Here is a 57,671-nt window from a genome sequence, read left to right on the forward strand (position 1 = left end):
GGATCGCGGGCGTCGAACCGGAAGACGACGAAACCCCACAAGCCGACGCGGACTAGGATTTCACGCTCACCACAGGTGAGGCACCACTCCGGATTACGCGCTCATTTTCAAATGAGGCACCTCGCTGTACTGCGCAATGGTCACGCGAATCCGTCAGATGCGGGCGAGGATGTCCTCGCCGACCTGATCGGTGGTGCGCTGGGTGGAGCCGAGTTCCTCGATGTCAGCTTCCACGGCGGCGTGGATCTTCTTGGCCGCAGCGTCGAAGCCGAGGTGCTCAAGCAGCATCGCGGCGGACAGGATCGCGGCGGTCGGGTTCGCGATGCCCTTGCCGGCGATGTCCGGGGCGGAACCGTGGATCGGCTCGAACATGGACGGGTATTCGTTGGACGCGTTGATGCAGCCGGACGCCGAGTAGCCGACGCCGCCGACAACCGCGCCGGCCTCGTCGGTGAGGATGTCGCCGAAGAGGTTGTCGGTGAGGATCACGTCGAAGCGGGACGGGTCGGAGACAAGGTAGATGGTGGCCGCGTCGATGTGGGAGTAGTCGTGCGTGACCTCCGGGTACTCCTCGCCGACCTTGTCGATGATGCGCTGCCACATGTCGCCCGCGTTGACGAGCACGTTCTTCTTGTGCACGAGCGTGATGTGCTTGCGGCGCTTCATGGCCAGCTCGAAGGCGTAGCGCACGACGCGTTCGACGCCATACGCCGTGTTGATGGACACCTCGGTGGCGACCTCCTGCGGGGTGCCGCGACGGACCGCGCCGCCCGCGCCGCAGTACAGGCCCTCGGTGCCTTCGCGCACGACGACGAAGTCGATGTCGCCCGGGTTGGCGAGCGGCGAGGTGACGCCCTTGTACAGCTTGGACGGACGCAGGTTCACGTACTGGTCGAGCGCGAAACGCAGCTTCAGGAGCAGACCGCGTTCGAGGATGCCGGCCTTGATGCGCGGGTCGCCGACCGCGCCCAAGAGGATCGCGTCGGTCTTCTTGATGCGTTCCAGCTCGTCGTCGGGCAGGATCGCGCCGTCACGCAGGTAGCGTTCCGCGCCGAGGTCGAAGGGTTCGTAGGTGAAGTCGGCCACGCCTTCGGCGGCCTTTTCGAGGGCCTTCTGCGCCCACGGAGTGACTTCCTTGCCGATGCCGTCGCCGGCGATCACGGCGATTGTGTATGTCTTGCTCATAGCACGCGAGACTACACGCGCGACCACAGGCCGGCCGCGAACCGCTCAGCCTGTGGACACGGGCTCAGTGCAGGATGCTCATCACGCTCAGGCACCACGCGTTCTCGTAGGAGACCTCCTCCCACTGCTTGTAGCGCCCGGTGGTGCCGCCATGCCCGGCCTCGACCTCGATCTTGACGATCGCGTCCACGCCGGCCGCCTGCAATCGCGCCACCCATTTGAGCGGCTCGACAACCAGCACGCGCGTATCGTTCATCGACGTGGTCACGAACAGCTTCGGAAACACCGGCTTCCCGTTCTCGTCGCGCCGCCACGGCACCTCGCCGTCCGCGTCCGGCGCGTTCTCGTACGGCGTATACGACTTCATGTACCGGTACACGTCCGCATCGTGCAGCGGATCGCCCCACTCGTCCCATTCGGTCACGGTCAGCGGCAGCGACGGGTCGAGAATCGACGTCAACGCGTCCACGAACGGCACGTCCGCCTCGATGCCCGCATACCGGTCCGGAGCAAGGTTCGCCACCGCGCCCATCAGCAGGCCGCCGGCCGAGCCGCCGTTCGCCACGGTGCGCCGTCGGTCGGCCAGTCCGGCCTCCTGCAGCGCGACGGTCGCGTCCACGAAATCCTCAAACGAATGCCGTTTGTTGAGCCGCCGCCCCTGCTCGTACCATGCTCGGCCCATCTCGCCGCCGCCGCGGATGTGCGGCACCGCGTACAGCACGCCGCGGTCGAGCAGACTCAGCCTGGACACCGAGAATCCCGGATCGGAGCTGATCTCGTACGCGCCGTAGCCGATGATGAACATCGCCGAGCCGGAGACCGGAATGTCGCGCCGCCACGCGAGCGACACCGGGATCTGTTCGCCGTCGCGCGCGGTGATCCACACGCGACGCTCCATATAGTCGCGCGGATCGAAGTCGCCGAGCACGGTGGCGCGCTTGAGCAGCCGGTCCTCGCCGCTCGCCGGGTCGATGTCGTGCAGTTCGCCCGGCCGCGTGTAGCTCGAGAACGAGTAACGCATGCGCGGCGCGTCATACGAGGGGTTGCCGGCCGAGCCGATCGAATACAGCCTCCGCGTCTCGCCGGGCAGCAGATCGTCGGCCGCGCCGTCCCACGTGTCGACCATCCGCGGCTCGCGCGAGTCGGTCAGATCGGCCGCGCCGTCACCGGACGCGTCGCCTGTCCCAGCCGACGCATCGCGATGCGGATGCGGACCGGCCGCATCGTCGCCGCTTATCGACGCCGCCGTCTCCAGGTCGTCGGCGTCCAGATCGGCGTCCCAGTCGCCGTCCAACGCGGGCGGCGTCAGTTCGCGAAACGCCCATGGACGACCGGCGAGAAAATCGGCCGCCGCCCGTTCCTTCGTCATGATCGCCACGCGCGGCAGACCGTCCGTGCGGTAGGCCAGCGACACGAAATGCCGGTACATCGCGATGCCTTCGATCGCCAGACCGTGCGCGCCCTGCAGCACGGCCGGATTGACCGGGTTGAAATACGCCTCGCCGATGCGACGCATGCTCGCGCCCGGCTCGAATTCGTCGCCGCGCTCGCAGCCGTACGGCGAGCCGACCGCCACGCGCACGCCTTCGCCGAGCCGGTACGGCGGCTTGTGCGATCGCATGTCGATCACGTCGATCTCGAAGTTCGGATTGGACGCGTTGTGGTAGACGATCGCCAGCGGAATGTCCTCGCCACGCTCCCCCGCTCCCTCGAAACAGGCGAAGCTGACATCGTATTCGATGTCGGCCTGCCGCGGAATGAACACCGAGAACTCGCCTTCTGGCGTCTCCATCGGCAGCATCCACACTTCGGTCGAGGTTTTGGAACCGGTGCCGATCACGATGTTGCGTTCGTCGAAGCTCATGCCCACGCCGACCCAGAACCGCTCGTCGTCCTCGCGGTAGACCTCCACATCCTGTTCGACCGGCGTGCCGACCTGATGACGACGCACCGCGTACGGCCGCCACGCATCGTCCACCAGCACGTAGAACACCCACTTGCCGTCCGGCGTCAGGCTCGCGCCGCCGATGCCCTCCAGCAGGTCGGGCAGCTCCTCGCCGGTGTCGAGGTCGCGGATGCGGAAATCGTAGCGCTCGTCGCCGCTCGTGTCCACGCCGTACAGCATCCACCGCCCGTCGCGGCTCAGCTCAAGGCCGCCGAGCCGGAAGAAGTCATGGCTTTGCGATTCGCGGTTCGCGTCGAAGATGATCTGTTCGCCGGGCAGCGAGCCGGGCTCGCTCGCCGCGTCGACCTGCGGCGGCTCCCAGTCGTCCTCGCCGCGCACCGGCATGCGGCATTGCAGGCCGTACTGCTGTCCTTCGACAGTGCGAGCGAAGTACCAGTAGCCGTTCATGCGCGTCGGCACGGACATGTCGGTCTGCTGGATGCGCGACTTGAGCTCGCCGAACAGCGTCGACCGCAGTCCCGCAAGCCCTGCCATGCGCGCGTCGCAGTACTTGTTCTGCGCGGCGACGTACTCGCGCACGTCGGGCGAGTCCTTGTCGCGCATCCATTCGTACGGGTCGGTGAATGTGTCGCCGTGGAACGTGCGCTCGTGCGGGATTCGTTTGGCTGCCGGGGGCTGCGGCATTGCGGCGGCTTCGGCAAACTGCTCTTCGTCGGTCATGATCGCCCATTGTAGTGACCGGCTGGAACCTGACGTGTCGGACCGGCCGCCCGCATCAGATCACATGTTGCTTGAGATATGGCAGCATGGTCTTCATGAGGTTCGCGCCGGTCGTGCCGGTGAACACGGGCACGTCGGTCACGGGCATCGGCTGGGTGGACGTGGTGCCCACCACCGACGACAGCGGCGAGTATTCGCGCGGGGACAGCTGGCGGATGCCGATCGCGATCACGCGCCCCGGATAGCGTCGCGTGATCGTTGCATACGTTGTCGGGTCCTTCTGCCCGTCGTCGCCGATCAGGATGAACTTCATGTCCGGGAAGTCGGCCATGAGCTGTTCGGCGAACTCGAGCTTGTGCTGCGGACCGGTCGGAATGAATGTCTTGGGCCGCGGATCAAGGTCGCGCAGCAGTAGCGGACCCTCCGGGAACCCATGATCGATGATGAAGTTGCGGATCGAGCTTTCCACGTTCCACGGCGAGGTGGACAGGTAGAAGAACGGCGCATCCGGGTACAGGTCGGCGAGTTTGGTGAACAGCACGCTCATGCCCGGCACGGAGGCCTTCTTCTTCGGGTTGAGGAACAGCAGGTTGTACAGGGCCTTCCACAATGTGGGCGCCTGCGTGATCATGATGGTGTCGTCCACGTCGGAGATGATGCCGATTTTGGCGCTCGCCGGGATCGTGAACAGGTTCGCGGAGACGGGCCGACGGCGTTCGACCTGATAGGTGACGCGGTGCACGCCCGGTTCGAGACGGTGCTCGGCCACGAGGTCGAGGTAGCCGCTCGTGTCGGAGATCGCGTATTCACTGTTCGTGCCGCGCGTGCGGTCGAATCGGTCGTAGGTTTCGGATTGGCCGACCTGCACGGTTTCCAACGGCATGTCGTCGATGGCGATGCGCACCTGACGATGCGGCGCGGGGATGGCGAGCATGCCGCGGATGCCGCGCGTCAGTTCGCCGCTGCGGGCGTTGGCCGGCGCGTAGACCGTGCGGCAGATCAGTCGCGAGTAGTTTTCGGTGCCGTATCCGACGTACGGTTCGATGTTCGGATACCATCCCCAGCCGGTGACGATCGGCGTGGAGAAACGCAGCCACGCGCCGAACGCGCGCGTGATGGCGCGGCGGGCGACGCGCACGAGGATCGGCTTGTTTTCGATGCGCTCGTGTTTCGACGCGGCGTCGAACGTCGTGACGACCTTGCGCGCGGGGATCGGCACGGTCGCCATGTCGTCGGCGTCCGCGCCGGCGTCCGCGCGGCCGCGCGGGTCGTCGTTCGGGGCAAGCCCCGTCGCATGCTGCTGTATCCTGCTCATGCCTCCACTATACGCCGGCCGATATCCGAGTTTTCTTTACAGAACCGTCACACAAGCTGAATATGCATGTTGTCACGAACCGTGTCATGTCGACCGAGCGAAGCGAGTGGAGACATCTTTCATGCAGACGGGCATCACAGGATGTCTCCACTCGCTTCGCTCGGTCGACATGACATAGTCGGCTCGGCGAACAATGCGGCGGCACAGAGAGGTCAGGAACGGACGATCTTGGCGTACTCCTCGGCGGTGAGCAGATCCGGCTCGTCGTCGTCCAGTTCGATCTTGAGCAGCCATCCCTCGCCGTACGGGTCGCCGGTGATGATGCTCGGATCGTCGGACGCCTCGCGGTTCACGTACCTGACGGTGCCGGAGACGGGGCTGACCAGTGGCTGGACGGCCTTGGACGACTCGAGTTCGACGATCTCGTCGCCGGATTCCACGCGGTCGCCCGGCTCGGGCAGGTCGACGAACACGAGTTCGCCCATCTGCTCGGCCGCGTATTCGGTGATGCCGATGATCGCCGGCGAGGCGGATTCGTCGACCCACGCGTGTTCTTCGGAATACGACAGGTGGTCGGGAATATCGAGGTTCTCGGGGGTGTCGGTGTCGTTGACGTCGCTCATGGGCGTCTCCTTTCGTGCGATGGTTGCGATGTGGATGGGATTGCGAACGGTCGCGGCGCTTCGTCGTTCGTTGCATCGCGCCACGACCGTATAACCGTTCTGCGACTACTCTTCGGTGATCTCGTCGCCGAACAGCAGGCCGAGCATCTCCTGGCAGGAGATGCCGTCCGCGAGCACGCGGCTCATCGCGTAGGCCAGCGGCGTGGCCACGCCGAACTCCTTGCCGAGCGCGACGACCGCGTCGGTGGTGGGCACGCCTTCGGCCACGCCGTTGCTGGCCTTGGTGGCCTCCTCGACGCTCAGGCCCTTGCCGAGGTTCGCGCCGAACGTGTAGTTGCGGCTCAGCGGGGAGCCGCAGGTGGCGGTCATGTCGCCCACGCCGGCGAGGCCGGAGAAGGTCTTGACGTCGGCGCCGGCGGCCTTGCCGAGGGCGGTCAGTTCCGCAAGTCCGCGGGTTTCGATCATAGCGGCGGTGTTCTCGCCGTAGCCGGCGCCGCGAGCCATGCCGACGGCGAGCGCGGTCACGTTCTTGAGCGAGCCGCACATCTCGAGGCCGATGACGTCGCGGGTGACGAACGCCTTGAAATAGCTGTTGGTGCAGGCCTTGGCGACCTTGCGCGCGTTGTCGAGGTCGACGCAGCCGACGACGGTGGCGGCCGGCTGGCGGTCGGCGACCTCCTTGCTCAGGTTCGGGCCGGAGACGGCGGCGAAGCGTTCGACCGGCAGGTCGAGGGCCTCGCGCACGACCTCGTCCATACGCTTGGAGGTGGTGCGTTCGATGCCCTTCATGAGGCTGACGACGATCGCGTCGGACGGGATGAGGTCCTTGAACTCGGCGAGCGCGACGCGGGCGAACTGCGCGGCGATGGCGACGACGACGATCTCGGCGTCCTTGACGGCTTCGGCGCGGTCGCCGGTGGCGGTCATGTTGTCGGGCAGTTTCTCGACGGACGGCAGACGCACGCCGTTGTGATGGTGGTCGCGGATGCCTTCGACGATCTCCGGCTCGATGGCCCACATGGTCACGTCGTTACCCGCATCAGCCAGCACCTGCCCGAAGGCGGTGCCCCAAGCTCCCGCACCCAATACCGTAATCTTCATACCGTTTCTCCTTATATCTCATTCCTATAGATTCTTGGCCCCTCAGTTGAGGGGGCTGTCAGCGCAGCTGACTGGGGGCGTGTCAACGCTTCGGAACGCCAAACTACCGACTGCCCTTCAGCCGGCCCACGGCCGACAGCTCCCCTGACAAGGGGAGCCGAGAAAGCGGTTTCACCCCTTCACCCGGCTCATCGTCCGGTAGTCCCAGTACCCGTCGGGCGCGTCCTCGCCGCGGATCTCTGCCATGATCTCGGTCATGCGCACGCGAATCCGCCGGGTCAGCTCGTCGGCGGCCGCCTGAGGCACACCGTCGATCCCCTCGGCCCACGCATCGCTGCCTTCCAGCAGATCGGCATAATCAAGCCGCGTGTCGTAGCACATGACCACGTTCTTGCGCGGCCACGGCCACCAGTGATTGATGCTGGCCGCGCCCCACGTCACCGCGCAGAACAGCGGAATCTGAGTCCCGAGACGGCGCGAGGCCTCGAGCGCGATCACGCCGACGCCGTTCTTCATGCTCATCGGCCATTTCTTCGGGTCGCGCGTCACCGTGCCCTCCGGCCATACGGTGAGCGGCCGACCGGAGGTGAGGATCTCGATCGACGTTTCCTCGATTGCCTTGGCCTTGCCGGAGCGGCGCTGGACGGGTTGCATGCCGACGATCTGGAACCATTTGCCGATCAACGGCCAGTGCGCCATCTCGGCCTTGGCCATGTACCGCGGGCGACGACCCATGTGAAACAGGCTCGCCATCGGCACGAACACGTCGAACATCGTCACGTGCGTGGCCGCGGTGATGAACGGCCCGGTTTCCGGAATGTTGTCGAGTCCCCACGCGAGCGTCTTGCAGCTGGCGTTGAAGACGACGTCGACGCCCTTGAGCAGGCGTTTCGTTCCCTTGGGATGCTGCGCGTCGATTTCCGGCTGGTTGATGCGCCGGTTCGGACCGGTCGGCAGGTCGCGCATCGGGTCGACCAGATGATGCCGCTTGGCGAGCCGGGCCACCTGCTCGTTGGAGAGCGGCTTGACCGCGGATCGCGGCGACGGTTTTCCTTTGGATGCCATGTGCCCTATTGTGCCGCAACCCACGAACGACGGCGATATAGCATCGCCGGCCGTGTTCGCCATCACACCGGCGACATCAAACAGAGCGCGTCGAATTATACATACCGACCGACGGTATGTATAATGATGGCGGCACGGCAACTGATCAAACCATTCAGCAGGTCAGGTCGCCGGCAGAAATGAGGCAACGATGGCACGCAACGCACACCCCGAGGTGACCGAACGGCGCATCCTCGACGCCGCCCGCGAGCTGTTCATGGAACAAGGGTACGAGAAGACCTCCGTCCAAGACATCGTCGACCGGCTCGGCGATCTGTCGAAGGGCGCGATCTACCACCATTTCAAGTCGAAACAGGCGATTCTCGACCGGCTCGGCGACGATGACGCGCGCCGCATCGGCGACCAGAGCAAGGCCGTCTTCGAACGCGAGGATCTCGACGGGTTGCACAAGATCCGCGAACTGTTCAAACTGTCCGCATCCGACGAAAGCCATCGCGACATCAACCGCGTGGCGATGCCGCTGCTGGATGATCCGACGTACTTCACCGACAACATGCGGTTCTGGTCGACCGAGCTGCCCAAGCATTTCCGACCGCTCATCGACGAAGGTGTGCACGATGAGTCGATTCCGACCGAATACCCGCAGGAGGCCGCGGAGATGCTCGCGCTACTCACCAACTACTGGCTGCTGCCGCACTTCTACCCCGCCACCGCCGCCCAGCTCGAGCACCGCATCCGCTGCCTCGCCACGATGCTCGACGCGATCCATGTGCCGGTCTTCGACGACGAGCTCATCCGCCTTACCACGCGACTCTACGCCGCCTTTGACTCCCCGCACCCCGATCGACATCCCAGTTAATCGCTCTCAACCACTTGCCGGCGCAGCCATCCCGGGGCGCAACCCCATCCCTCCGGGAACAACCGCACTGAACCCATCCCAACGCAACTATTTCCGGAAATCTTCCCTTTCATCCGGAAATAGTTGCGTTGGGACGATCTCAGCACGACTATTCTCGGGAACAACCCTTGTTTTCTGGAAATAGTTGCGGTGGCAACCGCCCAGCGCAACTGTTCTCGGACGACGCGGCTGCTATCCGGAAATAATCGCGACCGATATCGAGGCCTTGACGATTCCTTAATGCGCACCGGAATCCGGAATCGCCCGGCAGCCCGCCCAATCCGTTTCACACCAATCTCAGCAATATCAACCTCCTGCGGTCGCATATCAACGATCTTTTTCATACCGTCGGTCGGTATGAAAACCGACTCACCCAAGGAATTCATCATGACCATCAACAACGATTCAGACCGCACCCGGCCGAACCCATCCCATTTCCCGCTCCTTTCGCGCGACTTCATTCTGCTCGTCGCCGGGCAGGGTATCTCGCTGTTCGGCAACATGATGCTGCGCTTCGCGATGTCGATGTGGGTGCTTGACGAAACCGGTTCGGCCACCACATTCGCCACGATTCTCGCCGTATCGATCATCCCGACGATCATCCTCTCCCCGTTCGGTGGCGTGCTGGCCGACCGGATGAACCGCCGCACGATCATGGTCGCGCTCGACGCCGCATCCGCCGCGCTCGTGCTCGCCAGCGCGCTCGTCTTCGCCGTCATCGGGTTCGACATCGCCGCGATCGCCGTCATGCAGGTGCTGCTCGCCGTGCTCGGCGCATTCGAGACGCCGACCGTTCAGGCCGCGCTCCCCCAGATGTTCCGCGCGCATGGCCCGGCGACCATGCGACGCGCGATGGCCGTCATCAATCAGGTGCAGCAGCTAAGTTCCCTGCTGCCAAGCTTCCTCGGCGGCGTGTTGTATGCGATGGTCGGCATCCGCGTGATGATGGCGGTCACGATCGCGAGTTTCGCCGCGGCAGCCGCGCTCGAATGCTTCATCCGTCTCGCCGCGCCCAACCGTACGGTCGACGGCGACCGGCTGCCCACGCCGGTCGAGGATCTCAAGGCCGGACTGCGGTTCCTGACCCATGACCGGCCGGCCGTGTTCCATCTGGCGCTGTATGCGGCGGCGATCAACTTCGTCACGATCGGCTATTCCGCGGTCGGGTTCCCGTACACGATCCGCACCGTGCTTGGATTCGACGCGACCGTCTACGGCATCGCCGACGGATTGGTCGGCGTGGCGGGCGTGGCCGGCGCGTTTCTCGCAGGCCTGTTCGCCGCACGTCTCGCCGTGCGCCATCTGCCGGCCGCGACCGCCATGTTCGCACTGACCACACTGCCGCAAGGCCTCGTATTCCTGCTGCCGCTCGGCCCGGAAACGCGGCTCGCGGTGCTGGTGGCCGGCATGTGCGCGGCGGTGATCGCGGCCTGTTTCACGAACCTGATCGCCATACCGGCGATCCAACTGAGCACGCCGGAGGCGATGACCGGCAAGGTGATGGCGATGTTCTCCGCGCTGTGCATGTGCGCCCAGCCGCTTGGCCAAATGCTGTACGGCTGGGCTTATGACCGCTTCCCGGTCGCGGCGGTGCTGCTCGCCTCGGCCGCCGCGCTGGCGATAGGCGCGCTGGCCGTCATCCCCATCGCCAAGCGGCTCGATTCCTGAGCCGACAACACTTCCTGCGGGGCAGTTCCGGGAAGTCACCGGCGTTCGGCCCCGGGTACGGCCCGCCCCGCGGTGCATATCACGGAACTCGTCCGGGAGTTGCCCCGGAAAGCATGCGTTTTGCGGGGCAACTCCCAGATGACGTAACGAATCGACCCCGCACAGACCCGCACCAGCGGGGCAGCTTCCGGATATCATGAACGAACCACCCCGCTACACACCCATTCCGCGGGGCAGCTTCCGGATATCCTCACCGAATCGCCCCGCCCCAGTACGGTCAGCAATAAAAAATGGCCGGCACCCGGAACAACAATCCGGATGCCGGCCATCATGAGCTCAGAAGCGATCAGTCGAAGTCCGCGCCGAGCGCCTCGAGCTTGCCGCGGAAGTCCGCATAGCCGCGGTCGATGAGCGAGATGCCCTGCACGTTCGACGGGCCGGAGGCCGCGAGCGCCGCGATCAGGTGCGAGAAGCCGCCGCGCAGATCCGGCACGTCGATGTCGCGGCCGGTCAGCGGGGTCGGTCCGAAGATGACCGCGGAATGCTTGTAGTTGCGCTGCTGGAAGCGGCACGGCAGCGATCCGAGGCATTCGCGGTACAGCTGGATCGTCGCGCCCATCTGCACGAGCGGCTTGGTGAAGCCGAAGCGGTTCTCGTACACGGTTTCGTGCACGATCGACAGGCCGTTCGCCTGCGTCAGGGCCACGACGAGCGGCTGCTGCCAGTCGGTCATGAAGCCAGGGTGCACGTCGGTTTCGATGGCGACCGGCTTCAAGTCCCCGCCCGGATGCCAGAAGCGGATGCCCTTGTCGGTCACGTCGAATTCGCCGCCGACCTTGCGGAACACGTTAAGGAAGGTCATCATCTCCGGCTGGGTGGCGCCCTTGACGAAGATGTCGCCGCGCGTGGCGAGCGCCGCCGCGGCCCACGAGGCGGCCTCGATGCGGTCGGTCAGGGCCGTGTGCGTGAAGCCCTTGAGCTGCCTGACGCCTTCGATGCGGAACGTGCGGTCCACATCGACGGAGATGATCGCGCCCATCTTCTGCAAGACGGCGACCAGATCCATGATCTCCGGTTCGATGGCCGCGCCGGACAGTTCGGTCTTGCCTTCGGCGAGCACGGCCGCGAGCAGCGTCTGCTCGGTCGCGCCGACGGACGGGTACGGCAGGTGGATCTTCGCGCCGTGCAGTCCGTCGGGCGCGGAGATGTGGATGCCGTCCTTGTGTTCCTTGTCGACGGTCGCGCCGAGCTTGCGCAACGTCTCCAGATGGAAGTCAATCGGGCGACCGCCGATCGCGCAGCCGCCGAGCGCCGGGATGAACGCCTCGCCGAGACGATGCACCAAAGGCCCGGAGAACAGAATCGGGATGCGCGACGAGCCGGACAGCGTGTCCACGTCGGCCACGTCCGCAAGCTGCACATGGGTCGCGTCGATCGTCACGATGCCGTTCTTGCCGTCCACGTCCACGTCCACGCCGTGCAGGCGCAGCAGATCGGACACGACATGCACGTCGCGGATCTCGGGCACGTTCTTCAAGACCGACTTGCCGGGCGCAAGCAGGGCCGCGACCATCGCCTTGCTGACGAAGTTCTTCGCGCCGCGCACCTTGATGGTGCCGTTGAGGGGCTTGCCGCCCTCGACATGCAGGATATCGTCCTTCGGATCCTTGACCACGCTGACCTCTTTCAATCTCGCGCCACTAACGGCGGGCGTGCGCCCGCCTGACTATCCAACAGTTTGCCACAAGGTATGTGCGCACCCCGTGAAAGACGCTGCTAGCCGAAAAACGGTGTATAGTGATCTCTCGTAATTGACGACATGCGAACAGCATTCGCTTCGGATTCAAAGCCCGGCTGGCTGCCCGGCAGTTCTCAGTGTCGGTACCCCTAGGCGTAGGCGGATACACGTATCCCGTCGAGGCCCATCCCATGGGGAGACCGGCGGGATGAACCTTGTATGAACCAGCTATGTTGCAGACATTTCTTATCGCCCTGTCCGTATCCATGGATGCATTCGCCGTGTCCATCGGCAAAGGTTTGACCGTACGCAAGCTGCGCGGCGTCGACGCGTTCAAGACCGCATTGTGGTTCGGCGGCTTCCAGGCCCTGTTCCCGCTGCTCGGCTTCTTCTTCGCCAAGACGTTCGCGCACTACGTGACCGCGGTCGATCACTGGATCATCTTCGCGCTGCTCGCGTTCATCGGCGGCAACATGATCCACGAGGCGTTCGAGGAGGACGAGGAGAACGCGAAGGAGACCGCGGAGTTCGATTGGAAGCACATGCTGCCGCTGGCCGTGGCGTGCAGCATCGACGCGTTCGCGGTGGGCGTGAGCTTCGCGTTCATGAAGGTGGATGTGTGGTCGTCGGTGATCACGATCGGCATCACGACCGGCGCGTTCTCGGCCGCGGGATTGTATATCGGCCGCATGTTCGGCTCGCGTTGGCAGAAGCCGGCGCAGATCGCCGGCGGCGTGGTGCTGATCCTGATCGGACTGAAGGTGCTGCTCGAGCACCTCGGCGTGCTCTAGTCGTTTCGCCTTTTCCAATCAAAAAACGCTCCCGTTGGGGAGCGTTTTTTCTATGCGATCGAGGCCAGGATCGTGGCGGCGGGAATCAGCGCGCCGGTCAGCAACGCCGGCAGCACGACGATGCCGAGCCACGGCGCACGCGCATGCTCGTCCGGATCGGCTTCGGCCATCCACCAGTTCGCGGCGACGGCCAATCCGATGAACAGCAGGATCACGACGGCCGTCAGCACGATCATCGCCGTATTGCCGGCACCCATATCGGGCGCCGCCATGAAGTCGGGCAGAAACAGCCATCCCGGCGCTGCGATGAGCGCGACGCCTTCGATCACGGTATGCGACAGTCCGCGGATCAGATGCGAACGTTCGGCGCGGGCCATCTGACGGGCGAACGAGACGACGATCAACGCGACCAAGAGACCCCCGACGCCGACGAACCACGTCATCTCGTTGCCCACCGACGTCGGCGCATCATCGGCAAGCTCGTCGACCCAGCCGAACGTCAGCCAGCCCGTGAACACCGCCACGAACGACAGCACGCCGGCCACCACCGCGATCACATGCCCGGCCACGCCGTCACGCAACGGCGAACACACGACGAACGCGATCATCAGCACGGCCGTCCACACCGCTAGGCCGACCGCACCGGCACCGCCCGCGGCCAGCACCAGCAATGGCATCGCGGCCAGCACCGCGAAACCGGCCGTATACGCACTCGGGAACGGGGCACCCGCGCCAACCGCCACATTCGCCCCAGCGCCACGCTGCTCACTCATAGACACGCTCCTCCGCCCGCGCACCATCGCCCAAGCCCAGCAAAGTAGGCCAGCCGCTGCCGCCGCAAGCTGATCTCACAAAAACAACTCCTGCACCATATCCTACGTCCCGGTCCGCCAAACCGTCCCATCCCGGCAACCCACGCAAAGTCTCGCGGCCGTGTCCACATCGTGCGCATACAATATGTGGAAATCGTGAAACCCATTACGATACGGGGTAACGTCATGTGAACGTTATCTCTGTCGTATCTATATAAAAGGGGGCGAACAGTGACGGATCTTACGCTGATGACGTTCGCGGCCGATCCCGCGACCGTACTGCCGTCGCTCGCCCTGCTGTCGCACCGTGTCCGCGTACTGCCGATGGATGCCGCAAGTCTCGTGAAAATGCCGGAGAACACGATCCTGTTCCTCGACGCGCGCGACGATCTGGCCACGGCGAAGACCCTGTGCCGGCTCATCCACGCGTCCGGCCTGTCCACGCCGATCGTGCTGGTGCTCACCGAAGGCGGCTTCACGGTGGTCAACTCCACGTGGGGCATCGCCGACGTGGTGGTCTCCTCCGCGTCCCCCGCCGAGGTGGAGGGCCGCTTGCGGCTCGTGTCCGAACGCGGCAACTCCCCGCTCGGCGCCAGCGCGAACGGAACCGCCGGCGCCAGCGAGCCGGGCACCGTAAACGCGGACGGCCAGATCCGTTCCGGCGATCTCGTGGTCGACACGAACGGCTACACCGCATCCCTGCACGGCCATCCGATCGATCTTGCATACAAGGAATTCGAGCTGCTCAAGTACCTCGTGCAGCATCCGGGCCGCGTGTTCACCCGCGCCCAGCTGCTGCAGGAAGTGTGGGGCTACGACTATTACGGCGGCACCCGCACGGTCGACGTGCACATCCGTCGTCTGCGCGCCAAGCTCGGCGGCGAATACGAGCATCTCATCGGCACCGTGCGCAACGTCGGCTACCGTTTCGACCCGCCCGAAGACGAGGCGGAAGCCGGTGCCGGCCCCGCTCCGGCCGCATCAGCCGACAAGAACTGATCGGAGCGGATCGCACGATGCGCGAATCGAAACAGGCGCGTCTGGATCGCATGCACGCCGAATACGCCATATTGTGCGAGGAGATTCCCGCACCCAAATGCGCCCTGAATTTCACTAATCCCTTCGAACTGCTCGTCGCCACGGTCCTGAGCGCCCAGACCACCGACAAGCGCGTCAATTCGGTCACGCCGACCCTGTTCTCCACATATCCGGACGCGCACACGCTGGCCGCGGCCAATCCCGAACAGGTCGAGGACATCATTCGCCCGCTCGGCTTCTTCCGTTCGAAGACGCAGCATCTGCTGGGGCTGGCCACCGCGCTCGACCGTGATTTCGCCGGCGTGGTGCCGCGCACGATGGACGAGTTGACCACCTTGCCGGGAGTGGGCCGCAAAACCGCGAACGTGGTGCTCGGCAATGCGTTTGGTATTCCCGGATTCCCGGTGGACACGCATGTGATGCGCGTGACCGGGCGGTTGCGCTGGCGCAGCGACTGGCGGATCGCGAAATCCGATCCGGTCAAGGTCGAGAAGGAGATCTGCGCCTGTTTTCCGCCCGCGGAGTGGACCGATCTGTCCCACCGACTGATCCTGCACGGCCGCGCGGTCTGCCATGCCCGCAAGCCGGACTGCGGCAACTGCCCGCTCAACACCACATGCCCGTCCGCGGCATAGCGCGCCGCTCCCGGTCACGATCCGCGTCGCAAAAGTACGTTCCCGGACTACGTTCCCGAGCCGCACACCCCCGTAAGGGAGCGCCCTTCGCTAGACTGGGCCGCATGCATCATAAGAAGGTCGGCAACGCCAATGCGTTGCGTTCGTGGTTGGTGTTCGTGGCAACGGCCGTCGTGCTGTCGCTGATCGCATGGCTGGTCTGGTCTCTCGCCTCGCACCGCGTCACGCTGCCCAATATCGGCGCGGACAGTCCGCAGACTTCGATCTCCGTGGGACTGACGCACGCCCCCGACTCGCTCGACATCCGCACCGACGCGAGCACCGCCGTCGAACGCGCGCTGATCGGCAACGTCTACGAAACGCTGGTCTCGCGCGACGACAACAACGCGCTCAAGCCGGGCATCGCGAAAAGCTGGACCGTATCAGGCGACGGCCTGACGTACACGTTCAAGTTGAACTCCGGCATGCGTTTCTCCAACGGCCACGCGCTCGACTCGTCCGACGTGGTGTGGTCGATGCAGCAGATCGTGCAGAACAAATATCAGGGATACGACGATCTGTCCGGCCTCAAGTCGGTCAACAATCCGGACTCGACCACCCTCGAGATCACGCTGAACAAGCCCGATCCGCGACTGCTGCGCGCGCTGTCCGGCCGCGCCGGCATCGTCTACGACCAGCAGGCGAACCCCGACTACGCGACGGACGCGCTCGGCTCCGGACCGTTCACGGTGGACTCGTTCAGCAAAGGCAAGTCGATCACGCTCAAGCACAACGCCAACTACTGGGGCACGAAGGCGGCCGCCGGCACCATCGAACTCAAGTACTACACCGACGAGAACGCGATGCTCGCCGATCTCAAGGACGGCAAGCTGACCATGGCGCTGCCGACCAGCACCAACGGCACGAACGTGTTCACCAACGACCAGAAGTTCACCGTGACGACCGGCACGTCGACCGCGAAAGTGATGCTCGCGTTCAACAACGACAACGAATCGATCTTCTCCGACCAGCAGGCGCGACAGACGATCCGGTATGCGGTGGACGCCGCGTCGATCGCGCGCTCGCAGCCCGATTCGGCCGGTGCGCTGGGCGGCCCGATCAGCCAGCTGGAACCCGGATACGAGGATCTGACGAACCTGTTCCCGTACGATCAGGCCAAGGCGATCGGCATGATCGCGTACTTCGCGACCGGCGCCGCGTATTTCGGTACGGTCGACTTCGTCGTGCCGCAATCGTATGCGGATCTCGGCAAGACGATCGCGGATCAGCTGACGGCGGTCGGCCTGGACATCAAGGTCGATACCGTGGACGATGCGACGGCCGTTCAGCGCATCAAGGACGGCCAGTACGAGTTCGCGCTCACCGTGGCGGACAGCGAGGACGACGCGGCCTCCTACGGCACCGCGAACAACGTCTACCGGTATACGAACGGTTCGGCGCAGGACGCGTATACCAACGCGATGGCCGCGACGAACGACAAGGACTATCAGGATCGGCTGCGCACGTTCGCGAAGACCGTGAGCGAGGATGCGGCCGGCGACTGGCTGTACACGAAGAAAACCGTGGTCGCGGCCTCCTCGTCGGTCAGCGGGTATCCGAAGAACCTGACCGACCGGTATCTGCCGCTCGCCAAGCTCGCGACGAAGTGACGCGGGCGGTCGGTCTGAGCTGCCGGCGACGATGACTGCGCCGGCAGCTTCGCCAACGGCTCAGGCCGTATCGGCTCCCGCCCGCACCCCTTGTCACCTAAGCCGCATAAAATCGCGCGTATGAGCGAAAGCACCATCATCAACGCAAACCTGACCCCGCTGCCCGACAAGGTCGGCGTCGACGGTCTGGAAGACAAGTGGCGTGCCGTCTGGGACGAGCAGGGCACGTACAAGTTCAACAACACGCGCGACCGCAAGGCCGTCTACTCGATCGACACCCCGCCGCCCACGGTGTCCGGCCACCTGCACGTCGGCCACGTGTTCTCCTACACGCACACCGACGTGATCGCACGCTACAAGCGCATGCGCGGCTACGACGTGTTCTACCCGATGGGCTGGGACGACAACGGCCTGCCGACCGAGCGCCGCGTGCAGAACTACTACGGCGTGCGCGTGGACACCTCCATGCCGTACGACCCGGATTTCAAGCCGCCGTTCGAGGGCACCGACGGCAAGAAGATCGACGCGAAGGACCAGGTGCCGATCTCGCGCCGCAACTTCATCGAGCTGTGCGAGAAGCTCACGGCGCAGGACGAGAAGCAGTTCGAGGCGCTGTGGCGTTCCCTCGGCCTGTCGATCGACTGGTCGCAGACCTACCACACCATCGGCGAGCACCCGCAGCGCGTGGCACAGAAGGCGTTCCTGCGCAACCTCGCGCGCGGCGAGGCGTACCAGAAGGACGCGCCAGGCCTGTGGGACGTGACGTTCCAGACCGCCGTGGCCCAGGCCGAGCTTGAGAGCCGCGAATACCCGGGCTTCTACCACAAGGTCGCGTTCCGTTTCGAGGACGGCACGCCGATCTACATCGAGACGACCCGTCCGGAGCTGCTCGCGGCCTGCACCTCGCTGATCGCGAACCCGGACGACGATCGCTACAAGCAGTATTTCGGCCAGTACGTGTACTCGCCGCTGTTCAAGGTGAAGGTGCCGATTCTGGCGCATCCGGCCGCCGAGATGGACAAGGGCGCCGGCATCGCGATGTGCTGCACCTTCGGCGACGTGACCGACGTGCAGTGGTGGCGCGATCTGAACCTGCCGACCCGTTCGATCATCCAGCGCAACGGCCGTATCGTCATGGATACGCCGGACTGGATCGAGGATGAGGGCGGCCGCGCGATCTTCGCGGAAACGGCCGGCAAGACCACGTTCTCCGCGCGCAAGATCATCGTCGACCACCTGCGTGAGTCCGGCGATCTGGACGGCGAGCCGACGCCGACCAAGCGTATGACGAACTTCTACGAGAAGGGCGACAAGCCGCTCGAGATCGTCACCTCCCGCCAGTGGTATCTCAAGAACGGCGGCACCGACCCGAAGCTGAACGCCGAGCTGATCGAGCGCGGCAAGGAACTCAACTTCCACCCGGACTTCATGCGCGTGCGCTACGAGAACTGGGTGCATGGCCTCAACGGCGACTGGCTGATCTCCCGCCAGCGCTTCTTCGGCGTGCCGTTCCCGCTGTGGTATCCGGTCAAGGCCGACGGTTCCGCCGACTACGATCACCCGATCACGCCGAGCGAGGACATCCTGCCGATCGATCCGACGATCGATGTGCCGGCCGGATACACGGCCGAACAGCGTGATGTGCCGGGTGGCTTCACCGCCGAGCAGGACATCATGGACACGTGGGCGACCTCGTCGCTCACCCCGCAGATCGTGACGCGCTGGGCCGAGCCGGGCGAGGAGAACGAGGCCATCTTCAAGGCCACGTTCCCGATGGATCTGCGCCCGCAGGGTCAGGACATCATCCGCACCTGGCTGTTCTCGACCGTCGACCGCGCACATCTGGAGAACAAATGCCTGCCGTGGGCGCATGCGACCCTCTCGGGCTGGATTCTCGACCCGGATCACAAGAAGATGTCGAAGTCCAAGGGCAACGTCGTTGTGCCGAACAAGCCGATCGAGCAGTTCGGCGCGGACGCGGTGCGTTACTGGGCGGCCTCCGCCCGCCTCGGCCTCGACGCCACGTACGACGAGGGCCAGATGAAGATCGGCCGTCGTCTGGCGATCAAGCTGCTCAACGCGACCAAGTTCGCGCTGGCGATCGGCCGCGAGGACGAGAACCATCACGTGGGTGCCGCCGCCACCGCCGCGTGGAACCCGGCCGACGTGACCGAGCCGCTCGACCGCGCCGCGATGGCGAAGATGGCGCTTGTGGTGCGTCAGGCCACCGAGGCGATGGAGGCGTACGAGCACTCCAAGGCGCTTGAGGTCATCGAAAGCTACTTCTGGCAGTTCTGCGACGACTACATCGAGCTGGTCAAGAACCGTGCGTACGGCACGGCCGATGCGACCGGCCACGTGCCGAGCGAGGCCGCGACCAAGTCCGCGCGCACGACGCTGGGCTTGGGTCTGGACGCGTTCGCGCGTCTGCTCGCCCCGTACCTGCCGTACGCGACCGAAGAGGTGTGGAGCTGGATGCACGCGGGTGCCGGTTCGGTGCACCGCGCCGCATGGCCGACCCCGGACGTGTACGAGGCCGCCGCGTTCAAGGTCGCTCCGGAGCTGCTCGCCCACGCCGGCGAGGCGCTGGCCGCGTTGCGTGGCATCAAGTCGAAGGCCAAGGTCTCGATGAAGACGCCGATCCTGTCCGTGAAGCTCGGCGTGGCCGATGACGTGCGCGAGTCGCTGGAAAGCGCCGTGAACGACATCGCCGAAGCCGGCCGCGTGGTGGGCCGCATCTCCTTCGTGAGCGCCGCCGCCGCGATCAAGGCCGCGCACGAGACCGCCGAAGCCGCCGTCGACGCCGCCGCCAAGGCGAAGGCCGAAGCCGAGGCCGCCATCGACGTCATCGTCGAAGACAGCGAACTCGGCGAGCCGCCTGTTAAGAAGAAGTAAGACTTCTTTTTAACAGGCGGCCTTCGCGGCTGCCTATAGCGCAGCCGCTCACTGAGCCCACGGACAGTCCACAGGACTGTCCGCTTCACGGCTCAGCCTGTTAAGAAGAAGTAAGACTTCTCTCAACAAGAGGCCTTCGCGGGCACCTGTAGCGCGCCCGCTCACCAAATAACAACGGGTCATCAGGTCGTCCATCCTGCAATGGGCGGATGGCCTGATGGCCCGTTGTTATTTGGTGATGTCGCCACGTCACAGTACCCCAACCCGCCCGCGATGCGGGCACCCTCCCCTGACAGGGGAGGGAATATTGGGCGCTCAACATGTAGCCGATTGGCTTCTTCTTTTGCTTCTTCCTTTCGGAGGATGAACCTTTGCTCCCCCTTGTCAGGGGGAGCTGTCAGCGAAGCTGACTGAGGGGGCGCAAGAGCAATCAGCTCAGTGCCTCCTCATTCACATGCTTCTCCCACTCGACAGCTCCCACAAGGAGGAGCATTTTTATTTCATATGCCATAACCCCGCGATACAATCTCGCATGGGTGATGAATATGAGCAATGCACAAGCCGCGGATATCAACAACCAGATCGACGATCTGTCCGAAGACGAACTGATCAACGACAAGCCACTCAAACGCATCGTGCTTGCCGGACTGGCACTGCTCGCCGTCTCCGTGTTCCTGCCCGGATCGCACTACACGCTGCATCTGCCCGTGCGCGAGGTCATCACCGCGATCGGCGCGTGGATGATGATCCTGCCGTTGCTGTTCGTCGCGTGGCACCAGTTCCGCACCAAGCATCATTTCCCGATCGTCACGCATTTCGCATTGCCGATCGTCGGACTCGTCATGGTCGCCGCACGCATCATACTCGTGCCAATGGGCGCGTCCACGATCTTTCTGAACCTATGGTCGATCGGCGGCACGTTCCTGATCGTCCCGCTCGTCCAACAGCTTATCGAACTGCTCTCCGGCAGCGTCGACATGGAGACCGGCGGCAACCAGATCCGCTATCAGTGAGCGAACACCAGCAAAAATCGAGTTTTTCTCGTATCCGCACCGGATGCGACATGCGACGTAAGATCGTTCAGCGAACCCGCATCGGCGAGCGCCTGTACGGCGGCGGTCAGCACGGATGCCGCGTCGCTGATGGCGACCGTCTCATCAACCATCGCGGCATTGTCCGGCGTGAGCATACCGGCCGGGTTCATGCCGCGAATGCCGAAGGCGACTGACGGCGCGTCAGTAACGTTTGCGGCATCCGACTGCTTGCCAGCGTTGTCATCTTGCGTTTCGGCAGTGTCGGACGAAGCCCCGTCTGTCTGCGCAGAGGTTCCACCGTCGAAATCGCCACCATCCGAACCGCCGCCGAGCGAGGCCACTCCCCCGGCGAAGCTCATCACATCATCCTTGCTCATCGACACCTGATCGTCGACCAGGCTCGACGTCTGTCCGTCTGCCGACTGCGATCGCTGCCGAGCCTTATCGGCAGCCTGTTCCCGGGCCTTATGCTGTTGCTTCACGCGTGCGGCTTCGACCACCGCGGCGATGCCATTGCCGCCGACGCCAAGCCGCGGCGAATCGGTGACCGACAAGGAACGCAAGGTCTTTCCGTCTCGGCCCGCACCGGAAGCGTCCGAACCATCCGCGTTACCGGCAGACGACGAATCGGCCGCATCCCCCGCCTCGAACTGGTCCTCGAACCGCAGCAGCAACTGCCTGATCGCCTGCGCGCGCCCCGTATGCTCGCTGGCAGTGGCGAGCGCCGCCATCGCCGCGTCGACCTTCGCCTGATCGGCCTTCAGATCGGCATCCGACGCGAACGATTCGTTCGTCTGCGCGATCGCCTGTGCCTGATACGCCGCGGCCCCGCTCGTCGTGCCGCCGGTCAGTTCGCTCAGATGCTCGGTGTACGTGTCCGTATACGCCATCGAATACGGGATCATGGCCTGCGACAGCTGCGATTGCCCGTCGCTGTACCCGGACGAGCCGAGCTGTGATTCGTGGCCGGCGTCCTGCGTGAGTTCGTCGGTCAGCCCGTTCACCCCCTGTTGCCGGATGCGCCGGATGATCGCATCCACTTCGTCGGCCGCGCCGGTATGCCGGTATGCGGCGCTGACCGCGTTCACCGCGTTGGCCAGATCGACCACGGCCTTGGCGAGCGGCGTGTCTCCTTTGAGTTCGCCGGCGGTGCCGATCAGCGCGGTCATCTGCGTCTTGTTGCTGATAGAACCGCTCAGATGCGTGGTGTAGGAGCCAACGTATGCAGCCATGTACGCGTCGAACGCCTGCCGGTGTGCGGCGGATCGCTCGGCGATCGTGGCTTTGGCGAGCGCGCGCTCCCGGTCGCGCAATGCGGTCAGTTGGGCGATGAGTTCGTCGTTGTGCTGCCCGCTCGCCCCGGTCAGCGTGTCCGCGAGCGAGGTCGTCTGCTGTGCGAGGTCGGAGGCTTGCGCGGTGATATCGTTCGCATCGGATGCCGGTACGGCGGCCAGCATGATCGGGCTCATGGAGAACTGCGTGGCGTTCAGATAGACGCTGAGATCAAGTACGGTATCGTCATCCGTCGTTGTGGCGCCGGCTGACTTGGCGGCCTGCAGCACGTCGTCGATCCGGTCCTGATCCGTCGCGTCGGACAATGCCGTATCGTTGCCGATCGCGGTGATGACGTTGTCAGAACCATGCTGCGCGACGATCGTGCCGTCGCTGGATGACAGATCACTCCCGACTTCGGTCGGTATCGTGAACGCGACGACCGGGACCAGTCCGGCCGCGGCCTGCGTGATGTCATGCGAGGCGAGATCATTGCGGGTGACGGTCACGCGCACGCCGACCAGACCGCTAGCCCCATCGACGCCGGCGGCATTCGTCTGCGGCCCGTCCAGCGAATACGTGACGTGTACGGTCCACGGCAGGGCTTCCAACGTAGCATCCGTCCGCCGCACGCCGGATGTGGCATTCCCCTCATTGTCGCCGGACAGGTACACGCCGCCATCGTTCGCATCCGTCACGTCAAGCGCGGCGTACACGTCGCGGCCAAGATACCGGCTGGCAGACCGCGTCGTCGTGCCGTCCGGAGCCGTCGTGCCGGAACCGGCCGGCGCCAGCATCGTCAGACTGACCGCGAACGAAACGGAGGCGGCACCGACTCGTGTCAGGAATCGACCGACACGTCCCATGCTGCCTCCATTACCTCGCTCGTTCACAAACGAACAAGCATTCTATCGCGCACCGCACCCGGCAACAGGCCGTATACGAGTTCAGGCTCCCCGGATCAGGCGAAGACGTCGAGCACGCCCGGGTCGCCGCCGGCCGCCGCGATGCGCGCGTGGCGCTTTTTCGCTTCGGTCACCACGAATTCGCGGTACATCTCCGCGATGTCTGGGTCGAGTCCTGCGGCCACGGCGATGCGGTGCAGACGCTCGATCTGATAGTCTTCGCGTTTGTAGTCGGCCGGAGCGAACCCCGCGCGCGCCTTGAGCACACCGACCTGCGACGTGTACTTGAACCGTTCCGCAAGCAGGGAGACGATGGCCGTGTCCACGTTGTCGATGGACTGGCGCAGGGCCTTGATCTTCGCCACGGTTTCGGCGACTTCGGGATGTTCGGCCGCGGCGGCGGAGTCGATCACCGTCTCGGATTCGGGGGCGTGCGTGGCATCGGCGGACGGCAGCCAGTCGCCGCCTTCGGACTGTGGTTCTTGCGTTTCGCTCATGGTTGTCAGATTATCACCGATACGCCGTACCGTACGCCGGAACAGACGAAATCAGCGTCGATTTCGTCTGGTTCGGCAGTACAAGCCCTGCAGCCCGCTCCTAGAAGTAGGTTTTGAGGATGACGGTACTTTCCGTGCTGACCGGCACGGTGCGGTGGATGAGATTGAGCAGCTCCTCCAGTTTGCCGGGCGATGCCACGCGCACCAGCAGCACGAAGCTCGGCGCGCCGGCCACCGAATAGCAGGAGACGACGCCGTCGAGGTCGCGCAGTTTGGCGGGAATGTCCGCCTCCTTCGTGTAGTCGAGCGGCGTGATGGACACGAACGCGCTGATCGGCAGTCCCCTGCGCTCATGATCGACCACCGCGGCGTACCCCTTGATGACGCCGCGCTTCTCCAGCTTCTGCACACGCGACTGGACGGCCGACACGGACAGGCCCGTCGCCTTGGCCAGCTGCGACAGCGTGGCGCGGCCGTCCGCCTCCAGCATGTCGAGTATCATCCCGTCCTTCGCGTCGACCCCGGTCGCGACTTCGTGATCGTCCTGTTCCTTCATGGGTTCCATACTATCGCCGGCACGCGGCGATTCATATGCTGAAACAGGCGAGATCGAGGCCGGTTCCGCCTGTTTCAGCATAACCAACCCAACTGCACAATATGATATTTTTGCAGATTATCCACTCTTTTTCGTAATATTTACTACATATCATCTTATTTATAAGAACTTTTACGAAAGATGGTGCGCTTATGACATTCCCTGCATTATCCCGGCACGCGCTGGGCATCCCCCGTTCCGGCATTCGCGATGTGTTCGACCGCGTCGAGCGCGTTCCCGACGCGATCTCGCTGTGCGTCGGCGAACCGAGCGCGACCGCCGCCCCGCATATCGTCGAAGCCGCATGCCGCTCGATTCGCGAGGGCCATACGAAGTACACGAACGTGCTGGGCATCGACCGGTTCCGCCACGCGGTCGCGGATTATTCGCGTGCCGTGAAAGGATTGGTGTACGATCCCGATACCGAGATCCAAGCCATCGACGGCGCCACGATCGGCTTGTTCCTTGCCTTGAAGGCGCTGATCGATCCCGGCGACGAGGTCATCATCCCTTCCCCGTTCTTCACGTCGTATGACGCCGAAGTGATGATGTGTGGCGGCGTGCCGGTCACGGTCGCGCTCACGCCCGAACATCAGATGCGTCTGAACGCCGACGACATCGAAGCGGCGATCACGCCACGCACGCGGGCGGTCATCATCAACTCCCCCGGCAATCCGACCGGCGCGGTCACGCCGGCCGACGAGCTGGCGCGCATTGCGAACGTATGCCAACGCCATAATATCTGGGCGATCTCGGACGAGGTGTATCACCCGTTCGTGTTCGATGCCGCTGCGGCCGGCAAGCCGTCGGCAACCGCAACCGCCGACGCGCCGTTCCCTGCCGCCCCGTCGATCGCCGCCGTTCCGGGCATGCACGAGCGCACCGTCGTGGTCGAAAGCCTGTCGAAGACGTTCGCGATGACCGGCTGGAGAATCGGCTATCTGCTGGGGCCATCCGAACTGATCGAACAGACCAGCAAACTCGCGGAACTCATGCATTCCTCGGTCAATTCGACCGCGCAATACGCCGCGGTCGCGGCGCTGACCGGCCCGATGGGCCATGTGATCGCCATGCGCGAGGAGTACCGTGCCAAACGGCGGATCGTGCTTGGCGAGCTGGCCGATTGCACCGCCGTCCGTCTGATCGAACCGCAGGGCGCGTTCTACGCGTTCGTGGACATCCGGGCCACGCGCATGGATACCGCCACGTTCAGCACGCGTCTGCTGGACGACGAGCATGTGGCCGTGGTGCCGGGCGAGGCGTTCGGCGCGGAAGGCGCGGGATTCGTACGGCTCTCCTATGCCGGTGACGCGGATGAACTGCGTGAAGGCGTGCGCCGTCTGCGTCGCTTCGCCGAGCGGCATGCCGACCCGCTGCTTGGCCGGCACACGCCCGAATACCATCATCTCGCCATCATGGCGTAGTCGCCGAGACAATTTCACACCGCGCAGCACATCACACAGTGCAACGCATAATGGCTCTTCCCCGAACGGGAAGAGCCATTATCATATCCGTACACCAACCAGCAACGACCGACCGTCAGTTGCCGTTGACGGCGCTGGAGTTGGCCTGCTGGCTAATCGCGGCAAGGAAGTCGCGGTTGGTCGGCGCCTTCTTGAGACGCGGCACAAGCGTCTGATACGCCTGTTCCGGTTCAAGTCCGCCGAGCAGACGGCGCAGACGGTAGATGATCGGCAGCTCGTTCGGCGCGGTGAGCAGCTCCTCGCGGCGCGTGCCGGACGCGTTGATGTCGATGGCCGGGAACATGCGCTTGTCGGCCAGCTCGCGGCTCAGACGCAGCTCCATGTTGCCGGTGCCCTTGAACTCCTCGAAGATCACCTCGTCCATCTTCGATCCGGTTTCGACCAGCGCGGACGAGATGATGGTCAGCGATCCGCCGTTTTCGATGTTGCGGGCCGCGCCGAAGAACTTCTTCGGCGGGTACAGGGCCTGTGCGTCCACGCCACCGGACAGGATGCGGCCGGACGCCGGCGCGGCGATGTTGTACGCGCGGGCGAGGCGGGTCATCGAGTCGAGCAGCACGACCACATCCTGACCAAGCTCCACGAGTCGCTTCGCGCGTTCGATGGCAAGTTCGGCGACGGTGGTGTGGTCGGATGCCGGACGGTCGAACGTGGAGGCGATGACCTCGCCGGCCACGGTGCGCTCCATGTCGGTGACCTCTTCCGGACGTTCGTCCACGAGCACGACCATCAGGTGCACTTCCGGATTGTTCGTGGCGATCGCGTTGGCGATGTTCTGCAGCGTGATCGTCTTGCCGGCCTTCGGCGGGGAGACGATCAGGCCACGCTGGCCCTTGCCGATCGGCGCGACGATGTCCATGATGCGGCCGGTGAGCTTGTTCGGCGTGGTCTCCTGCTTCAAACGCTCCTGCGGATACAGCGGGGTGAGCTTGGAGAACTGCGGACGGTTGGCCGCATCCTCGACGCTCATGCCGTTGATCGAGTCGATGGACTGCAGCGGCACGAACTTCTGGCGCTGGTTGCGGCGATCGTTGTCTCGCGGCGCGCGGATCGAACCGTGCACGGCGTCGCCCTTCCTCAGACCGTACTTCTTGACCTGGCCCATCGACACATACACGTCGTTCGGGCCGGGCAGGTAGCCGGAGGTGCGCACGAACGCGTACGATTCGAGCACGTCGACGATGCCGGCGACCGGGACGAGATCGTCCTGCGGCTCGTCGCGGCGCGTATCGCGCACGTCGTGGTCGGTGTTGCGTTCGACGCGGATGTCGCGGTCGGCACGCTCGTCGAGATCGCGGTCGCGGCCGCGCAGACGACGCTGATGACGGTCCACGGCACGGTCACCGCGATCGTTGCCGCGATCGGCACGATTACGGCTGCGGCGCACGAAATCGCGATCGACGGACTCCTCGCCGGACTGATCGTCACGTTCCGCCGGTGCGGCGGTCGTCGGCAGGGTCGCGAGAATATCGTCGAGATCGCGCACGTTGTCATCGCCGGATTCAACAGCCGGCTCCTCGACGCGGCGGCGACGCGGACGCTCGTCATCCGCAGCGAAATCGCGACGGCGACGGCCGGACGCGCGGTCTTCGTCGAACTTGCGGCGACGCTCGCCGCGGTCCGTGCGATCATTGCGGTCACCGCGATCGGCGCGCTCTCCGGTCGGCTCGAGACCGAGATCGTCGAGCAGCAACGCGGATGCCTCGGCTTCGCGACGGCGGCGACGGACCGTGGTTTCGGCGTCTTTCTTGGCGACTTCGGGCAGTTCGATCACCGGCTGGGCGGCATCGGCAACATGCTTCTTCGCCGTCGCATCCTCGCTCGTCGCAACGCCGTCTTCCTTGCGGGCACGAGCGGCACGCGGCTTGCGGGCCGGCTCGCCGGCGGCACGCACGACACGGCCGGAACGAGTGGCACGAGCGGGACGGCCGGAGGTCTTCTCCTGATCGTCCTTGGCTGGTTCGGACTGGGCCTGTTCCGGCTGGGCGGACGTCTGAACGTCGGCTGCGGGAGCCTGCTGAGCGGGTGCATTGTCGGTCGAAGGTTCGGCAACGGCCTGTTCGACGGGCGCGGATTCGGTCGTATTCGTCTCGGCGGCCTTGGCGGCGCGGGACGTGCGCACGGTGACGCCGGCGGGGGCCTCGCCTCCGGATCGAGCGGCCTGCAACGTGGCCAGTAGTTCGGGCTTACGCATCGTCGACGTGCCACGAAGTCCCATCTGCTTGGCGAGCTCCTTGAGCTCGGGCAGCTTCATATCCTCAAGATTCTGGCTGGTTGCCACTCGTATTACCTTTCCTTGAGCAACGCCGGCATAATGCCGGACTCTGCACTAAGAATGATGTGCGGCCAACGCCGCTATCGAATGTTCGTCGCACTCCATGCGTCACGAACTGGCACTAACCATACAACCCATCCCCGACCAATGCAAAACGGCCCGCCGCATACCGCGACGAGCCGTTTCATCAAATGGAACTCTTTACTTTTCCGCTGCCATTCTCCTCGGCCCCCTCGGTTGAGGGGGCTGTCAGCATAACTGACTGGGGGAGCGTCAAACCCAAGGGCCGACAGAAGAAGAACTACTTTTCCGGAAGGAAAAATGATCAACGTGTGCGGAGACCGTCGTCCGAAGCCGAAGGCGTGCTGAGCACGTCGAGCGCTGAGGAAAGACGGTATACGCTCCGTTGATCATTTTTCCTCGTGGTAGCTTTTCTCTGTGTTGACCGACCACACGTTCTTCTTGGACGTCTTGCCGGTCTTGATGTTGCCGACGGCCTCGATGGCGGTGGCCATGGAGTGGTCCATGTTGTTGTAGTGGTGCTGGCCGTTGCGGCCGACGCAGTAGAGGTTGCCGAAGTGGTCGAGGTATTCGACGAGCTCGTCCATCTGGGCGTAGGTGTCGAAGTAGGCCGGGTACGCCTTCTTGACCTTCTCGCGGTGGGTGTCGAGCACGTCGGCCGGGCTGGCGATGACCTTCATGCGCACCATCTCGTTGATGGCGAACTTGACGCAGTCCTCTTCGCTCATGTTCCAGAACGAGTCGCCTTCGTCGCAGAAGTATTCGAGGCCGATCCAGACGGTGTCGTCCACGTCCTTGACGAGGTACGGGCTCCAGTTGTTGAAGATCTGGATGCGGCCGACCGTGTAGCCCGGGTCCTGCACGTAGATCCAGCAGTCCGGCACGATCGGCGGGTTGCCGAGCGTGGGGATGTCGGTCGTGTTCTTGAGACGCAGTCGCTTGACGAGCAGGCCGACGGTGACGAAGTCGCGGTACGGCAGACCGTTGGCGATGGTCGTGATGTCGGTCGGCGCCGGCTTGTCGGTCTTGTCGATCGCGTTGACGAGATCCTTGATCGGCATCGACGAAATGAACTGGTCGGCGGCGAGTTCCGTACGGTTGCCTTCCGAATCCTCGTAGACGACGGAGCTGATATGGCCGCCGTCCTGACGGATCTCGACGACGTTCGCATCGGTGATGACCTTCGCGCCGTGCGCCTCGCAGCGCTTCTCGACCGTCTCCCACAGCTGGCCCGGGCCGTACTTCGGGTACCAGAACTCTTCGATCAGCGAGGTTTCGACCTCGGCGTTGGAGCGCTTCTTCGGGCTGAGCTTGGCGAACGCGTTCTTGAGCACGCCGAGCACGCTCAGGCCCTTGACGCGCTGCGCGCCCCAGTCGGCGGAGATCTGCGAGGGGTGGCGCCCCCACAGCTTTTCGGTGTAGCCTTCGAAGAACATCGAATACAGCTTGCGGCCGAAACGGTTGATGTAGAAGTTCTCCAGATTGGTTTCCGGCAGCTTGTGGAACATGGAGGCGAGGTAGCTGAAGCCGGCCTGCATGGTCATCGCGAAGCCCATCGCCTTGAACGTGGCGGGCTTAAGCGAGATCGGATAGTCGAAGAAACGACCGCCGTAGAAGATACGCGAAACGCGGTGACGCTTGAGCATCACCTCATCGGTCACTTCCGGGTCCGGTCCGCCCGGCTCCATTTCGTGCTCGCGGCCGAGCTTCTTGTCGTCATAGCTGGGTGCGCCCTGCAGCGGCAGCACGTCCTTCCACCAGTCCATGATGCGGTTGTCCTTGGAGAAGAAACGGTGGCCGCCGATGTCCATGCGGTTCCCGTTGTGCTTGACGGTGCGCGAGATGCCGCCGAATTCACGGCTGGCCTCGAGCACGGTCACGTCGTACTTGTCGGCGCCGCCGTCCTTGACGAACTCCCAGGCTGCGGTAAGGCCCGCGGGGCCGCCGCCGATAATCACCACGGATTGTTTCTGCGTCACGTGAGTCTCCTTATAACAAAATCAGCGACAGTCTACCCCACACCCAAGAAACGCAAATGGCCCCTGTGCGTTTCCACACAAAGGCCACAGAAATCAGTGGATGTCGTCGGGGATGTCGATGTCGGTTTTCTGGACTTCCTCGACGTTGACGTCCTTGAACGTGACGATGCGCACGTTCTTGACGAAACGGCTCGGCCGGTACACATCCCATACCCAGGCGTCGGTCAGCTGCACGTCGAAGTACACGTCCTGTCCGGCCGAACGCACGTTGAAGTCGACCTTGTTGGCCAGATAGAACCGTCGTTCCGTCTCCACCACGTAGGTGAACAGCTTGATGACATCACGGTACTCCTTGTACAGGGCGAGTTCCGCGTCGGTTTCGTAATTGTCGAGATCCTCTGCGCTCATCGGTCCTCCTCCGTCTCGCGTTTGCGGCTCAATCCGAGATTGCGCCACCACGCGTTCTTTGAGGTCTTGCGCTCGGACTGGCCGTACGGCCATGTGGAATCGCCATCGACGGTATCGGACGGCGCGGACTCGGCCTGTTTGACTGCCGCGTCTGCATCCGCGTCGTCGCTGCTCAGTTCGACGCCGATGCGAGCGTATGCGGCCTTGCGCAGTTCGTCGTTGTCGGTTTCGCCGGTCGTGGAACCGTCGGCACGGGTCTCGTGCGTTTCGGCCGATTCACGCTTCTTCTGCTGGAGCGTGACGGAATGTTCGCGCATGGCGAGCGCCTCGCGCATGCCCGGATTGTCTTCGATCACATGCATGCCGAACGCGTCGAGCGAGCGGATCGGATCGTATTCGTCGAACAGCGTGTCCAGTACGATCAGATCCTGGTAGCGGCCGTTTTCCGCGTCCCACAGCGCGTCGCGCGACGTGCCGGACTGCACGAAGCCGAGAGACTGGTAGACGGACAGGGAGCGCGTGTTCTTTTCAGGCACGGCGACCCAGATGCGGTGCATGCCGAGGCCGGCCGGTTCGGGCGCGAAGCCGTAGGTCATGACGCGCGGCATCATGTCGCGCGAGTAGCCGCGGCCGCGGTAGTCCTTGCCGAGCACGACCTGGATGCGGGCGGAGCGCGCCCAGCCGTCGATGTCGATGAGGAAGATCATGCCGATCACGTTGTCGGTGGCCTGCGCGTCGATCTGACCGTCGTCGTCATGGTCGGAGTCGGTGAGGATGGCCCATGCCATCGTGCGGCGGGATTCGGGATCGCCCACGCCGGATTCGGATGCGGCCAGACCGTTCGCCCATGCGACCGAGCGATGAACCCATGCGTGAACGACGGCGCGTTCGGCCTGCGGGTCCTTGCCGGTGATGCGCGATGCGTTATAGTAGGCGTCCAGTTCGTCCAGACGCGGCAGATCCTCGATGGTCGCCGGGCGCAGGTGCACCATTTCGCCCTTGATCTCAGGAATGACGATCTTCGGCGGCAGTTCGCGCGAGATTTCCTGCAACGTCGGCGTTTCGGCGGTTTCAGACATTCGTGTATTCCCTCAACATACGCTGGTAGAAGTCGGTACAGAAGATATCCTACCCGCCTGACCGTTTGCTGGGAAGATTTACGGCAGGCGTTCACCAAGTGTGCAATACGTGGGATACGAAAAGGCTCCCTTCGGACGAACCGGAGGGAGCCTGACGCATGATGCGAATGCGTTACTTGGGTTACTTGATCTTGCCCATCACGATCTTGGTGACGGCCTTCGCGTCGGCCTGGCCGCGCGTCGCCTTCATCACCGCGCCGATGATGACGCCCATCGGCTTCATGTTGCCGCTCTTGAGCTTCTCGACGACGTCCGGGTTGGCCGCGAACGCCGCTTCGACGGCGGCTTCGATCGCACCGGAGTCCTCGACGATCTTGTAGCCGTGCTTGGCGACGACCTCGTCCGGGGTGCCTTCACCGGCGAGCACGCCGGCGATGGTCTGCTTGGCGAGCTTGTCGTTGAGCTTGCCGTCGGCGATGAGCTGCTCGACCTCGGCCACGTCGGCCGGGGTGACCGGCAGTTCCTCGAGCGAGACGCCCTTGGCGTTGGCCTCACGGCTCAGCTCGCCCAGCCACCACTTGCGGGCGCCCGCGGCGGTCGCGCCGGCCTTGACCGTGTCTTCGATCAGGTCGAGCGCGTCGGCGTTGAGGATGTCGCGCAGCTGCAGGTCGGTGAGGTTCCATTCGGCCTTGAGACGGTTGCGGCGCTCGCGCGGCATTTCCGGCATCTGGGATTCGATCTCGGCGATGTGCTCCTTGGTGATGTGCAGCATCACGAGATCCGGGTCCGGGAAGTAGCGGTAGTCGTCCGCGTCGGACTTGACGCGGCCGCCGGCGGTGGTCTGCGTGGCCTCGTCCCAGTGACGGGTCTCCTGCAGGATCTCCTTGCCTTCGTCGAGGCGGGCGGCCTGACGGCGGATCTCGTACTGGATGGTCTTTTCGATGCCGCGGAACGAGTTCACGTTCTTGGTTTCGGAACGCGTGCCGTACGGGGCGTCTGCGGACGGACGCAGCGAGACGTTCACGTCGGCGCGCATGTTGCCCTGTTCCATGCGGGCATGGGAGATGCCGAGGGCGCGCACGATGTCGCGGATGGCGCGCATGTAGGCGCCGGCGATCTCCGGGGCGCGGTCGCCCGCGCCTTCGATCGGCTTGGTGACGATCTCGATCAGCGGCACGCCGGCGCGGTTGTAGTCGACCAGTGAGTGGTCGGCGCCTTCGATGCGGCCGTCGGCGCCGCCGACGTGCGTGTTCTTGCCGGCGTCGTCCTCGATGTGCGCGCGCTCGATCGGCACGCGGAAGACGGTGCCGTCCTCAAGCTCGACGTCGAGGTAGCCGTTGCCGTTGGTCGGCTTGTCGTACTGCGAGATCTGGTAGTCGCGCGGCATGTCCGGGTAGAAGTAGTTCTTGCGGGCGAACTGGCTCCACTCGGCGATCTCGCAGTGCAGGGCGAGACCCAGCTTGATCGCGTAGTCGACCGCGGTCTTGTTGACGACCGGCAGGCTGCCCGGCAGACCGAGGCTCACCGGGGTCAGCTGCGTGTTCGGTTCGCCGCCGAATTCGATGTGCGCCGGGCAGAACAGCTTGGTGTTCGTGCACAGCTCGACGTGCGTTTCGAGGCCGAAGACCACATCGTACTTCTTGGTGGCATCGGCGTACTTCATCAGTTTTTCAGCCATAGTGCTTGTTCTCTTTCTTCCGATGCCTTACTCGGCGGCGTTCAGCCACGGGGTCTTCATGGACTGCCAGATCGGGCCACCCCAGTCCTCTTCGAGCGCGGCTTCGAGCGCGGCGGCGGGCTTGTACATGACCTCGTCGCGCTGCTGCGGCGCGATGAACTGGAAGCCGACCGGCAGACCGTCGTCCGACAGGCCGGCCGGGATGGACATGGCCGGCACGCCGGCGAGGTTGGCCGGGATGGTGGCGATGTCGTTCATGTACATGGCCAGCGGGTCGTCCATCTTCTCGCCGAACTTGAACGCGGTGGACGGGCTGGTCGGGGAGACGAGCACGTCGGCCTTTTCGAAGGCGTTGTGGAAGTCCTGGATGATGAGCGTGCGCACCTTCTGCGCGGAGCCGTACCAGGCGTCGTAGTAGCCGGCGGACAGGGCGTAGGTGCCGAGGATGATGCGGCGCTTGACCTCGTCGCCGAAGCCGGCCTCACGGGTGTAGGCCATCATGTTGGCGGCGGTCTGCGGCACGCCGGCCGGCGGCATGACGCGCAGGCCGTAGCGCATGCCGTCGTAGCGGGCCAGGTTGGAGCTGACCTCGGACGGCATGATGATGTAGTACGCGCCGAGCGAGTATTCGAAGTGCGGGCAGGAGACCTCAACGACCTCGGCGCCCATCTCCTCGAGCTTCTTGACGGCTTCGTCGAAGCGGGCCTGGACGCCCGGCTGGAAGCCGTCGCCGCCCAGTTCCTTGACGAGGCCGACCTTCATGCCCTTCAGGTCGCGCTTGGCGCCTTCACGGGCGGCGGCGACCATCGGGCGCGGGCCTTCCGGAATGGACGTGGAGTCGCGGCGGTCATGGCCGCCGATGATCTCCTGCAGGAGCGCGGAGTCGAGCACGGTGCGGGTCACGGGGCCGATCTGGTCGAGCGAGGAGGCCATGGCGATCGCGCCGAAGCGGGAGACGCCGCCGTAGGTCGGCTTGACGCCGACGGTGCCGGTCAGGGCGCCCGGCTGACGGATGGAGCCGCCGGTGTCGGTGCCGAGGGCGAGCGGGGCCTCGAACGCGGCGACCGCGGAGGCCGAACCGCCGCCGGAGCCGCCGGGGACGCGCTCGGTGTCCCAGGGGTTGTGCGTGGTCTGGTAGGCGGAGTGCTCGGTGGAGGAGCCCTGCGCGAATTCGTCGAGGTTGGTCTTGCCGAGGATCGGCATGCCGGCCGCCTTGAGCTTTTCGATGACGGTGGCGTCGTACGGCGGCACCCATCCTTCGAGGATCTTGGAGGCGGCGGTGGTTTCGATGCCCTTGGTGACGATCATGTCCTTGATGGCGATCGGCACGCCGGCCAGCTCGGGAAGGGCGGCCTTCTCTTCGGCGCTCTTGGCGTCGAAGGCGTCGGCCTGTTCGCGGGCCACGTCGCCGGAGACCTTGAGGAAGGCCTTGATGGACGGTTCGGCGGCCTCGATGACGTCGAGGTGCGCGTCGACCAGCTCACGGCTGGAGACTTCGCCGGCCTTGACCTTGGCGGCCATCTCGGCGGCGGTCAGTTGCACGAGTTCGTTGGTTGCGGTCATAACGGTTCTCACTCCTCGCTTCCCAGAATGCGCGGCGCGACGAACATGCCGGCCTCGGTCTTCGGAGCGCCCGACAGGGCCTCGGCCTGCGTGAGCGGCGTCTCGGCGACGTCCGGACGCAGGTGGGCTTCCAGCGGGATCGGGTTGGCGGTCGGCGGCACGTCATCGGAGGCGACTTCCTGCACCTTGTTGATGGAGTCGGCGATGACGTTCAGCTCGCCCTGCAGACGGGTGATTTCCTCATCGGTGAGCGCGATTCGGGCGAGATCGCCCAAATGCTCGATTTCTTCGCGTGTGAATGTAGGCATGCGCCCTACTATACGATTGATTTGTGACACGCCTCTTACGCCGTCTCACCGCGTCCCAAACGATTAGATACCGACGCCACTGACGCCTGATGCACTCCCCGATAAGGGGAGTCGCGGGATCAGGCAGATTCCACGGCGGCGACATGCATGATATGAGGATCTATCCACGCTCACGCTGATCCACAACGCAATATTCCGCTGCTCCCCCTGATAGGGGGAGCTGTCTGCGAAGCAGACTGAGGGGGTCACCCCCCCGATCTCACAGATGCTGGGCGATGTAGCTGTGCATGGCGACCGCGGCGGCGGCACCGGCGTTGATGGAACGCACGGAACCGAATTGGGAGATGTAGACGACGTCGTCGGCCAGTTCGAGGGCCTTGTCGCTCAGTCCCGGACCTTCCGCGCCGAACAGCATGAGGCAGCGTTTCGGGAACCGGTATGTTTCGATCGGCATCGCTCCGGGGATGATGTCGAGCGCGATGACCTTGGCCGCTTCAAGTTCGCGGATGCGCGCGTCGGCACGCGCGATCTCGGCGGTCGCCTCGGATACCGCGGCCACGGCGGCGGATGCCATCGCATGATCGTCGATCGAAGCCGTCTCCATACCGGACTGCGATGCGATCGTATGCGACTTGATCGCGGCGGCTTTGGCACGGGCGCGCTCGTATGCGATTTCGCCGGCGATGCGGTGGTGCCAGCATTCGACCAGTTCGGTGATGGACGGATGGTTTTCGACGTGCTGGTACAGTTCGGTCATCAGCGCGCCCTTGCGGTTCCATTTGTGCGGGCCGACGATGTGGACTCGGTTCGCGGTGAACGCGTTGGCGGTGCGCACCATCGATCCGATGTTGAAGTCGTGCGTCCAATTTTCGACAGCGACCTCGAAATCATGACGGCCACGTGCGTCCAAATCGGCTTTGATGGCGTCGACAGTCCAATAGCGGTATCGGTCGAGCACGTTGCGCCGGTCGCCCTCGTCCAGCAGTTGCGGATCGAAGCGGGAATCGAAATCCGGCGACGACGGATCGTCCGGACGCGGCTTGCCGGGATGGGTCTGCGCCCATGGGCCGACGCCGACCTCACGGAACTCCGGTTCGCCGGACATCTTGGCGGCCAAAGAGACGGGATTGGGCGTATGCATGTCAGCGCAGTTCGGACTCGTGATAGACCTCGACGAACGGCAGTTCGCGCTCTTCGTCGTCGACCGGGTTGATGACCTTGATGGTCGGCTTGTCCATGTCCACGCCGCCGATCAGCGATGCGATGGCGACCACCTCGGCGCCCTCGTGCTCCACGATGCCGAAGTCGAGGCTCAGCTCGTTGCCGTTGCGCAGGGTGACCAGCGAGGAGGTCTGCACATAGGATTTCTCCGACAGCCACGAATCGAGCAGCACCACGCGCTTGCCCTTGATCGACGGCCCCTTGATGGACGGGTACACGAAGTCCATCACGAATCCGTTCAGGTCCTCGCCGCGGGATACGGCCGCAAGGATCATGGCGGACACGAGCGGCACGGCCGCGGCGGTCAGCGCGCCGACCGCGTCGAAGTCATCGACCGAATAGCCCTGCTCCTCCAGCGTATCGAGCAGAATATGGCCGACGATGGCGGCCCCGCGATGGTCGAAGGTCACGTTCGACAGTTCGCAGAACGGTTTGCCGTTCAGTTCCTTCGTGAGCAGTTGCTTGAGCTGGTCACGCGGGTCGAGCAGCGCGAACGGCGTTTCGGCAGGAGCCGCAGCAGTATCGGAGTTCACGGCCGGCGCGGCGCCGGTCTTGCGGAAGGATTTCTCTTCGGTCATGGTTGTTAGCCTATCTTCTCGTGCCGTCAATCGGCGTTGTCGTCGGATTGGGTTTCCGGGGCGGTCAGCTCACGCACATCGGCCTTGCCGGGGTCGATCATGTCCACCGGTTCGATGATCTTGCCGGCGTCGATCTTCTGCAGTTTGCGGGCGGTGACGAGCACGCGCGATTCGAGCGACGTGGCGAACTGGTTGTACGCGCCGACCGTCTTGGTGATGGCCGCGCCCAGTTTGGTGGCACGTTCGCCCAGCACCGCGAACCGCTCGTACAGTTCGCGAGACAGGTCGAACAGCTTCTTCGCATCGTCGGTCAGGCTCTGCTGCTGCCACGCGTAGGCGACCGACTTCAGCACCGCCCACAGCGTCACCGGCGAGGTCAACGCCACCTTGCGCGCGAAGGCGTCGTCCATCAGCGTCGGGTCGGATTCGAGCGCCGCCTGCAGCAGCGCCTCGTTCGGGATGAAGGCGACCACGAAGTCCGGTGCGATGTCGAACGCGTTCCAGTACGCCTTGTCTCCCAGGGTCTTCACGTGTTCGCGCAGCGCTTTGGCATGCGCCCTCAACAGATCGGCGCGACGGTCCAACTCCTCTGGCGACGCGGTTTCGGGAATCTCGCACGCCCGCTGGTAATCCGCATACGGCACCTTCGCGTCGATCGGGATCGTCTTGCCGCCCGGCAGATGCACGATCATGTCCGGACGCTGGATGCGCCCATCCTGACCGGTGACCACCACCTGCGTATCGAAATCGACGTGTTCCAGCAGACCGGCCGATTCCACGATGTTGCGCAGCTGCGCCTCGCCCCATGCGCCGCGCACCTTGTTGTTGCGCAACGCCGCCGACAGCGAACTCGTCTCGCGGTCCAGACGGGCCTGCTGCTCGCCCAGCCCTTTGAGTTGCTCGCCGAGCGCTCCCATCTCGCGCTTACGTCCCTCCTCGATTTGCGAGACCTTGGCCTGCAACGCGTCAAGGTTCTTCTGCACGGGAGCCAGCGCGGAAAGCACCTTGCTCTGCTCCTCCATCGAACGCGCCTGTTTCACGCGCTCCCGTTCGGCGTCGGCGGCCGCCTTGTCTCGCTCGTGCTGGATGCGCACCTGTTCGGCCTGCTGGGCCTGTGCCAGCTGCGATTTGGCGAATGACAGCTGCTGGCTCAGACCATCGATCTGGCCGCGCAGCTCGGCCGCCTGGGCGGTCAGCTGCATCACCTGCGCATGCGCCGCGTCGCCGTCCGCCTTCGCGGCCTCCAATTCGCCGATCCGAGCGTCGCGGGCCATCTCCTGACCACGCGACCTACCCAGCGCGAACCCGGCAGCCAACCCCAGCGCCGCAGCCACTACCATCACCGCGATCAGCACGGTCACCGTCATCACATTGTCGAACATATGTTCTAGTGAATCGTACGGCATGGACCGAACCGTCCTCGCGTGTCGCGATTTTTACGACTTCACCAGCCGCGCGATCGCCGCCGACGCCTCGCGCAGCTTGTCGTCAGCAACCTCGCCGCCTTCGGCCGACGCCTCACGCACGCAATGGTTCAGATGGTCGTCCAGCAGCAGCAACGCCACCGATTTGAGCGCCGAATTGGCCGCGGAGATCTGCGTCAGCACGTCGATGCAGTACTTGTCGTCCTCCACCATCTGCGTCACGGCGCGAATCTGCCCCTCGATCCGCCGCAGCCGCGCGATCACCTTCGCCTTGTCCTCGCCATACCCGTGCATCGCAACCTCCAATCACCACCGATTCACCCGACGGCGCAATCGCAACACTCATTATACCCCATAGGGGTATTGGGTATATTCTGGTGAACAGCGATACGATATCCAGAGGAAGGCAGAAGGAGCGAGTCATGGAACTGAACATCTTTCTTATCGCAGCCGCGGCGCTGGTCGCCGCCGCGCTCACATGGCTGATCATCCGGTTCTTCTTCGCCCGGCAGCAGGGCACCGCCGGCACGATGGCAAACGGCATGCAGACCGCGACGATCACCGTCAAGGGCGGCTACTCCCCCGCCGTGATCGAGATGCGGGCCGGCACGCCGATCACGCTCACGTTCGACCGGCAGGAGACCGGCGAATGCACGTCGCACGTCGTGTTCGGCGATCTCGCGCTCGACGCGATGCTGCCCGGCAACACGCGCACCGACGTGCGGCTTCCCGCATTGCCGGCCGGCGAGTACCCGTTCGCCTGTGGTATGAATATGGTGCACGGGCTGTTGCGCGTGACCGGCGACGCAGGCAGTGGAACGGCGAACGTTGACACTGAGCGTGTCGATGGAAGAGCCAGGAAAGATTTCTCCGCTCCGCTGCGCTCCGGTCGAAATGACACAGCGGAATCCCGCGTTGTCTCCGGCCAAAACGGCACGGGCGCATTGCCGACCGATGCGCTTGCCGCGGAACGCCGCGAGTCGGAGGAACGCACCAAGGAGATCCGTCAGCTCACCAAGCTGGTCGTCATCGGCACCGTGCTCACGCTGCCGGTGTTCGTGCCGATGATGGTCATGCTGCTGCCCGGCGGCCACGCCATCGTGCCGATGTGGCTGATGAACCCGTGGCTGCAGGCGCTGCTCATCACCCCGGTTATGTTCTACTGCGGCGCGCCAATCCACCGTGTCGGCTGGCCGGCGCTGATGCACCGCGCTCCCGATATGAACTCGTTGGTCACGCTCGGCACGACCGCCGCCTATGCGTACAGCCTCGCGCTGTGCGTGATGTCGTCGCTGTTTCCGGAAGGCTCGCGCGAACCGTATTTCGAATCGGTCGGCGTGGTGATCACGCTGGTGCTGGTCGGCCGTCTGCTCGAGACGAAGGCCCGTGAAGGCACCGGCAAGGCCGTGCAGTCGCTGATCAAGCTGCGCCCGCGCACCGCGCATATCCTGACGGTCGACGATTCCGCCGATCATGCGGACTGGAAAAGCAACGCAAACGTTCGCGATATCACCATCGACGATGTGAAGGCCGGCGACCTGCTGGTCGTCCGCGCCGGCGAGCGCATTCCGGTCGACGGCGAAATCGTCGCGGGCGAGGCCACCGTGGACGAGTCGATGATCACCGGCGAGTCGAAGCCGGTCGTCAAAACCGCCGACGCGCACGCCGACGACCGCAACGGCGACTCGCGCTCCCTGACCGGCGCAACGATGCTGCTCAAGGGCGATCTGCTCATGCGCGCCACGCAGGTGGGCGGCGAGACGGTGCTGGCGCAGATCATCGCGATGGTGTCGCGCGCGCAGGCTACGAAGGCCCCGGTGCAGAAGCTGGCCGACAAGATCGCCCGCATCTTCGTGCCGGCGGTGATGATCGTGGCGGTGTGGACGTTCGCGATCTGGTTCGCGGTCGGCCCCGAGCCGCGTCTGGCGCATGCGCTGGTGACGGCGGTGAGCGTGCTGATCATCGCATGCCCGTGCGCGTTGGGCCTGGCCACGCCGCTGTCGGTGACGGCCGCGATGGGCTTGGGCGCGACGAACGGCGTGCTGGTCACGTCGGCGAAGGCGTTGGAGCAGGCGCGTGAGATTCGCACGGTCGTGTTCGACAAGACCGGTACGATCACGCGCGGCGTGGTGGACACGCCGGCGGATGGCGATGCGGAGACGGCCGGACACGACGCGAAGCCGAGCTACGAGCATGATCCGGTCAAGGATGGTTCGCGCGAGGCCGTGGCCGCGTTGCGAGCGGCCGGCATTCGCACGGTGATGCTGTCGGGTGACCGCGCCGAGGTCGCCGCTCGCATCGCCCGTGAGGTCGGCATCGATACGGTGATCGCACAGGTCAAGCCGGATGGCAAGGCGTACTGGATTCGTCAGTTGCAGACCGCGCGCGATCGTGCGCACGGTACGAACGCCGATCATACGGACGTGTCTGCGCCGGCAAGCACGACAGTCGCAACGTCAGCGTCGCCGACGATCGGCGATGTTCCGGACGGTCTGATCGCAATGGTCGGCGACGGCATCAATGATGCGCCGGCGCTCGCACAAGCCGATCTCGGCATTGCGATCGGCACCGGTACGGATGTGGCGATGCAGTCGGCCGACGTGACGTTGATGAACGGCGACCTGCGCGGCGTGCTGAAGACGATCAACCTGTCGAACGCGACGATGCGCAACATTCGCGAGAATCTGGCATGGGCGTTCGGATACAACGTGATCGGTATCCCGGTCGCGGCCGGCGTGCTGTACCCGTTCACCGGCTGGCTGCTCAGCCCGATGATCGCGGGACTGGCGATGGCGTTGAGCTCGGTGTGCCTGGTGCTGAACGCGAACCGGCTGCACGGCGTGCGAATCAGCGACATCGCGGTGCTATCCGACGTCGACGCGACGCACGACGACTCGACCGACACCGCCGCACCGGCCGTTCGCGAACCGCACGTCATCATCGACGAGCACACCGAACTCACGCACTTGGAACCGAACGGCAACGCCAACGGCTCCGACAGTACAATGTCCACCAATTCCAACGATAAGGAGCATCCTATGGATATGCATCACATGCACATGAACACCGCGCCGACCGACGGCGAGACCGCCACCGATCCGGTGTGCGGCATGACCGTCGCCGTGACCGCGGACGCGATCACCCGCGAATACGAGGGCAAGACCTACTACTTCTGCGGCGAGCACTGCGCAAACAACTTCGCCAAGGCCCCGCAGATCTTCCTCGAGCAGTAGCCGGCGCTCGCGCACAAAACACAACAAGGCCCGGAAGGAGAATATCCTTCCGGTCCTTCGTCAATCGCGTCAGTCGCGCAGATCGGAATCGCGCTTCGCTCGATCGTTATCAAGTGGCACTAACGTGCCACAGTACCCCACCCGTCAGCTTCGCTGCCACCCTCCCCTGAAAGGGGAGGGAAAGCCAAAAATCTCTCTCCCCCTTTCAGGGGAGGGCGCTATGCATGATACCGAGAAGCGGAAGCTGATCACTTCCCTCCCCTTTCAGGGGAGGGTGCCCGGCCATGCCGGGCGGGTTGGGGTACTCGCAGCACGTTAGTGCTGCTTTACACAGCATCGCGCGAAGCGCGATTCCATCTCGCCACAAGCTCCGCACCGGCACCCAACAACCCCAGATCAGTCGGTCTTCACGCTATCCACATGCACCGAGCCGTCGTCGTCCGGGTCGGTCGGCATGGCGTTGAGCTCGAGGTGGTCGCCGCCGGTCTGGTCGACGAACACCGTGTCGCCGTCGTGCACCTTGCCGGCGAGCAACATGCGGGCCAGCTGGTCGCCGACCTCGGTCTGCACCAAGCGACGCAGCGGACGCGCGCCGTACGCCGGATCGTAACCGGTGTCGGCAAGCCATTCGCGCGCGGCGTCGGTGACGTCGAGGCGGATGCGGCGATCGGTGAGGCGAGAGGCGACCTGCGCGACTTGGATGTTCACGATGCCGCCCAGCTCCTCGCGGGTGAGCGGATGGAACATGACGATCTCGTCGAGGCGGTTGAGGAACTCCGGCTTGAAGTTCATGTGCACCGCGTCCATCACGGCCTTCTTCTTGGCGTCCGCATCCATGTCCTGATTGACGAGGAACTGCGAACCCAAGTTGGAGGTCATGATGAGGATCGTGTTCTTGAAGTCCACGGTCCGGCCCTGACCATCGGTCAGGCGGCCGTCGTCAAGCACCTGCAGCAGCACGTCGAAGACTTCCGGATTGGCCTTCTCGACCTCGTCGAACAGCACCACCGAATACGGGCGACGCCGCACGGCCTCGGTCAGCTGGCCGCCCTCCTCGTAGCCGACGTAGCCCGGCGCGGCACCGATCAGACGCGACACGGAGGCCTTCTCCATGTACTCGCTCATATCGATGCGTACCATCGCCTTCTCGTCGTCGAACAGGAAGTCGGCGAGCGCCTTCGCCAGTTCGGTCTTGCCCACGCCGGTCGGGCCGAGGAACAGGAACGAGCCGGTCGGACGGTTCGGGTCGGAGATGCCGGCACGCGAGCGGCGCACCGCGTCGGAGACGGCCTGGATGGCTTCCTTCTGGCCGATCACGCGCTTGCCGAGGTACTCCTCCATGTGCAGGAGCTTCTCGTTTTCGCCCTGCATGAGGCGGCCGACGGGGATGCCGGTCCATTCGGAGACGATGCCGGCCACCGAATCGGCGTCGACATGGTCGGGCACCATCGGTTCGGGCTTGTTCGCGCCGTTCGCGGTGTCTTCGGCGTCGGCCTTCTCGGCCGCGTCGAGCTGCTTCTGGATCGCCGGAATCTCGCCGTACAGGATGCGGCTCGCCTCCGCGAGGTTGCCTTCGCGAGTGAACTTGTCGGCCTTCACGCGCAGCGCATCCATCTGGGCGCGCAGATCACCGACCTTGTTATGGCCGGCCTTCTCCGCATCCCAGCGGGCCTTGAGCCCCGCGAGCTTCTCGCGCGCATCGGCCATTTCGGCCTGCAGCTTGCCAAGACGCTCCTTGCTCGCCGGGTCCTCGGCCTTCTTGAGCTGCATTTCCTCCATCTCGTAGCGCGTCACCTTGCGCTGGAGCTCATCGATCTCCTCCGGGGAGGAGTCGAGTTCCATCCTCAGGTGCGCGGCCGCCTCATCGACCAGATCAATGGCCTTATCAGGCAGCTGACGACCGGAAATGTAACGGTTCGACAGCGTCGCCGCGGCGACCAGCGCATCGTCGCCGATCGTCACCTTGTGGTGCGCCTCGTAACGCTGCTTCAGGCCGCGCAGAATCGCGATCGTGTCCTCGACGGAAGGCTCGCCGACGTACACCTGCTGGAAACGACGCTCCAGCGCCGGGTCCTTTTCGATGTTCTCACGGTACTCGTCGAGCGTGGTCGCGCCGATCAGACGCAGCTCGCCGCGCGCCAGCATAGGCTTCAACATATTGCCGGCGTCCATCGAGCCTTCGGCCGCACCCGCGCCGACGATCGTGTGGATCTCGTCGATGAACGTGATGATCTCGCCGTTCGCGTTCTTGATCTCGTTGAGAACGGCCTTGAGACGTTCCTCGAATTCGCCACGGTACTTGGAGCCGGCCACCATCGACCCGAGGTCGAGGGAGATCAGCTTCTTGTTCTGCAGCGTGGTCGGCACATCGCCGGCGACGATGCGCTGCGCGAGGCCTTCGACGACGGCGGTCTTGCCGACGCCCGGCTCGCCGATCAGCACCGGGTTGTTCTTGGTGCGGCGGCTCAGGATCTGGATGACGCGGCGGATCTCCTGATCACGGCCGATCACCGGGTCGAGCTTGCCTTCCTTCGCGGCGGCCGTCAGGTCGGTCGAGTACTTTTCGAGCGCCTTGTACGAGCCTTCCGCGTCCGGGCTGGTGACCTTCGCGCCGCCGCGGATGGACGGCACGGCCTTGCGCAGCGCCTCCGGGGTCACGCCGTTCTGGCGCAGGATGTCGGCCGACTGGTTCGGCGCGCTTGCGGCGATGCCGATGAGCAGATGCTCGGTGGAGACGTATTCGTCGCCCATGGCCTGCATTTCCTTCTCGGCCTGTGCGAGCGCGGCGGTCAGCTGGCGGCTGGCCTGCGGCTGCGACGTGGTGGAGCCGGACGCGCTCGGCAAGGCGACGAGCGCGTTGCGCACGGCCGCGCCGATGGCCTGCGGATTGCCGCCCGCGGCCTGGATGAGTCCTTGGATGACGCCGTTCTCCTGGCGCAGGAGCGCGTCCATGACGTGCAGGGTCTCGACCTGCGCGTTGCCCGCGGCGGACGCGCTTTGGATCGCGTCGCCGATCACTTGCTGGGCCATCGTGGTGAACTTCTGTTCCATAACAACCTCCCAAAAGTCTTGTACTGCGCCCGGACCGCATCGGTCAAGCCGAGCCGCACGGCATCGTCCGCACGCCGCAGCCTGACCGCCCGCCGGATCGCAGGTTTTCGTTCGTTTCTGACTTACTCAACCGGTCTGCCACCCATTCTATTCCCAAAACTTGAGCCCAACACGCTCAAGTTTACAAAACCATCGTCCTTCCACACCGCAACACGGAGACCCCGTCCGCAACATATCCGCGCCTAGACTATGCACCGGAACCACCCACCAGAGAGACTTCGAGAAACGACCATCATGATCTTCCAATCCGGCGCCCTGCTCATCGCCATCCTCGGCACGTACGCACTCAAGCACCTGCACATCTTCGGCGAGCGCGACTACAAGGTGGCACAGGGCATCGTGTTCAACATGACTCTGCCGTGCGCGATCATCCTGTCGTTCGCCACGAACAAGCATGACATGCGCATGCTGTGGATCGTATTATTCGGCTTCTTCGCCTGCGCGATCCCGCTGTTCGTCGTGTTTCTCGGCTCGCGCGGCGACGAGCGCAACTACCGCGCGTTCCAGATGCTCAACGCGTCCGGCCTGAACCTCGGTGCGTTCTGTCTGCCGGTGGTGCAGACGTTCATGGGAGCGTCGGCCGGTCTGCCGATCATCATGCTGGACATCGGCAACGCGACGGTCGCCACGGCGGGATCGTTGACGATCACGCGCACGCTGCTGCACATGGACGACAATTTTCGATCATTGCCGCTCAGTCTGCGGCTGCGCAACATCGCGCATGATTTTCTGGGATCGATTTCGTTCGACATCTACATGCTGATGCTGGTGTTCATGTTCCTGCACATCACCATTCCGCAGCCGATCATCACGTTGATCACGCCGTTCGCCAACGCGAACGCGTTCTGCGCGATGGCGATGATCGGACTCATGATGGAGATTCCCGACAACCGCAAGGATCGGATCGAACTGCTCAAGGTGATCGCGTGGCGTGCCGTGTTCGGCGTGATCATCGCGGTTGCGGCGTGGTTCATCCTGCCGTTCGACATGCGCATCCGCGAGATCATCGTGCTCGGCTCGTTCGCGCCGATCACGATCTTCTCGACCAAGTTCACCGATTCGCTCACCGGCAACGCGAAGCTCGCCGGCTTCTCCCTGACCGTCACCGCGATCCTCAGCCTCATCGTCATGACGATCCTGCACGCCCTGCTGCCGGGGGCGTAAAAAAAGCGAACGTAGCGGGCCTCGGCTCCCTCGGCTGAGGGAGCTGGCCGAATTACGCTGAACGGTAGTTGGCTGTTCTACTTGGCTCCCTCGGCTGAGGGAGCTGGCAGCCGTAAGGCTGACTGAGGGAGCGTGTACACGCTACTACCACGTTCATAGCTGCTGAACGCTGTAACGCCTACGCTCCCTCAGTCTCACGTACGTTCGACAGCTCCCTCAGCCGAGGGAGCCGAGGCTTGCTGCGCCCGTTAATGCATAGCCTTGAATCATCCTGCAATTTCGGACGGCCTACGGCCGACTCAACATGGCCTCGCTCACGCTCGGCTCGTGCAGGACGAAAGCCCACCGGGCTTTCGCTTAACCCTGCACGGTCCCGCAATTTCGGACGGCCTACGGCCGACTCAACATGGCCTCGCTCACGCTCGGCTCGTGCAGGACGAAAGCCCACAGGGCTTTCGTTTAACCCTGCACGACCACGTTGCGCAAGGAACCGATGCCTTCGACGTGGACGATCGGCTCGTCGCCCGGGTCGAGATGGCCGGAGGCGTTCGGCGTGCCGGTCATGATGACGTCGCCCGGCAGCAGCGTGGCAAAGCTCGAGATCGCGGCGATCTGCTCGGGGATGCCGTGGATGAGGTTCGCCGTGGTGCCGCTCGCCATCGGCACGTCCTCGCCGTTCAACGTGAACGAGATCTTCGCGTCACGCCAGTTGAGGTCGTCGCGCGCCACGATCCACGGACCGAGCGGGCAGGACGTGTCGAAGCCCTTCGCGCGCGTCCACGTCGGATCGAGACCCTGCAGATCGCGCAGCGTCACGTCGTTGACGCAGGTGAAACCAAGCACGTAGTCCATCGCCTTCTCGACCGGCACGTTCTTGGCGATGCGGCCCATCACCACGGCGACCTCCGGTTCGAAGTTCATGTCGTGGCTGTACGGCGGGATGACGATCGGATCGTCGGGGCCGATCACCGACGTGGACGGCTTGGTGAAGATCACCATGTTCTCCGGCGCGTGGGCGATCTCGGAATGACCGACCTCGTGCATGAACTGGGCGTGCGCCTCGTAGTTCTTGGCCAGACCGTACACCTTCGACGGCAGCACCGGGGCGAGCAGCCGCACGCCGTCGGCGTCGATGGCGTAGCGTTCGCCGGTGGGCTGCATGGTTCCGGCACCGAACGGGTAGCCGTCCAGTTCGATCAGATAGTCCTTGTGATCGGTCGGGTCGTTCTGGACGAATGCGTACCGCGGGGTACCGTTGAGGGAAAATCGTGCAATTCTCATGCTGCCCAGTGTAGTAGTCAGCCTAACCGTCTTGCCGCCGGCAGAACCTACCGCGGCCGCCACGCCGCATGCCGCATCACCGTCCACGGCGCATGCCGCAGCCGCGTCACGATCGCCACCAGCAGCCATCCGCCGAGCAGCGTGCCGCCGACCGCGAGAATCGCATCGGTGCGACTGTCGTGTACATCCCCCGGTTCGGGCGCCGGCACAGGAATCTTGACACGATGCCCGCTCACCAGCAGACGATGCGTGTTCACGCCGTACGGCGTGCAGGTCATCAGCGTCAGCCGGTCCTCGCCCTTGACGATCTTCAGCTGGCTCGTGTCGTCCGGCAGGATCACGCTGATCCGGTCAACCTGGTAGCCGATCGTCTCGCCCATCACCTCGACGTACATGAAGTCGCCCTTCTTCACCTCGTCGAGTCGCGTGAACATCAGCGCCTCGACCAGTCCGCGATGCCCGGTGATGACCGAATGCGTGGACTCGCCGCCGACCGGCAGACTCGTACCGTACAGGTGCCCCGCACCCGAGGCGAGCGCCTCCTCGGACGTGCCGTGGTAGATCGGCAGTTCGATCGACACGGTCGGCACCTTGATCGTGCCCATCACCCCGTTGCCCGCGTCGAGCAGCGACTGATACTCCTTGTCCTTGCTGGCCGCGGAATCCTCGCCCTTGGCATGGGAGCCGCCGCCCTGCGAGGAGAACGGATCAACCGCTTCACCCAAGATCGGCTGGCCGGACGCGGCGAGCGTGCGATTGTACGCGTGCGCGGCCTTGAGCGCGTCCTCGGCCTGCGGATACGGCCATCCTTCGACGTGCTTGGCGGACAGCTGCGAGGTCTGCGCAAGCTGCAGCGAACTGCGGTATTGCAGCGCGACCGGAAAACCCGCCACGCCGATCGCCGCGATCAACAGCAGCACCGTGAACACGCGCATGATCAGCAGCGACCGTTGCAGCCGGCGACGTTCGGCGGCGACATCGGCGACGTTGACGATCTGATCGAACGACTGGTCACCGTATGACCGCGCACGTCCGGCGGCACCGGCACGCCGGTCATGTCGGGATTGCCGATGCCTGGGCTGAGACACCGCTGATGAACGATTCAGATGCTTCACGGCGGCACCCACCTCAGATGAACGCGCGCTCGCCGAAGATGGCGGTGCCGACGCGCACGATGGTGGAGCCTTCCGCGATGGCGAGCGCCATGTCGTGCGTCATGCCCATCGACAGTTCGGTGCAGTGCTCGGTGCCGGGGGCGCCGGCGGCAAGGATCTGGTCGCGGGTCTTGCGCAGGTGCGCGAAGCCGCGGCGGATGGTGCGTTCGTCGTCGACGTGCGCGCCGATGGTCATGAGTCCCTGCAGTTCGATGCCGTCGAGCGTGCCGATACGTTGGGCGAGCATGATCGCATGTGCCGGATCGCAGCCTGACTTGGATGCTTCGCCGGATTCGTTGACTTCGAGCAGCACGCCGACCGTAAGACCGTGCATGACGGCGCGGCGGGCGATTTTTTCGGCCAGTTCGATCGAGTCGACCGATTCGATGGTGTTGACGACCGGCAGCACTTTACCGATCTTGTTCGATTGCAGTTGGCCGATCAGATGGAACGGGATATGCGTTGCCGCAGCGGTGGCCTGCTGGTCCGCCGGATGATCGTTGTTGTCCGGCACGCCCAGCGTGAAGCCTCGTTCGGCGCACTGCCGCCGCAGTCCGGCGGCCTTGACGGCCACTTCCTGCGGTCGGTTTTCGCCGATCATGCGCACGCCGGCATCGATCGCGGCCATGATCTCGCCGACATCACGGGTTTTCGTGGCGGCGAGCAGCTTCACCGAACCGGCGTCCCGTCCGGCATCCGATTCCGCTTGCGCCACCGTGTCAAGTACCCGGTGTACGCCGTCCGCGATCTCCTTCGCGCGCGTGGCGTCGATCGTCTCGTTGGCGAGATCCTTGTGGTCCATATATGCCGTCATGCCGTCACTCCCCTGCTACCGTCCATTCCCGCCCCAGTGTAGTCGGCCCGGCGACGCAACCGTCGCCATTGCCCAACGTTGTCACGACGATCAGGCCTCGGCATTCCTGCAATTAAGGACAGCCTTACGGCTGACTGTTTGCTGGCTCGCCTGTCGGCTCGCACATTGCCTACAAACAGCTCTACTGTTTGCTTAACGGCAATGTCCCGGCTGAGGGCCGAGCCGTGAAGCAAACGCCGGCGGCGTTTGTAGGCGAGGTGCGAGCGACAGCGAGCCGGCAAGACGCGGCCACAGGCCGTCCGCAATTGCAGGACGCTGTCAGCCGCAGGCTGACTGAGGGAGCGTCACACCCATTCGCTCGCTCACTCCGCGAACGGATTATCCGGCACACGCCGGTCCTGCGCCCGCGCCGCGACCTTGCGCCAATCGAACACGTCCAGCAGATCGCGCGCCCCGCACGGCTGTGGCTCGTCCAGCAATCCCAGCAGCCATCCGCAATAGCCGATCACCTGCGAAGCGGTAACGTCCTGCGAGCGCAGCACGCCCATGTCGAGCGACCGTTGCCGTTTGGCCAACCGCTTGCCGGCCGCATTGTCGATCAACGGCAGATGCGCGAACGCCGGAACGGCCATGCAGCCGTCGTCATTTCGAACAAAACGCAGCTCCCCATATTGGCCATTCCGAACGGAACGCAACTCACCATATTGGTCATTTCGAGCGGAGCGAAGCGAAGTCGAGAAATCTGTACTTTCTCTCCCCCATCCGCCGTCAATCAGCCGTTCGCGGATATACAGCTGCAACGCGGTCGATCGCAGCAGGTCACGACCGCGCACGATGTCGGTCACGCCCATGTCGAGATCGTCCACGGTGACGGCCAGCTGGTAGGCGAACAGTCCGTCCGCGCGTTTCATCACCGTGTCCCCGAGATCGTGCGCAATATTGAACGTCTGCGGTCCGAACACACAGTCGGCAAACGTCACGTCACGGTCCGGCGCATACAGTCTGAGCGAGTGCTGACGCCCAGCATCCAACCGCTGCCGCACCTCGGCCGGATCGTCGCACAGCAGAGCACGGCAGGTGCCGGGATAGACGACGAATCCGTCGCCTTCCTGAGGCGCGGACGCGGCGCGGATATCGGCACGCGAGCAGAAACACGGATAGATCGTATCCGACCGGTACCGCAATATGGCAACGTTCGCATCCGGTCCGCAATCGTCACCGTCCGCAGACAACGTATCCGCAGCGTTCGTCGAACCATCACCGGTACGGTCGCCATCACTGCCGTCGCATAGCGTACGCAACGCCGCCTCGTACCGATCCAGCCGATCGGACTGGTACACCGGCTCCCCGTCCCAGTCCAGTCCGAGCCACGTCAGATCGTCCATGATCCACCGGTCGGCGTCCTGCAGCACGCGCGGCCGGTCGATGTCTTCGATACGCAGGATCATCCGCCCGCCGGCCGCGTGCGCGGACAGCCAAGCGGCCAGCATCGCGTAGATGTTGCCGATGTGCATACGTCCGGACGGCGTGGGCGCGAACCGGCCCGTCACCGGCTTGTCAGCAAGCTGATCGGTCATCTGTCCGGCCGACCGGTCGGTCATCTGCTCGTTCGTCGATCGCCCAGCCATCAGCCGACCCACAGTTCGTGGTCGAGCGGCCATTCGTTGGGCACGCAGCCGTCCAGGTGCATGGATTGCTCCTGCATGAGCGGCGCACGCTGGCCCGCACCCGCGCAGGTCGTCTCATTGTCGATATGCCCGAGACGATGGCCGACCTCGTGGTTGACGACCATTTCGCGGTAGCGGCTGAGCGTGCCGCCCGCGTCGAGCCATGCGTCGACGGACCCGTTCCAGCGGTCGTCGTTGATGATGACCTGCTGGCCGACGCGGCAGCTGTAGTGTACCGAGCACATGGTCGAGAAATCGGTCATATATTGCGCTTCGGAGAGGATGATGTCCATGTCCGCGCTGCCGCAGTCGGCCTCGGAGGTCTGCTCGAAGGTGACGCCGGCGCGCGGCCAGCCTTTGGTGTTGTTGAGCGTGGAGAACACGATGTTGGCGAATGCTGTGGTGTTGCCGACGTTGCCTTTGGTCTGCAGACAGTACGTGTAGTGGTACGGTCCCGCGCCCGTTTTGTCGGCCGCGGCTTGGGCTGTCGATGTTGCCTGATCGAGGATGTGCGTTTTCTCGTGATCGCTCAGCGGTTGCGCGGACTTGTCTGCTGCCAGCGTTTTCGCGATATCGGCGGCTTTGGCGTCGGTTGTGTCGGATGATGTGCCGGATGCGCCGTTTGACGAGTTGGTGCCGGAGGCGTTCTGTTTGCCGGATGACGAACCGTCGGACGTATCGGATGAATTCGATTGGCCGGATTGACCGGACTTGTCTGATTCCTTGGATGCAGCCGACTGATCGGAACTGTCGCCGTCGTTCTTCTTGTCCGACGGTCCCGAACCGTCCGTCTGAGCCAACGTATTCAACGCATCGTCCGAGCCACGGTACTGCGCGAGCGTGCGATCGGCCGTCGCCGTGCTCGTGATCGTCAGTACGATCACTAGAACGGCCGCGACCACGGCCGCAACGCAACGCACGATCATCGATGGTCCCTGTCCCGTACCGGACGCAAACGTATGCCAGAGTCGAGGCATAATCGGTCGTTTCATCATCTTGTCCCCTCAGCTCTTCTCTTCACGCATCCACATTCCATCGACGGCCGCCCGTCGTGCATCGTGCCGGCCGCCGAACCATCGCCCAGTATACGCAACCCCCAAATACGAACGGCGGCTCCCCATATCGGAGAACCGCCGTAGATCTATCTGCGTTCCCCTGAGGGGGGGGAACTGTTCTGAGGCTGCTGGACGAACACGCAGCACTGCAACTTTGCTCCCCCTGAAGGGGGAGCTGTCAGCAAAGCTGACTGAGGGGGCGATAATGTCATCACAGTGAATCCGGCAGATCACCAATCCTCATCACGTGAAGACGCAGCTACGCGCGCAACGTCACGCAAAGAACGCGTTGAACAGCCACGCACCGACGATCGCGCCCACGATCGGAGCGACAACCGGAATCCACGCCTCGTTCCAACGCGAGGTACCCTTGGACGGGATCGGCAGAATGGCGTGCAGGAGTCGCGGCATGAGGTCGCGGGCCGGGTTCAGACCAGGGCCGGTCGGGCCGCCCATCGAAGTGACGAGGCCCCACACGATGAAGCCGACGACGATCGCGGCCGCGGCCGGGTCCTTCTCGCCCCACGGGTCCATCAGGCAGCACAGCGCGCCGAAGACGAGCACAAGGGTGCCGAACATCTCGTTGACGAAGTAGTTGAGCTTCTTGTTGTCGGCGTCGGTGGTGCAGAAGGTGGCGAGGATCGCCTCGGCGTCCTCGGTCTCCTTGTAGTGCGGGTAGTAGGTCAGGTAGACGATGAACTGGCCGAGCGCCGCGCCGAGCAGCTGCGCGATGATGTACGGCAGCACCTCGTTCCACGGGAACATGCCGTTGATGGCCTGCGCGATGGTCATGGCCGGGTTGATGTGCGCGCCGGAGACGGCACCGAACATGAGAACCGGGAACATGACGCCGAAGCCGTAGCCCATGGCGATGTTCAGCCAGCCGGCGTGGTGGCCTTTGGTGTTCTTGAGTTCGACGTTGGCGACGGAGCCGTTGCCGAAGATCATGAGGATGGCGGTGCCGAAGAACTCGGCCGCCAGCTTGGTGAAGAGGGAGTATTCCACAGCTGTTTCTTTTCTCTCTTAAGCGGTTAATGGCGATGACGATTGGCACCTCGAAGGCGTCAAGCAAACGGCACAAGTGTACGCCAAGGGCTGAACCGGATAAGACCCACGTTTCTTTACTTAACCCGAACCGGATGGATGCGGACGACGACGCTGGAATACGAGAAAGGCCGGAATCTTTCGATTCCAGCCTTGACCGTGCCCCCGCAGGGATTCGAACCCTGGACACGCTGATTAAGAGTCAGCTGCTCTAACCAACTGAGCTACAGGGGCAAGCTCAGCGCCGCACGCTTCCGTGCAACGAGTGACTAATATACACGCGATCACCAGCAAAGCAAACTTCGGCGTGTCGCACTTGTGCCGAAATAGCCCTTCAACAGTCAGGCAATATGCGAACGGCCGACACGCACACACAACACACCTGTTGAGACACCCCGGTTCACGAGCCGCTCGTCAGAGAATCACACCGACTCGTCAGTATTGATTAGGAACGAGCACAAGTCTGCCTTCGACGACGTCCTCGAGGTGTTTTCCATACGGGCTATTGCCATACCGACGGGCGGACTCGAGCAGCTCGTCCTTGCTGATCCACCCGTTCTGATAGGCGATCTCCTCGACCACCGCGATCGGCAGACCCTGCGCACGCTGAACCGTACGCACGAACTCGCCCGCCTCAAACAGCGAATCCATCGTGCCCGTGTCCAGCCACGCATACCCACGGCCCAACGTGCGTACACGCAGCGCGTCGGCATCGAGGTACATCTTGATCAGATCAGTGACCTCCAGCTCACCGCGGGCAGACGGCCGCACCTGCTTGGTAAACTCGACCACGCGATCGTCGTAGAAGTACAGTCCGGTCACCGCGTAATGCGACTTCGGCGCTATCGGCTTCTCCTCGATCGACACGACGTTGCTGTGATCGTCAAACTCGACCACACCGTATCGCTCCGGATGATCCTCGTAATATCCAAAGATGGTCGCCCCTTCTCCGAGCTCGGCTCGAGAGACCGCCTTACGCAACGTGGTTCCCAAACCGTTGCCGTAGAAGATATTGTCGCCCAGCACGAGCGCGCACGGCTCGCCGCCGATGAACTCCTCACCCAGCAGGAACGCCTGCGCGAGGCCATCCGGCGACGGTTGCACCTTGTAACTGAACCGCACACCGTACCGTCTGCCGTCACCGAGCAGGTGCTCGAAGTTCGGCAGGTCCTTCGGCGTGGAGATGATCAGGATATCGCGGATGCCGGCGAGCATAAGCACACTGAGCGGATAGTAGATCATCGGCTTGTCGTACACCGGCAGCAACTGCTTCGACGTGACCGCGGTGAGTGGATACAGCCGCGTGCCGGAACCGCCGGCGAGAATGATGCCCTTCATCGTCAGCTCCTTACTGTTTGGCGCCTCTCGTTCAGCTCCTCGGTGATGTATTGTGCAAGGGATTCCTCCCAATTTGCCGGCACATAACCGGTCTGCATAATTTTCGTCAAATTGAGTGTGGAATGCAACGGATGCGGGACGGCCGGCTCGGTTTCTTCAGCGATATATTCACTCGTGCTGATTGGTTTGACTTTGTTGCCGTTGCCGTTCGTCTGTTCGAACACGGCCGCCGCGATCTGGGCCCAGTTCTTGACCGCGCCGGAACCGGTCAGGTTGTATGTGCCGTACGGCGCGTGACTGTCGAGTAGGTGGAAGATCGCCTCGGCCATGTCCCGGGTGAACGTCAGACGACCATACTGGTCGTCGACCACGCTCACCTGGTCCAACGGGTCGACCGGATCAGCGACGCGGTTCGACAGCATCATCATGGTCTTGACGAAGTTGTGGCCCTCGCCGATCACCCAACTGCTACGGAGAATGTAGTGTTCCGGCGCGTTCGCCACAGCGATGTCGCCCGCGGCCTTGGACTGGCCGTACACGCCGAGCGGCGCAAACGGCTCGGTCTCCGTATGCTCCTCGGAGGTGCCGTCGAACACGTAGTCGGAACTCACATGCACGAGCGTGATGTGATGCTCCTTGGCCACCCTGGCGAGCAAGGCCGGCCCCTGCGCGTTCGCCTTCCACGCGACCGGACGACCTTCCGCAGTCTCGGCCTTGTCCACGGCCGTATACGCGCCCGCGTTGATGATCGTGCCATACAACGACCAATCATACTTGTCATAGGCCGCCGGATCCGAGAAATCAAACTCGTCGATGTCCGTATACTCGAAACCCTCAAGACCGTGCGCCTCCGCGTACGCGCGGATCGCGTGACCGAGCTGGCCATTGCAACCCGTCACCAAAGTCCGCTTCGGAGCCATCGGCCTGGCATCCCTGAGCAACGGATGATGCAGATCAGCCTCGCTCCGCTCCGACTCGAACAGCGGAATCGGCCAGGCGATGTTCAGCTCGGGGTCCTCGAGGTTCACGAACGTGTACGTCTTCTTCTGCTCAAGCGACCAATGCGCGTTCACCAGATACGTGTACACCGTGCCGTCCTCGAGCGCCTGGAAGCTGTTGCCCACGCCACGCGGCACATAGATCGCCTTCGACGGATCCAAGCGCGTCGTGAACACCTGGCCGAAGCTCTCGCCCGGACGCAGATCGACCCACGCGCCGAAAATCTCGCCGGCCGCGATAGAAATGTACTTGTCCCACGGCTCGGCGTGGATGCCGCGCGTCACGCCCTTCGTCGCGTTGAAGCTGATGTTGTTCTGCACCGGACCGAAGTCCGGCAAGCCAAGCGCGGTCATCTTCGCACGCTGCCAGTTCTCCTTGAACCAACCACGATTATCCCCATGCACCGGCAGATCGAACACCAGTAGTCCGGGGATGTTCGTCTCAGTGACCTTCAGTTCCTTTTCAAAATCCATGTCAGTCATCCTCATCATGGAGGCTCCCCCGGAAACGATCCAGAGAAGCCGCATGTCTTCATTCAATCGGCGCCGATCACTGGCCTTGTGCCTTGTACTTGGCTTCGGTCGCGGCCTTGGCCGGCTCCCACCACGCACGGTTCTCCGTGTACCAGGCGATCGTCTGCTCAAGACCCTTCTGGAAGTCCGTGTGCACCGGCCTCCAGCCGAGCTCGGTCTGCAGCTTGGTCGAGTCGATCGCATACCGGCGGTCGTGACCCGGACGGTCCTTCACCCAATCGAAATCATCCGGGTCCTTGCCCATCACGGTCAGGATGTCACGCAACACGGTCAGATTGTTGCGCTCCCCATTCGCGCCGATCAGATACGTCTCACCCAGACGACCCCGGGTCAGGATCGTCCACACGGCCGAGGAGTGGTCCTCCGTATGGATCCAATCACGCACGTTCAGGCCGTTGCCGTACAGCTTCGGCTTCAACCCGTCCAAAATGTTCGTGATCTGACGCGGGATGAACTTCTCGACATGCTGGTACGGACCGTAGTTGTTCGAACAGTTCGAGATCGTCATGCGGATGCCGAACGTTCGATGCCACGCGCGCACCAGCAGATCCGAACTCGCCTTCGTCGAGCTATACGGGGAAGACGGATGATACGGGGTCTCCTCCGTGAACTTCGCCGGATCATCCAACGCGAGGTCGCCGTACACCTCGTCCGTGCTCACGTGATGATAACGCACGTCATACTTGCGGCACGCCTCGAGCAGACGGAACGTACCCTCCACATTCGTCTTCAAAAACGGCTCCGGATTCGCGATCGAATTATCATTATGCGACTCCGCCGCATAATGCACGATCGCGTCATGCCCCGGCACGATCCGATCCAACAACTCCGCATCACAGATATTCCCATGCACGAAATCAACACGATCACCCAAAATCGACCGGATGTTCTCGAGATTACCCGCGTAGGTCAATGCGTCAAGCACCGTGATGTGCACGTCGGGATGGTTGTTGTACACGTAATGCACGAAATTCGAACCAATGAACCCACAGCCACCGGTCACAATGATGTTACAGGGAACAAACAATCCGTCAGCCATACGCCCAAGCATAGCGGTTGCCACATATGGAACGAGCCGACATAGCCAGCAAGCCATCCACATCATCCGTTCGAGGGGCACAGCAGGGTGCACCGCGTCGAGATCCAGTGCGCACTCAGTACAGATCATCTGCCATAAACAACACCATCGGATTGTCGTTCGCACACCGATTGAACACGTCTTTTACAGTGCCGTACTTACCTACGTTATAGGCAAGGTAACCAAACACAGTTAAGGATCATTCGCCCCCGCACTATTCGCCGCTACCGGAGAAAAAGAAGGACACGATCAACGGCAAAGCAATCTTATCAACGATAGAATCAATCCTGTCATTGATAAGATTAAATAGGAAGCTGAAATCAATGAATGATGATTTACACATTCCTCGCAAGGAATCCCTTCACACAGAATTCAAAAGCGAACAGTCAGAGCCAGTCGACGATTCAGTGATCATTGCCAATGTAGTCGCATTCGCCAACACCGAAGGCGGTACGTTATATCTTGGGGTGGAAGATGACGGTACTCCGACTGGAGTCAGTCACGAGCATAGGAATATAACCCAACTGGCGGCATATGTTTTCAATAACACCGTGCCCCCGGTTCAAGTAAGACCCGTCGTGCTTGACGACAACGGGCGGCGTGTGGTCGCCATCAGAGTAGACGAATCCTCGCAACTAACCTGCATGAAAAACGGCAGAGTCGTCCATCGCGTATTGAAAGCGGATGGTGAGCCTGAAGTCATCACCATGTATCCATATGAATTCGTCTCCCGCCTGTCATCAATCGGCAACTATGATTACAGCGCGCAACCGGCTCCCGGAGCGGTTTTGACGGATCTCGACCCGCAAGCCAGGGATACGTTACGAGAAGGGATCGCGA

Annotated in this window: 44 protein-coding genes, 1 tRNA gene and 1 pseudogene (1 of these 46 running past the window's edge); 12 read left to right on the forward strand and 34 right to left on the reverse strand. The window is 63.8% G+C overall.

Going from position 1 to position 57,671, the window contains the following annotated elements; all coding sequences use genetic code 11:
• Nucleotides 1-153: 153 nt before the first annotated feature.
• From AC1A0G_RS06905 to AC1A0G_RS06930, 6 genes are all read right to left on the reverse strand, one after another.
• Entirely contained in the window at nt 154-1,185 is a 1,032-nt protein-coding gene (locus AC1A0G_RS06905) for a 3-isopropylmalate dehydrogenase (protein ID WP_476528467.1), read from the reverse strand.
• Between the two features lie 64 nt (nt 1,186-1,249).
• Complete coding sequence (locus AC1A0G_RS06910; RefSeq protein ID WP_476528468.1) at nt 1,250-3,811, reverse strand: S9 family peptidase; 2,562 nt, start codon at nt 3,809-3,811, stop codon at nt 1,250-1,252.
• Nucleotides 3,812-3,866: 55 nt separating this feature from the next.
• Nucleotides 3,867-5,039 carry an App1 family protein gene (locus AC1A0G_RS06915; RefSeq protein ID WP_476528524.1) on the reverse strand — a complete coding sequence of 391 codons (1,173 nt, stop codon included), beginning with the start codon at nt 5,037-5,039 and terminating at the stop codon, nt 3,867-3,869.
• Between the two features lie 299 nt (nt 5,040-5,338).
• Nucleotides 5,339-5,749: a glycine cleavage system protein GcvH gene (gene gcvH, locus AC1A0G_RS06920; protein WP_476528469.1), complete on the reverse strand. Its 411-nt coding sequence runs from the start codon at nt 5,747-5,749 to the stop codon at nt 5,339-5,341.
• A gap of 105 nt (nt 5,750-5,854) precedes the next feature.
• Nucleotides 5,855-6,850 carry an NAD(P)H-dependent glycerol-3-phosphate dehydrogenase gene (locus AC1A0G_RS06925; RefSeq protein WP_476528470.1) on the reverse strand — a complete coding sequence of 332 codons (996 nt, stop codon included), beginning with the start codon at nt 6,848-6,850 and terminating at the stop codon, nt 5,855-5,857.
• Nucleotides 6,851-7,021: 171 nt separating this feature from the next.
• Nucleotides 7,022-7,915 carry a lysophospholipid acyltransferase family protein gene (locus AC1A0G_RS06930; RefSeq protein WP_476528471.1) on the reverse strand — a complete coding sequence of 298 codons (894 nt, stop codon included), beginning with the start codon at nt 7,913-7,915 and terminating at the stop codon, nt 7,022-7,024.
• A gap of 190 nt (nt 7,916-8,105) precedes the next feature.
• Here AC1A0G_RS06930 and AC1A0G_RS06935 point away from each other — a divergent pair, with 190 nt between their 5' ends.
• Both AC1A0G_RS06935 and AC1A0G_RS06940 read left to right on the forward strand, forming a co-directional pair.
• Entirely contained in the window at nt 8,106-8,774 is a 669-nt protein-coding gene (locus AC1A0G_RS06935) for a TetR/AcrR family transcriptional regulator (RefSeq protein ID WP_476528472.1), read from the forward strand.
• Nucleotides 8,775-9,200: 426 nt separating this feature from the next.
• Nucleotides 9,201-10,481 (forward strand): MFS transporter, encoded by a 1,281-nt coding sequence (locus AC1A0G_RS06940; RefSeq protein WP_476528473.1) that lies wholly within the window; start codon nt 9,201-9,203, stop codon nt 10,479-10,481.
• A gap of 346 nt (nt 10,482-10,827) precedes the next feature.
• On the opposite strand, the gene murA is transcribed toward AC1A0G_RS06940, so the two are convergent.
• On the reverse strand, nt 10,828-12,156 hold the full coding sequence (murA, locus tag AC1A0G_RS06945) for a UDP-N-acetylglucosamine 1-carboxyvinyltransferase (protein WP_476528474.1): 1,329 nt from the start codon (nt 12,154-12,156) through the stop codon (nt 10,828-10,830).
• A 293-nt stretch (nt 12,157-12,449) separates the two neighbouring features.
• Here murA and AC1A0G_RS06950 point away from each other — a divergent pair, with 293 nt between their 5' ends.
• Nucleotides 12,450-13,010 (forward strand): manganese efflux pump MntP, encoded by a 561-nt coding sequence (locus AC1A0G_RS06950; RefSeq protein ID WP_476528475.1) that lies wholly within the window; start codon nt 12,450-12,452, stop codon nt 13,008-13,010.
• A gap of 50 nt (nt 13,011-13,060) precedes the next feature.
• Here the strand turns inward: AC1A0G_RS06950 and AC1A0G_RS06955 are convergent, their stop codons facing one another.
• A complete protein-coding gene (locus AC1A0G_RS06955) occupies nt 13,061-13,783 on the reverse strand; it encodes a hypothetical protein (protein WP_476528476.1) in 723 nt (240 codons plus the stop codon).
• A 270-nt stretch (nt 13,784-14,053) separates the two neighbouring features.
• On the opposite strand from AC1A0G_RS06955, the gene AC1A0G_RS06960 reads away from it, so the two are divergent.
• The 5 genes from AC1A0G_RS06960 (at nt 14,054) to AC1A0G_RS06980 (ending at nt 21,052) form a co-directional block, all read left to right on the forward strand.
• Nucleotides 14,054-14,821: a winged helix-turn-helix transcriptional regulator gene (locus AC1A0G_RS06960; protein ID WP_476528477.1), complete on the forward strand. Its 768-nt coding sequence runs from the start codon at nt 14,054-14,056 to the stop codon at nt 14,819-14,821.
• Between the two features lie 17 nt (nt 14,822-14,838).
• Nucleotides 14,839-15,495, forward strand: a complete 657-nt coding sequence (gene nth / locus AC1A0G_RS06965; protein ID WP_476528478.1) for an endonuclease III — start codon at nt 14,839-14,841, stop codon at nt 15,493-15,495.
• 104 nt (nt 15,496-15,599) lie between these two features.
• Nucleotides 15,600-17,144, forward strand: coding sequence for an ABC transporter substrate-binding protein (locus AC1A0G_RS06970; protein ID WP_476528479.1), 1,545 nt, complete (start codon nt 15,600-15,602; stop codon nt 17,142-17,144).
• Nucleotides 17,145-17,264: 120 nt separating this feature from the next.
• Entirely contained in the window at nt 17,265-20,039 is a 2,775-nt protein-coding gene (gene valS / locus AC1A0G_RS06975) for a valine--tRNA ligase (protein WP_476528480.1), read from the forward strand.
• Between the two features lie 545 nt (nt 20,040-20,584).
• Nucleotides 20,585-21,052 (forward strand): hypothetical protein, encoded by a 468-nt coding sequence (locus tag AC1A0G_RS06980; RefSeq protein ID WP_476528481.1) that lies wholly within the window; start codon nt 20,585-20,587, stop codon nt 21,050-21,052.
• Here the strand turns inward: AC1A0G_RS06980 and AC1A0G_RS06985 are convergent.
• From AC1A0G_RS06985 to AC1A0G_RS06995, 3 genes are all read right to left on the reverse strand, one after another.
• Nucleotides 21,046-23,211, reverse strand: a complete 2,166-nt coding sequence (locus tag AC1A0G_RS06985) for a hypothetical protein (RefSeq protein ID WP_476528482.1) — start codon at nt 23,209-23,211, stop codon at nt 21,046-21,048. The genes AC1A0G_RS06980 and AC1A0G_RS06985 overlap by 7 nt on opposite strands.
• Before the next feature lie 95 nt (nt 23,212-23,306).
• Nucleotides 23,307-23,747, reverse strand: a complete 441-nt coding sequence (locus tag AC1A0G_RS06990) for a chorismate mutase (protein WP_476528483.1) — start codon at nt 23,745-23,747, stop codon at nt 23,307-23,309.
• A gap of 100 nt (nt 23,748-23,847) precedes the next feature.
• Nucleotides 23,848-24,303, reverse strand: a complete 456-nt coding sequence (locus AC1A0G_RS06995; RefSeq protein ID WP_476528484.1) for an Lrp/AsnC family transcriptional regulator — start codon at nt 24,301-24,303, stop codon at nt 23,848-23,850.
• A gap of 191 nt (nt 24,304-24,494) precedes the next feature.
• Between AC1A0G_RS06995 and AC1A0G_RS07000 the strand changes: the two genes are divergently transcribed.
• Nucleotides 24,495-25,766 carry a pyridoxal phosphate-dependent aminotransferase gene (locus AC1A0G_RS07000; protein ID WP_476528485.1) on the forward strand — a complete coding sequence of 424 codons (1,272 nt, stop codon included), beginning with the start codon at nt 24,495-24,497 and terminating at the stop codon, nt 25,764-25,766.
• Between the two features lie 115 nt (nt 25,767-25,881).
• Here AC1A0G_RS07000 and rho read toward each other — a convergent pair whose 3' ends face one another.
• The 12 genes and pseudogenes from rho to AC1A0G_RS07060 all read right to left on the reverse strand — a co-directional run bounded on the left by rho (nt 25,882) and on the right by AC1A0G_RS07060 (nt 38,654).
• Nucleotides 25,882-28,080 (reverse strand): transcription termination factor Rho, encoded by a 2,199-nt coding sequence (rho, locus tag AC1A0G_RS07005; protein ID WP_476528525.1) that lies wholly within the window; start codon nt 28,078-28,080, stop codon nt 25,882-25,884.
• Nucleotides 28,081-28,511: 431 nt separating this feature from the next.
• On the reverse strand, nt 28,512-30,101 hold the full coding sequence (locus AC1A0G_RS07010; protein WP_476528486.1) for an NAD(P)/FAD-dependent oxidoreductase: 1,590 nt from the start codon (nt 30,099-30,101) through the stop codon (nt 28,512-28,514).
• A gap of 93 nt (nt 30,102-30,194) precedes the next feature.
• On the reverse strand, nt 30,195-30,509 hold the full coding sequence (locus tag AC1A0G_RS07015) for a DUF2469 domain-containing protein (RefSeq protein WP_033494454.1): 315 nt from the start codon (nt 30,507-30,509) through the stop codon (nt 30,195-30,197).
• Entirely contained in the window at nt 30,506-31,588 is a 1,083-nt protein-coding gene (locus AC1A0G_RS07020; protein WP_476528487.1) for a GNAT family N-acetyltransferase, read from the reverse strand. The genes AC1A0G_RS07015 and AC1A0G_RS07020 overlap by 4 nt, the downstream gene beginning before the upstream one ends.
• Before the next feature lie 181 nt (nt 31,589-31,769).
• Entirely contained in the window at nt 31,770-33,266 is a 1,497-nt protein-coding gene (gene gatB / locus AC1A0G_RS07025; protein WP_476528488.1) for an Asp-tRNA(Asn)/Glu-tRNA(Gln) amidotransferase subunit GatB, read from the reverse strand.
• 27 nt (nt 33,267-33,293) lie between these two features.
• Nucleotides 33,294-34,829, reverse strand: coding sequence for an Asp-tRNA(Asn)/Glu-tRNA(Gln) amidotransferase subunit GatA (gene gatA, locus AC1A0G_RS07030; RefSeq protein WP_476528489.1), 1,536 nt, complete (start codon nt 34,827-34,829; stop codon nt 33,294-33,296).
• Between the two features lie 8 nt (nt 34,830-34,837).
• Nucleotides 34,838-35,137: an Asp-tRNA(Asn)/Glu-tRNA(Gln) amidotransferase subunit GatC gene (gene gatC, locus AC1A0G_RS07035; RefSeq protein ID WP_476528490.1), complete on the reverse strand. Its 300-nt coding sequence runs from the start codon at nt 35,135-35,137 to the stop codon at nt 34,838-34,840.
• A 259-nt stretch (nt 35,138-35,396) separates the two neighbouring features.
• Nucleotides 35,397-35,741, reverse strand: coding sequence for a TrmH family RNA methyltransferase (locus AC1A0G_RS07040; RefSeq protein WP_476528526.1), 345 nt, complete (start codon nt 35,739-35,741; stop codon nt 35,397-35,399).
• A gap of 26 nt (nt 35,742-35,767) precedes the next feature.
• A pseudogene (locus tag AC1A0G_RS07045) lies at nt 35,768-36,278 on the reverse strand (RNA methyltransferase); the annotation flags it as partial.
• A 1-nt stretch (nt 36,279) separates the two neighbouring features.
• The gene (locus AC1A0G_RS07050; RefSeq protein WP_476528491.1) at nt 36,280-36,936 is read right to left on the reverse strand and encodes an orotate phosphoribosyltransferase; all 657 of its coding nucleotides are present in this window, start codon (nt 36,934-36,936) and stop codon (nt 36,280-36,282) included.
• Between the two features lie 26 nt (nt 36,937-36,962).
• Complete coding sequence (locus tag AC1A0G_RS07055) at nt 36,963-38,318, reverse strand: DNA recombination protein RmuC (protein WP_476528492.1); 1,356 nt, start codon at nt 38,316-38,318, stop codon at nt 36,963-36,965.
• A gap of 54 nt (nt 38,319-38,372) precedes the next feature.
• Nucleotides 38,373-38,654, reverse strand: coding sequence for a metal-sensitive transcriptional regulator (locus AC1A0G_RS07060; protein WP_476528493.1), 282 nt, complete (start codon nt 38,652-38,654; stop codon nt 38,373-38,375).
• Between the two features lie 128 nt (nt 38,655-38,782).
• Between AC1A0G_RS07060 and AC1A0G_RS07065 the strand changes: the two genes are divergently transcribed.
• Nucleotides 38,783-41,593, forward strand: a complete 2,811-nt coding sequence (locus tag AC1A0G_RS07065; RefSeq protein ID WP_476528494.1) for an HAD-IC family P-type ATPase — start codon at nt 38,783-38,785, stop codon at nt 41,591-41,593.
• 396 nt (nt 41,594-41,989) lie between these two features.
• Here the strand turns inward: AC1A0G_RS07065 and clpB are convergent, their stop codons facing one another.
• The gene (gene clpB, locus AC1A0G_RS07070; RefSeq protein WP_476528495.1) at nt 41,990-44,644 is read right to left on the reverse strand and encodes an ATP-dependent chaperone ClpB; all 2,655 of its coding nucleotides are present in this window, start codon (nt 44,642-44,644) and stop codon (nt 41,990-41,992) included.
• Between the two features lie 294 nt (nt 44,645-44,938).
• Between clpB and AC1A0G_RS07075 the strand changes: the two genes are divergently transcribed.
• Nucleotides 44,939-45,868, forward strand: a complete 930-nt coding sequence (locus tag AC1A0G_RS07075; protein WP_476528496.1) for an AEC family transporter — start codon at nt 44,939-44,941, stop codon at nt 45,866-45,868.
• A 459-nt stretch (nt 45,869-46,327) separates the two neighbouring features.
• Here AC1A0G_RS07075 and AC1A0G_RS07080 read toward each other — a convergent pair whose 3' ends face one another.
• The 10 genes from AC1A0G_RS07080 to rfbB form a co-directional block, all read right to left on the reverse strand.
• Nucleotides 46,328-47,149, reverse strand: a complete 822-nt coding sequence (locus AC1A0G_RS07080; protein ID WP_476528497.1) for a fumarylacetoacetate hydrolase family protein — start codon at nt 47,147-47,149, stop codon at nt 46,328-46,330.
• A gap of 47 nt (nt 47,150-47,196) precedes the next feature.
• The gene (locus AC1A0G_RS07085; RefSeq protein ID WP_476528527.1) at nt 47,197-48,144 is read right to left on the reverse strand and encodes a class C sortase; all 948 of its coding nucleotides are present in this window, start codon (nt 48,142-48,144) and stop codon (nt 47,197-47,199) included.
• Nucleotides 48,145-48,277: 133 nt separating this feature from the next.
• The gene (locus AC1A0G_RS07090) at nt 48,278-49,117 is read right to left on the reverse strand and encodes a YggS family pyridoxal phosphate-dependent enzyme (protein WP_476528498.1); all 840 of its coding nucleotides are present in this window, start codon (nt 49,115-49,117) and stop codon (nt 48,278-48,280) included.
• A gap of 362 nt (nt 49,118-49,479) precedes the next feature.
• Nucleotides 49,480-50,694, reverse strand: a complete 1,215-nt coding sequence (locus AC1A0G_RS07095) for a glutamate--tRNA ligase family protein (RefSeq protein ID WP_476528528.1) — start codon at nt 50,692-50,694, stop codon at nt 49,480-49,482.
• Nucleotides 50,695-50,744: 50 nt separating this feature from the next.
• Nucleotides 50,745-51,710: a DUF3152 domain-containing protein gene (locus AC1A0G_RS07100; protein WP_476528499.1), complete on the reverse strand. Its 966-nt coding sequence runs from the start codon at nt 51,708-51,710 to the stop codon at nt 50,745-50,747.
• Nucleotides 51,711-52,112: 402 nt separating this feature from the next.
• Nucleotides 52,113-52,844 carry an MIP/aquaporin family protein gene (locus AC1A0G_RS07105; RefSeq protein ID WP_476528500.1) on the reverse strand — a complete coding sequence of 244 codons (732 nt, stop codon included), beginning with the start codon at nt 52,842-52,844 and terminating at the stop codon, nt 52,113-52,115.
• A 199-nt stretch (nt 52,845-53,043) separates the two neighbouring features.
• Nucleotides 53,044-53,117 (reverse strand) — tRNA-Lys (locus AC1A0G_RS07110).
• Nucleotides 53,118-53,318: 201 nt separating this feature from the next.
• Nucleotides 53,319-54,221, reverse strand: a complete 903-nt coding sequence (gene rfbA, locus AC1A0G_RS07115) for a glucose-1-phosphate thymidylyltransferase RfbA (protein WP_476528501.1) — start codon at nt 54,219-54,221, stop codon at nt 53,319-53,321.
• 2 nt (nt 54,222-54,223) lie between these two features.
• Entirely contained in the window at nt 54,224-55,693 is a 1,470-nt protein-coding gene (locus tag AC1A0G_RS07120; protein ID WP_476528502.1) for a sugar nucleotide-binding protein, read from the reverse strand.
• Nucleotides 55,694-55,769: 76 nt separating this feature from the next.
• Entirely contained in the window at nt 55,770-56,792 is a 1,023-nt protein-coding gene (gene rfbB, locus AC1A0G_RS07125; RefSeq protein ID WP_476528503.1) for a dTDP-glucose 4,6-dehydratase, read from the reverse strand.
• A 362-nt stretch (nt 56,793-57,154) separates the two neighbouring features.
• Here rfbB and AC1A0G_RS07130 point away from each other — a divergent pair, with 362 nt between their 5' ends.
• Nucleotides 57,155-57,671, forward strand: partial view of an RNA-binding domain-containing protein gene (locus AC1A0G_RS07130; protein ID WP_476528504.1) — the 5' end (the start) only. 1,115 nt of this gene lie beyond the right edge of the window; 517 of the gene's 1,632 nt are visible here — the first part of the coding sequence; the start codon lies at nt 57,155-57,157; its stop codon lies beyond the right edge, outside the window.

It is taken from the genome of Bifidobacterium sp. LH_230, assembly GCF_056357555.1.

What these genes read in the sequence shown, in the direction of transcription:
- AC1A0G_RS07095 (WP_476528528.1), bottom strand. Translation starts at nt 50,694, where the DNA reads ATGACCGATCAGCTTGCTGACAAGCCGGTGACGGGCCGGTTCGCGCCC.
- AC1A0G_RS07120 (WP_476528502.1), bottom strand. Translation starts at nt 55,693, where the DNA reads ATGGATTTTGAAAAGGAACTGAAGGTCACTGAGACGAACATCCCCGGA.
- rfbA (WP_476528501.1), bottom strand. Translation starts at nt 54,221, where the DNA reads ATGAAGGGCATCATTCTCGCCGGCGGTTCCGGCACGCGGCTGTATCCA.
- AC1A0G_RS06955 (WP_476528476.1), bottom strand. Translation starts at nt 13,783, where the DNA reads ATGAGTGAGCAGCGTGGCGCTGGGGCGAATGTGGCGGTTGGCGCGGGT.
- AC1A0G_RS06905 (WP_476528467.1), bottom strand. Translation starts at nt 1,185, where the DNA reads ATGAGCAAGACATACACAATCGCCGTGATCGCCGGCGACGGCATCGGC.
- AC1A0G_RS06970 (WP_476528479.1), top strand. Translation starts at nt 15,600, where the DNA reads ATGCATCATAAGAAGGTCGGCAACGCCAATGCGTTGCGTTCGTGGTTG.
- gcvH (WP_476528469.1), bottom strand. Translation starts at nt 5,749, where the DNA reads ATGAGCGACGTCAACGACACCGACACCCCCGAGAACCTCGATATTCCC.
- nth (WP_476528478.1), top strand. Translation starts at nt 14,839, where the DNA reads ATGCGCGAATCGAAACAGGCGCGTCTGGATCGCATGCACGCCGAATAC.
- AC1A0G_RS07060 (WP_476528493.1), bottom strand. Translation starts at nt 38,654, where the DNA reads ATGCACGGGTATGGCGAGGACAAGGCGAAGGTGATCGCGCGGCTGCGG.
- AC1A0G_RS06985 (WP_476528482.1), bottom strand. Translation starts at nt 23,211, where the DNA reads ATGGGACGTGTCGGTCGATTCCTGACACGAGTCGGTGCCGCCTCCGTT.
- AC1A0G_RS07050 (WP_476528491.1), bottom strand. Translation starts at nt 36,936, where the DNA reads ATGACCGAAGAGAAATCCTTCCGCAAGACCGGCGCCGCGCCGGCCGTG.
- AC1A0G_RS07055 (WP_476528492.1), bottom strand. Translation starts at nt 38,318, where the DNA reads ATGTTCGACAATGTGATGACGGTGACCGTGCTGATCGCGGTGATGGTA.
- AC1A0G_RS06950 (WP_476528475.1), top strand. Translation starts at nt 12,450, where the DNA reads ATGTTGCAGACATTTCTTATCGCCCTGTCCGTATCCATGGATGCATTC.
- AC1A0G_RS07040 (WP_476528526.1), bottom strand. Translation starts at nt 35,741, where the DNA reads ATGGAGACGGCTTCGATCGACGATCATGCGATGGCATCCGCCGCCGTG.
- AC1A0G_RS07090 (WP_476528498.1), bottom strand. Translation starts at nt 49,117, where the DNA reads ATGACGGCATATATGGACCACAAGGATCTCGCCAACGAGACGATCGAC.
- rho (WP_476528525.1), bottom strand. Translation starts at nt 28,080, where the DNA reads ATGAAGCTGCCCGAGCTCAAGGAGCTCGCCAAGCAGATGGGACTTCGT.
- AC1A0G_RS07000 (WP_476528485.1), top strand. Translation starts at nt 24,495, where the DNA reads ATGACATTCCCTGCATTATCCCGGCACGCGCTGGGCATCCCCCGTTCC.
- gatC (WP_476528490.1), bottom strand. Translation starts at nt 35,137, where the DNA reads ATGCCTACATTCACACGCGAAGAAATCGAGCATTTGGGCGATCTCGCC.
- gatB (WP_476528488.1), bottom strand. Translation starts at nt 33,266, where the DNA reads ATGGCTGAAAAACTGATGAAGTACGCCGATGCCACCAAGAAGTACGAT.
- rfbB (WP_476528503.1), bottom strand. Translation starts at nt 56,792, where the DNA reads ATGGCTGACGGATTGTTTGTTCCCTGTAACATCATTGTGACCGGTGGC.
- AC1A0G_RS07065 (WP_476528494.1), top strand. Translation starts at nt 38,783, where the DNA reads ATGGAACTGAACATCTTTCTTATCGCAGCCGCGGCGCTGGTCGCCGCC.
- AC1A0G_RS06940 (WP_476528473.1), top strand. Translation starts at nt 9,201, where the DNA reads ATGACCATCAACAACGATTCAGACCGCACCCGGCCGAACCCATCCCAT.
- AC1A0G_RS06910 (WP_476528468.1), bottom strand. Translation starts at nt 3,811, where the DNA reads ATGACCGACGAAGAGCAGTTTGCCGAAGCCGCCGCAATGCCGCAGCCC.
- AC1A0G_RS07015 (WP_033494454.1), bottom strand. Translation starts at nt 30,509, where the DNA reads ATGAGCGCAGAGGATCTCGACAATTACGAAACCGACGCGGAACTCGCC.
- AC1A0G_RS06915 (WP_476528524.1), bottom strand. Translation starts at nt 5,039, where the DNA reads ATGGCGACCGTGCCGATCCCCGCGCGCAAGGTCGTCACGACGTTCGAC.
- AC1A0G_RS06930 (WP_476528471.1), bottom strand. Translation starts at nt 7,915, where the DNA reads ATGGCATCCAAAGGAAAACCGTCGCCGCGATCCGCGGTCAAGCCGCTC.
- AC1A0G_RS06995 (WP_476528484.1), bottom strand. Translation starts at nt 24,303, where the DNA reads ATGAAGGAACAGGACGATCACGAAGTCGCGACCGGGGTCGACGCGAAG.
- AC1A0G_RS06980 (WP_476528481.1), top strand. Translation starts at nt 20,585, where the DNA reads ATGAGCAATGCACAAGCCGCGGATATCAACAACCAGATCGACGATCTG.
- valS (WP_476528480.1), top strand. Translation starts at nt 17,265, where the DNA reads ATGAGCGAAAGCACCATCATCAACGCAAACCTGACCCCGCTGCCCGAC.
- gatA (WP_476528489.1), bottom strand. Translation starts at nt 34,829, where the DNA reads ATGACCGCAACCAACGAACTCGTGCAACTGACCGCCGCCGAGATGGCC.
- AC1A0G_RS07075 (WP_476528496.1), top strand. Translation starts at nt 44,939, where the DNA reads ATGATCTTCCAATCCGGCGCCCTGCTCATCGCCATCCTCGGCACGTAC.
- AC1A0G_RS07100 (WP_476528499.1), bottom strand. Translation starts at nt 51,710, where the DNA reads ATGATCGTGCGTTGCGTTGCGGCCGTGGTCGCGGCCGTTCTAGTGATC.
- clpB (WP_476528495.1), bottom strand. Translation starts at nt 44,644, where the DNA reads ATGGAACAGAAGTTCACCACGATGGCCCAGCAAGTGATCGGCGACGCG.
- AC1A0G_RS06925 (WP_476528470.1), bottom strand. Translation starts at nt 6,850, where the DNA reads ATGAAGATTACGGTATTGGGTGCGGGAGCTTGGGGCACCGCCTTCGGG.
- AC1A0G_RS07080 (WP_476528497.1), bottom strand. Translation starts at nt 47,149, where the DNA reads ATGAGAATTGCACGATTTTCCCTCAACGGTACCCCGCGGTACGCATTC.
- AC1A0G_RS06990 (WP_476528483.1), bottom strand. Translation starts at nt 23,747, where the DNA reads ATGAGCGAAACGCAAGAACCACAGTCCGAAGGCGGCGACTGGCTGCCG.
- AC1A0G_RS07020 (WP_476528487.1), bottom strand. Translation starts at nt 31,588, where the DNA reads ATGTCTGAAACCGCCGAAACGCCGACGTTGCAGGAAATCTCGCGCGAA.
- AC1A0G_RS06935 (WP_476528472.1), top strand. Translation starts at nt 8,106, where the DNA reads ATGGCACGCAACGCACACCCCGAGGTGACCGAACGGCGCATCCTCGAC.